At 68.0% G+C, this 57,671-nt stretch carries 45 protein-coding genes and 1 pseudogene (1 of these 46 running past the window's edge); 19 read left to right on the forward strand and 27 right to left on the reverse strand.

What is annotated here, in order from left to right; genetic code table 11:
• Window positions 1-102 precede the first annotated feature (102 nt).
• Genes ACWGCN_RS12215 through ACWGCN_RS12230 form a run of 4 tightly spaced genes read right to left on the reverse strand, consistent with a single transcriptional unit; the run spans window position 103 to window position 5,508 of the window.
• Window positions 103-2,121: a dipeptide ABC transporter ATP-binding protein gene (locus tag ACWGCN_RS12215; RefSeq protein ID WP_452458086.1), complete on the reverse strand. Its 2,019-nt coding sequence runs from the start codon at window positions 2,119-2,121 to the stop codon at window positions 103-105.
• Window positions 2,118-2,978, reverse strand: coding sequence for an ABC transporter permease (locus ACWGCN_RS12220; RefSeq protein WP_387447078.1), 861 nt, complete (start codon window positions 2,976-2,978; stop codon window positions 2,118-2,120). The genes ACWGCN_RS12215 and ACWGCN_RS12220 overlap by 4 nt, the downstream gene beginning before the upstream one ends.
• Window positions 2,975-3,934 carry an ABC transporter permease gene (locus ACWGCN_RS12225; RefSeq protein ID WP_378991318.1) on the reverse strand — a complete coding sequence of 320 codons (960 nt, stop codon included), beginning with the start codon at window positions 3,932-3,934 and terminating at the stop codon, window positions 2,975-2,977. Before ACWGCN_RS12225 ends, ACWGCN_RS12220 begins: the two co-directional genes overlap by 4 nt.
• Window positions 3,931-5,508: an ABC transporter substrate-binding protein gene (locus ACWGCN_RS12230; RefSeq protein ID WP_452458085.1), complete on the reverse strand. Its 1,578-nt coding sequence runs from the start codon at window positions 5,506-5,508 to the stop codon at window positions 3,931-3,933. Before ACWGCN_RS12230 ends, ACWGCN_RS12225 begins: the two co-directional genes overlap by 4 nt.
• A gap of 262 nt (window positions 5,509-5,770) precedes the next feature.
• Between ACWGCN_RS12230 and ACWGCN_RS12235 the strand changes: the two genes are divergently transcribed.
• The 4 genes from ACWGCN_RS12235 to mtnC all read left to right on the forward strand — a co-directional run bounded on the left by ACWGCN_RS12235 (window position 5,771) and on the right by mtnC (window position 11,401).
• Complete coding sequence (locus ACWGCN_RS12235) at window positions 5,771-8,170, forward strand: arylsulfatase (RefSeq protein ID WP_452458084.1); 2,400 nt, start codon at window positions 5,771-5,773, stop codon at window positions 8,168-8,170.
• 113 nt (window positions 8,171-8,283) lie between these two features.
• Complete coding sequence (mtnA, locus tag ACWGCN_RS12240; RefSeq protein WP_452458083.1) at window positions 8,284-10,143, forward strand: S-methyl-5-thioribose-1-phosphate isomerase; 1,860 nt, start codon at window positions 8,284-8,286, stop codon at window positions 10,141-10,143.
• The gene (locus tag ACWGCN_RS12245; RefSeq protein ID WP_387447073.1) at window positions 10,140-10,709 is read left to right on the forward strand and encodes a 1,2-dihydroxy-3-keto-5-methylthiopentene dioxygenase; all 570 of its coding nucleotides are present in this window, start codon (window positions 10,140-10,142) and stop codon (window positions 10,707-10,709) included. Before mtnA ends, ACWGCN_RS12245 begins: the two co-directional genes overlap by 4 nt.
• Window positions 10,706-11,401 (forward strand): acireductone synthase, encoded by a 696-nt coding sequence (gene mtnC, locus ACWGCN_RS12250; protein ID WP_378991311.1) that lies wholly within the window; start codon window positions 10,706-10,708, stop codon window positions 11,399-11,401. The genes ACWGCN_RS12245 and mtnC overlap by 4 nt, the downstream gene beginning before the upstream one ends.
• Before the next feature lie 91 nt (window positions 11,402-11,492).
• On the opposite strand, the gene ACWGCN_RS12255 is transcribed toward mtnC, so the two are convergent.
• Entirely contained in the window at window positions 11,493-12,392 is a 900-nt protein-coding gene (locus ACWGCN_RS12255) for a hypothetical protein (protein WP_378991309.1), read from the reverse strand.
• Window positions 12,393-12,632: 240 nt separating this feature from the next.
• Here ACWGCN_RS12255 and ACWGCN_RS12260 point away from each other — a divergent pair, with 240 nt between their 5' ends.
• Window positions 12,633-13,442 carry an alpha/beta fold hydrolase gene (locus tag ACWGCN_RS12260; protein ID WP_452458082.1) on the forward strand — a complete coding sequence of 270 codons (810 nt, stop codon included), beginning with the start codon at window positions 12,633-12,635 and terminating at the stop codon, window positions 13,440-13,442.
• On the opposite strand, the gene ACWGCN_RS12265 is transcribed toward ACWGCN_RS12260, so the two are convergent.
• Window positions 13,439-14,230 (reverse strand): helix-turn-helix transcriptional regulator, encoded by a 792-nt coding sequence (locus ACWGCN_RS12265; RefSeq protein WP_378991307.1) that lies wholly within the window; start codon window positions 14,228-14,230, stop codon window positions 13,439-13,441. The genes ACWGCN_RS12260 and ACWGCN_RS12265 overlap by 4 nt on opposite strands.
• Before the next feature lie 723 nt (window positions 14,231-14,953).
• Here ACWGCN_RS12265 and ACWGCN_RS12270 point away from each other — a divergent pair.
• From ACWGCN_RS12270 to ACWGCN_RS12290, 5 genes are all read left to right on the forward strand, one after another.
• Window positions 14,954-18,664: a nitrate reductase subunit alpha gene (locus tag ACWGCN_RS12270; protein ID WP_452458081.1), complete on the forward strand. Its 3,711-nt coding sequence runs from the start codon at window positions 14,954-14,956 to the stop codon at window positions 18,662-18,664.
• A 10-nt stretch (window positions 18,665-18,674) separates the two neighbouring features.
• Window positions 18,675-20,354: a nitrate reductase subunit beta gene (narH, locus tag ACWGCN_RS12275; protein WP_378991622.1), complete on the forward strand. Its 1,680-nt coding sequence runs from the start codon at window positions 18,675-18,677 to the stop codon at window positions 20,352-20,354.
• On the forward strand, window positions 20,351-21,031 hold the full coding sequence (narJ, locus tag ACWGCN_RS12280) for a nitrate reductase molybdenum cofactor assembly chaperone (RefSeq protein WP_378991305.1): 681 nt from the start codon (window positions 20,351-20,353) through the stop codon (window positions 21,029-21,031). Before narH ends, narJ begins: the two co-directional genes overlap by 4 nt.
• Window positions 21,028-21,783 (forward strand): respiratory nitrate reductase subunit gamma, encoded by a 756-nt coding sequence (gene narI / locus ACWGCN_RS12285; RefSeq protein WP_378991304.1) that lies wholly within the window; start codon window positions 21,028-21,030, stop codon window positions 21,781-21,783. Before narJ ends, narI begins: the two co-directional genes overlap by 4 nt.
• Before the next feature lie 122 nt (window positions 21,784-21,905).
• Window positions 21,906-23,066, forward strand: coding sequence for an NADH:flavin oxidoreductase (locus ACWGCN_RS12290; protein WP_378632789.1), 1,161 nt, complete (start codon window positions 21,906-21,908; stop codon window positions 23,064-23,066).
• Window positions 23,067-23,079: 13 nt separating this feature from the next.
• Here ACWGCN_RS12290 and ACWGCN_RS12295 read toward each other — a convergent pair whose 3' ends face one another.
• The 6 genes from ACWGCN_RS12295 to ACWGCN_RS12320 form a co-directional block, all read right to left on the reverse strand.
• A complete protein-coding gene (locus ACWGCN_RS12295) occupies window positions 23,080-23,415 on the reverse strand; it encodes a hypothetical protein (RefSeq protein ID WP_387447066.1) in 336 nt (111 codons plus the stop codon).
• 177 nt (window positions 23,416-23,592) lie between these two features.
• Window positions 23,593-25,332, reverse strand: a complete 1,740-nt coding sequence (locus tag ACWGCN_RS12300) for an N-acyl-D-amino-acid deacylase family protein (RefSeq protein WP_452458080.1) — start codon at window positions 25,330-25,332, stop codon at window positions 23,593-23,595.
• Window positions 25,333-25,345: 13 nt separating this feature from the next.
• Window positions 25,346-26,998, reverse strand: a complete 1,653-nt coding sequence (locus ACWGCN_RS12305; RefSeq protein WP_452458079.1) for a class I adenylate-forming enzyme family protein — start codon at window positions 26,996-26,998, stop codon at window positions 25,346-25,348.
• An 11-nt stretch (window positions 26,999-27,009) separates the two neighbouring features.
• Entirely contained in the window at window positions 27,010-28,053 is a 1,044-nt protein-coding gene (locus ACWGCN_RS12310) for an NAD(P)-dependent alcohol dehydrogenase (protein WP_452458087.1), read from the reverse strand.
• Window positions 28,054-28,055: 2 nt separating this feature from the next.
• Window positions 28,056-29,204, reverse strand: a complete 1,149-nt coding sequence (locus tag ACWGCN_RS12315) for a serine hydrolase domain-containing protein (RefSeq protein ID WP_449964049.1) — start codon at window positions 29,202-29,204, stop codon at window positions 28,056-28,058.
• Window positions 29,201-30,574: a flavin-containing monooxygenase gene (locus ACWGCN_RS12320; RefSeq protein ID WP_452458078.1), complete on the reverse strand. Its 1,374-nt coding sequence runs from the start codon at window positions 30,572-30,574 to the stop codon at window positions 29,201-29,203. The genes ACWGCN_RS12315 and ACWGCN_RS12320 overlap by 4 nt, the downstream gene beginning before the upstream one ends.
• Window positions 30,575-30,689: 115 nt before the next feature.
• Between ACWGCN_RS12320 and ACWGCN_RS12325 the strand changes: the two genes are divergently transcribed.
• A complete protein-coding gene (locus ACWGCN_RS12325; protein ID WP_378704287.1) occupies window positions 30,690-31,307 on the forward strand; it encodes a TetR/AcrR family transcriptional regulator in 618 nt (205 codons plus the stop codon).
• Window positions 31,308-31,309: 2 nt separating this feature from the next.
• Here the strand turns inward: ACWGCN_RS12325 and ACWGCN_RS12330 are convergent, their stop codons facing one another.
• Entirely contained in the window at window positions 31,310-33,907 is a 2,598-nt protein-coding gene (locus tag ACWGCN_RS12330) for a LuxR C-terminal-related transcriptional regulator (protein ID WP_452458077.1), read from the reverse strand.
• A gap of 145 nt (window positions 33,908-34,052) precedes the next feature.
• Entirely contained in the window at window positions 34,053-34,274 is a 222-nt protein-coding gene (locus ACWGCN_RS12335) for a hypothetical protein (protein WP_378632772.1), read from the reverse strand.
• A 177-nt stretch (window positions 34,275-34,451) separates the two neighbouring features.
• On the opposite strand from ACWGCN_RS12335, the gene ACWGCN_RS12340 reads away from it, so the two are divergent.
• Complete coding sequence (locus ACWGCN_RS12340; protein ID WP_378632770.1) at window positions 34,452-34,880, forward strand: hypothetical protein; 429 nt, start codon at window positions 34,452-34,454, stop codon at window positions 34,878-34,880.
• Between the two features lie 55 nt (window positions 34,881-34,935).
• Here the strand turns inward: ACWGCN_RS12340 and ACWGCN_RS12345 are convergent, their stop codons facing one another.
• The 6 genes from ACWGCN_RS12345 to ACWGCN_RS12370 all read right to left on the reverse strand — a co-directional run bounded on the left by ACWGCN_RS12345 (window position 34,936) and on the right by ACWGCN_RS12370 (window position 42,879).
• Window positions 34,936-35,388, reverse strand: a complete 453-nt coding sequence (locus tag ACWGCN_RS12345) for a VOC family protein (RefSeq protein ID WP_378632767.1) — start codon at window positions 35,386-35,388, stop codon at window positions 34,936-34,938.
• A gap of 78 nt (window positions 35,389-35,466) precedes the next feature.
• Window positions 35,467-35,799 carry a TfoX/Sxy family protein gene (locus ACWGCN_RS12350; protein ID WP_452458076.1) on the reverse strand — a complete coding sequence of 111 codons (333 nt, stop codon included), beginning with the start codon at window positions 35,797-35,799 and terminating at the stop codon, window positions 35,467-35,469.
• 35 nt (window positions 35,800-35,834) lie between these two features.
• Complete coding sequence (locus ACWGCN_RS12355) at window positions 35,835-36,800, reverse strand: alpha/beta hydrolase (protein ID WP_452458075.1); 966 nt, start codon at window positions 36,798-36,800, stop codon at window positions 35,835-35,837.
• A gap of 56 nt (window positions 36,801-36,856) precedes the next feature.
• Window positions 36,857-37,534, reverse strand: a complete 678-nt coding sequence (locus tag ACWGCN_RS12360) for a DUF6875 domain-containing protein (RefSeq protein WP_378991291.1) — start codon at window positions 37,532-37,534, stop codon at window positions 36,857-36,859.
• Entirely contained in the window at window positions 37,531-41,835 is a 4,305-nt protein-coding gene (locus tag ACWGCN_RS12365; protein ID WP_452458074.1) for an amino acid adenylation domain-containing protein, read from the reverse strand. Before ACWGCN_RS12365 ends, ACWGCN_RS12360 begins: the two co-directional genes overlap by 4 nt.
• A gap of 99 nt (window positions 41,836-41,934) precedes the next feature.
• Window positions 41,935-42,879 (reverse strand): NAD-dependent epimerase, encoded by a 945-nt coding sequence (locus tag ACWGCN_RS12370; RefSeq protein WP_452458073.1) that lies wholly within the window; start codon window positions 42,877-42,879, stop codon window positions 41,935-41,937.
• A 126-nt stretch (window positions 42,880-43,005) separates the two neighbouring features.
• On the opposite strand from ACWGCN_RS12370, the gene ACWGCN_RS12375 reads away from it, so the two are divergent.
• A complete protein-coding gene (locus tag ACWGCN_RS12375) occupies window positions 43,006-43,965 on the forward strand; it encodes a GlxA family transcriptional regulator (protein ID WP_452458072.1) in 960 nt (319 codons plus the stop codon).
• Here ACWGCN_RS12375 and ACWGCN_RS12380 read toward each other — a convergent pair.
• The 7 genes from ACWGCN_RS12380 to ACWGCN_RS12410 all read right to left on the reverse strand — a co-directional run bounded on the left by ACWGCN_RS12380 (window position 43,941) and on the right by ACWGCN_RS12410 (window position 52,630).
• Entirely contained in the window at window positions 43,941-44,708 is a 768-nt protein-coding gene (locus ACWGCN_RS12380; RefSeq protein WP_452458071.1) for a hypothetical protein, read from the reverse strand. The two genes, ACWGCN_RS12375 and ACWGCN_RS12380, sit on opposite strands and share 25 nt — an antisense overlap.
• Window positions 44,709-44,785: 77 nt before the next feature.
• Window positions 44,786-45,514 (reverse strand): sirohydrochlorin chelatase, encoded by a 729-nt coding sequence (locus ACWGCN_RS12385; RefSeq protein WP_387447050.1) that lies wholly within the window; start codon window positions 45,512-45,514, stop codon window positions 44,786-44,788.
• The gene (locus ACWGCN_RS12390) at window positions 45,508-46,752 is read right to left on the reverse strand and encodes a uroporphyrinogen-III synthase (RefSeq protein ID WP_378991282.1); all 1,245 of its coding nucleotides are present in this window, start codon (window positions 46,750-46,752) and stop codon (window positions 45,508-45,510) included. The genes ACWGCN_RS12385 and ACWGCN_RS12390 overlap by 7 nt, the downstream gene beginning before the upstream one ends.
• Window positions 46,749-47,129, reverse strand: a complete 381-nt coding sequence (nirD, locus tag ACWGCN_RS12395) for a nitrite reductase small subunit NirD (RefSeq protein WP_101466100.1) — start codon at window positions 47,127-47,129, stop codon at window positions 46,749-46,751. The genes ACWGCN_RS12390 and nirD overlap by 4 nt, the downstream gene beginning before the upstream one ends.
• A 63-nt stretch (window positions 47,130-47,192) precedes the next feature.
• On the reverse strand, window positions 47,193-49,742 hold the full coding sequence (gene nirB, locus ACWGCN_RS12400; RefSeq protein ID WP_452458070.1) for a nitrite reductase large subunit NirB: 2,550 nt from the start codon (window positions 49,740-49,742) through the stop codon (window positions 47,193-47,195).
• A gap of 30 nt (window positions 49,743-49,772) precedes the next feature.
• A complete protein-coding gene (locus ACWGCN_RS12405; RefSeq protein ID WP_378991619.1) occupies window positions 49,773-51,227 on the reverse strand; it encodes a nitrate/nitrite transporter in 1,455 nt (484 codons plus the stop codon).
• Window positions 51,228-51,481: 254 nt separating this feature from the next.
• Entirely contained in the window at window positions 51,482-52,630 is a 1,149-nt protein-coding gene (locus ACWGCN_RS12410; protein ID WP_378991618.1) for an MFS transporter, read from the reverse strand.
• Window positions 52,631-52,941: 311 nt separating this feature from the next.
• On the opposite strand from ACWGCN_RS12410, the gene ACWGCN_RS12415 reads away from it, so the two are divergent.
• The 6 genes and pseudogenes from ACWGCN_RS12415 to ACWGCN_RS12440 all read left to right on the forward strand — a co-directional run.
• Window positions 52,942-53,613 carry a FadR/GntR family transcriptional regulator gene (locus ACWGCN_RS12415; protein ID WP_101466098.1) on the forward strand — a complete coding sequence of 224 codons (672 nt, stop codon included), beginning with the start codon at window positions 52,942-52,944 and terminating at the stop codon, window positions 53,611-53,613.
• 202 nt (window positions 53,614-53,815) lie between these two features.
• Complete coding sequence (locus tag ACWGCN_RS12420; protein ID WP_378632738.1) at window positions 53,816-55,300, forward strand: MFS transporter; 1,485 nt, start codon at window positions 53,816-53,818, stop codon at window positions 55,298-55,300.
• A 339-nt stretch (window positions 55,301-55,639) separates the two neighbouring features.
• Window positions 55,640-56,305: pseudogene (locus ACWGCN_RS12425) on the forward strand (SCO2521 family protein); the annotation flags it as partial.
• A gap of 77 nt (window positions 56,306-56,382) precedes the next feature.
• Window positions 56,383-56,577, forward strand: a complete 195-nt coding sequence (locus ACWGCN_RS12430; protein WP_452458088.1) for a hypothetical protein — start codon at window positions 56,383-56,385, stop codon at window positions 56,575-56,577.
• Between the two features lie 272 nt (window positions 56,578-56,849).
• Window positions 56,850-57,395 (forward strand): GNAT family N-acetyltransferase, encoded by a 546-nt coding sequence (locus ACWGCN_RS12435; RefSeq protein WP_449964004.1) that lies wholly within the window; start codon window positions 56,850-56,852, stop codon window positions 57,393-57,395.
• A gap of 3 nt (window positions 57,396-57,398) precedes the next feature.
• Window positions 57,399-57,671 carry the beginning of a hypothetical protein gene (locus ACWGCN_RS12440; protein WP_452458069.1) on the forward strand. 579 nt of this gene lie beyond the right edge of the window, so only the first 273 of its 852 coding nucleotides appear in the window; the start codon lies at window positions 57,399-57,401; its stop codon lies off the right edge, out of view.

Genomic DNA, 57,671 nt, shown 5'->3' on the forward strand with positions numbered 1-57,671 from the left:
TTGTTTGGTGGGCTGTTTTTTGTTTATAATAGACAGCCCCGGCAATAATTTAAATAGGTGAGTCGACGAGCCGCCGTTATCGCTACCGGCGGCTCGTCCACGTCATGCCCCGATGCTCAGTAGCGCGCCTGCCCCGGATCCGTCCCGCCCACGCCGAGCCGTCGACGGATCGGGAACGGGTACCGCGTCGACCAGGCGGCGGGTGTACTCCTGAGCCGGTGCGGCGAATACCGCGCGCGCCTCGCCGGTTTCGACGATCCGGCCCTGCCGCAGCACCACAACCCGGTCGGCGACCTGGTGCACCACGGCCAGATCGTGACTGATGAACAAGCTGGCGAAGCCGTACTCGGCACGGAGGTCGGCGAAGAGGTCGAGCACCTGCGCCTGCACCGACACATCGAGCGCGCTGGTCGGCTCATCGGCCACCAGCAGGCGCGGCGCCAAGGCCAGCGCGCGAGCCAGCGCCACCCGCTGACGCTGCCCGCCGGACAACTCCCCCGGCCTGCGCTGCGCGTAATCCCTCGGTAGTCGCACCGATTCGAGCAGGTTCTCGACCTTGGCCTGCAACAGAGTCCCCGATGCGGCCCGATGCACCTGCAACGGTTCGCCGATCGAGTCGGCGACAGTGCGTCGCGGATCGAGGGAGGCACTCACATCCTGATGCACCAGCGCGACATGCTTGCGCAGTCCACGCAGTTCGCGCCGCGACAATCCGGCCAACGGAACACCCTGCAGCTCAACCCGTCCCGAGGTAGCAGGGACGAGCCCGAGCGCAGTGCGCCCCAGCGTGCTCTTGCCCGACCCGGACTCACCGACCAGCCCGAGGACTTCACGGGGCCCGAGAGTGATCGAAATATCCTGTAGCGCGGGGAAAGACGCACCGCCGTGGCGGCCCGGGTACACCACCGACAGATCGTCGATCCGGAGCACGTCGCGGTATTCGGATTCCCCTCGCCCGCCACCCTTTTCCGCGACAACGGCAGGCCCACGCACGACGACCCGCCGCAGGATCCGGCGAACACTGCGTTCCGAAGGTTCTGCCGTGGCGTTGTCATCCGGTTCGTCCGCGAGAGCCTCCGTCTCGGGGTCGACGCGATCGGACGCGTCGACCACATCGGCAACCTCACCAGCTTCGCCGTTGTCCGCGGCGGCACGCCGAACCGTCGACCGACCGTCACCCGTCGCACCGGCACCGGCACTTGCATCGGCATCGGCATCGGCATCGGCATCGGCTGCAGCCTCGCTGACCTCAGCATTCCCTGCGGCAACCCGATTCTCACCATCCGCATCGGCTGCAGGTTCCGGATCTCCCTCCCGCGACGACACCGCGGGCAACCGCGGCACCGCCGCCAGCAGCGTCCGCGTGTAGTCCTCGCCCGGTTCGGCGAACAACCCGAACACCGTCTGCTCTTCGACCACCCGCCCCTCGCGCATCACCACGACCCGGTCGGCGATCTCCGCGACCACCCCGAGATTGTGGGTGATGAACAGGATCGCCGTCCCGCGCTGACGTTGCAGGGTGCGCAGCAGTGCGAGGATCTCGGCCTGCACGGTGACATCGAGTGCGGTGGTCGGTTCGTCGGCGATGAGCAGTGCGGGCTCCCCGGACAGGGCGAGCGCGATGACCACGCGCTGTTTCTGCCCGCCGGAGAGCTGATGCGGGTACCAGTCGAGGCGCTTGTCCGGCTCCGGAATGTCCACGGCCGTCAGCAGTTCGATCGCGCGGGTTCGCGCGGCGGCCTTGTCGGTCACGCCGTGCGCGCGCAGCGCCTGCGCGATCTGGGTGCCGATCTTCTGCACCGGGTTCAGCGCGGTCTGCGGTTCCTGAAAGACCATGGCGGCCTTGGTTCCTCGCAGGTCCCGCAACGCCGATTCGGCGGCCCCGACGACCTGCGTGCCCGCGAGCCGGATCGACCCGCCTGCGCGCGCGGTCTCCGGCAGCAACCCGAGCACCGATCGCGCGGTGAGCGACTTGCCCGAGCCGGACTCCCCGACGAGGGCGACGACTTCACCCCGGCGAACCCGCAAGCTCACCCGGTCGACAACCGTCCGGTCGCCGAAACTCACCGTCAACTCGTCGATGTCGAGCACGGGGTCGAGCTGGTCGGATGGTGTGCTCATGCCAATCTCCTTGCCCGGCCCAATGCTTGGGCGATCAACAGGAATCCCAGGGTCAACGCGGCCACCACGATCAGCGGTCCGATCGCGATCCATGGGTTGGCGTCGAGGTTGGCGATCGAGCCTGCGATCAGCGAACCCAGCGATGGCTGCGGCGGCAGCACTCCGATCCCGATGAAACTCATCGCGCCTTCGATGAACACCGCCACCGACAGCGACAGCGCGAACTGCACGCCGAGCGGTTCGATCACATTGGGCAGCACATGCTTTCGCAGGGTCCACCAGGTGTCGGCGCCGATCACCTCCGAGGCTTCCACGAACGGTTGTTCGCGTACGGCCAGTACCGCCGTGCGGATCTGCCTGCCGAAGATCGGGATCTCGGCGGCGATGATCACGATGACCACCGCGTGCCAGCCGGGCCCGGTGATCGCGGCGAGCGTGATCCCCAAGATCAGGGTGGGGAAGGCCAGGATCAGATCGAACACCCGCTGGACGGTCACGTCCGCGATCGGGTGGACGGTGGCGGCCAGCCCGACCAGCGCACCGACCAGGGCGCCGATCGGCACGGCGAGCAGCGCGATCAGCAGGTCGATCCGGATACCGGCCAGCACCCTGGCGGCCACGTCACGGTTGAGGTGGTCGGTGCCGAGCCAGTGCTGCGCGCTGGGGCCGAGCAGGTTGGCGCCGGGGATCTGGGTGAGCGGATCGTAGGAGCTGAGCAGCCCGGCGAACACCCCGGCCAGTGCCACCACGGCGACCAGCAGTACCCCGGCCAGTCCCTGCCCACGGCGCAGCGCGCGCAAGGGTCCCTCGTGCCGTGGTGATTCGTCCACAGTCACAGTGGTTTTGGTGACGGTCACGAGCGTCCTCCGATGCGAATCCGCGGGTCCAGCCACGCGTGCGCGACATCGGTGATCAGCTGGATCACCACGAACACCGCCACCGACAGCAGCAACAGCACCTGCACGAGCGGATAGTCGCGACGACTGATCCCCTGCTCGATGAGCTGCCCGATCCCCGGCCACACGAAGGCCGCCTCCACCAGCACCGCACCGCCGAGCAGCTGCCCGGTCTGGATGCCGAGCACGGTGAGCATGGTCGGCAGCGCGTTGCGCAGTGCGCCACGGGTGACGATCTCGCGATACCCGACGCCGAGTGAACGTGCCGTCAGCACATACTGTTTCGCGAGTTCGGTGCGCAGCGCTTCGGTGAGGAAGCGGGTGAGCGCCGCCGAGACCGGCAGCGCCAGGCAGATCGCGGGCAGCAGCAGGTACTGCACGGCGATATCGGGCCGGGCGATGAAGCCGTCCGGCGGCACCCCGCCGGCGGGCAACACCGGAATCGCGACGGCGAACACCAGCACCAGCAGCGGCCCCACCACGAACGTCGGCAGCGCCACCGCGATCGTATTGGCCGCGGCGACAACAGTATTGAGCCAGCGGCTCGGCCACAGCACCGACGCCACCGACACGACCAGACTCACCAGCACGGCCAGCAGCAGTGCGGTCACCGTGAGCACCAGCGTGTTGGTGAGCCCGCGGCCGACCAGGTCGGTGATCTCGCCGCCGATGATGTAGGAGCGACCGAGATCGAGGGTGAACACGTCGCCGAGCCACTGCAGATACTGCACCGGGATCGATCGGTCGAGGCCGAGCTGGTGGCGGATCACCTCGATGGTCTGCGGTGTCGCGTCGTTGCCCGCCAGGATGGTGGCGGGGTCACCCGGAACCAGCCGCAGCAGCAGGAAGATCAGCACCGAGGCCCCGAACAGCACCAGCAGCGCCGAGGGGAGCCGGTGCAGCAGGTAGCGCGTCATGACAGGAAGGTGTCGGTGAGGACGGGCTCGCGCCGCTTGGTCCAGGCGAACCCGTGCACCTTGTTGACGGTGGAGTACTGCTGGAAACGCACGCCGATCTCGATCAGGAACAGCCCTTCGAGCAGCTGGTCGGTGACCGCCTGGTAGGCGCGGACCGCTTCGGGCCCGGTGCCCTGTGCCAGCTGCCAGGCGGTGTCGGCGGCCGCGGTGTAGGCGGGCGATTCGTAGCGTGAGGCATTGCGGCGGGCGTTGAACGGGTAGGCGCTCACCGTGAGAGTCGACGGGACGAACTGGGCCCACGAATGGTCGGTGACCCACAGACCACGGAACTGCTGGCCGGTGAGCTGCTTGACGAAGGTGGCGGCGTCGACCGGGTCGAGGTCGACCTCGATGCCCACGTCGGCGAGGTTGGCCTGCACGATCTGGGCGACCTCGCCGTAACCGGGGGCGAAGGTCAGCGGCAGCTTCGGCGGCCTCGCCGACTGGTCGAGGAGCTGTTTGGCCTTGCCGATGTCACGGTTGTACTTGGTGTTGCGGGATTCGTCGAAGGCGGGCGAGTTCTTGGGCCACGGCACGTTCAGCGGATATCCCGCGCCCCGGAACACCTCGTTGATGATGCGTTCGCGGTCGAGGGAGTAGGCGATGGCCTGGCGCACCCGGACATCGGCCAGCGCGGGTTCGGTCACATTGACGCCGACATAGGCTTGCAGCTCGGCGCCTTCGAGGTCGTGCACCGTGAATCCGCCGCTCTTGCTCAGGTTTTCGGCATCGCGGTAGCCGAGTTCGCGCGCCGCGGCGATCTGACCGGACTTCAACGCGTTCAGCAGCGCGTTCGGGTCGGGGATGATCGAGACCTCGACCCGGTCGAGGTACGGGCGCTCGGGCACCCAGTAGTTCGGGTTCTTCTCGAAGATCAACTGCGAGTTCGGCACGCGCTGGACATATTTGAAGGGACCGGTGCCGATATAGGTGTCGCCGGTGCCGAGCTTGTCGGCGGTTTCGCTGTCCAGGATCGGCACGGTGTCGAGCAGGTCGTAGATGTTGCTCAGTGGATGGGCGAGCTGCAACACGATCCGCGTCGGCGAGACGATGTCGAACCCGGTGACGGCGGCGGCCGAACTACGCAGCTGCGCCGACCATTTGGCGTCGGCGTAGGTGCGCAGCGAGAACTCCACGTCCTTGGCGGTGAAGGGACGCCCGGAATGGAACTTCACGTCGTCGCGCAGGTCCAGGCTCAGCGAACGGCCGTCGGCGGCGAGCTGCCACGACGTGGCCAGTAATGGTTGCGGTTCCAGCTTGTCGTTCGGGTAGCGGATCAACGACTCGTACACCAGGCCGATCACGACCGGGGTCGCGGCGGTGTTGGTGAGCAGGTTCGCCGGCACCAGGTCCTCACGGATGCCGACCTTCAGGGTGCCGCCACGCACCGGTGTCGCGCCGTCCCCGCCCGCTTTCTGTTCCGAGACCGCCGAGGTGCAGGCCGCCAGCGCGGCACCGCCGAAGATGGCCGCGGCGGCGATGCCGCTGGTGCGCAGAAAGTTTCGGCGGCCGAAGCCACTGGGCGTTGAACTCATCGTGAAGATCCTCGAAGACGCATCGACCCGCGCGGCGGGCCGAGGAGGGTGCACAGCGCACCGCGGGAAAGGGAACACATCGGATCGGCCGCGAACGTCGTGGGCGTTCGTCAGCCGCGCAGGACGCGACACGAACAGCAGCAGGGTGGCTGATTCGTGGGCACGGCAGTGACGCTAACAAGTTGCGGCGGACCGGTCACCGATTCCACGCACACTGCACATAACCCTGGTGACCAGCGGATACGTCGCCTTTACTGCCAGAATGCCTGTTCCACCCCATGCTCGCGGTTACGCATCCTTCGGCGGCTCGGCCGGTCGCACGTCCGCGGAGTCGACCCCCGATTGGACGTATCCCCCCACCGCGCCGGCCGGCGCGCCGAACATCATCGTCGTGCTGGTGGACGACATGGGTTACAGCGATATCGGCCCGTTCGGTTCCGAGATCGAGACGCCGACCCTGGACCGGCTCGCGGCCCGGGGTGTTCGACTCTCGAACTACCACACCACGCCACTGTGCTCGCCCTCACGCGCGGCGCTGCTGACCGGAATCAACAGCCACCGAGCGGGTTTCGGCTTCGTGGCCAACGCCGACCCCGGCTACCCCGGCCTGCGCCTGGAACTGGCCGACGATGTGCTCACACTCCCGGAGATCCTGCGTGGCAACGGCTACGCCACCTACGCGGTGGGCAAATGGCATCTGGTGCGCGACGCCACGATGAACCCGTCGGCGCATCGGGACTCCTGGCCGACCCAGCGCGGATTCGACCGCTACTACGGGTCTTTGGAGGGTCTGAACTCCTTCTACTATCCCAACCAGCTGGTCTCGGACAGCTCGGTGGTCGACGTGGAGGAGTACCCGGAGGGTTATTACCTCACCGACGATCTCACCGACAAGGCGCTGTCCTACATCAAGGATCTGCGCGCGCACGATGCGAAGAAACCGTTCTTCCTGTACTTCGCGCACGTGGCGATGCACGGGCCGTTGCAGGCCAAGGCCGAGGATCAGGCCAAGTATCGGGGTCGCTACGACCAGGGCTGGGACGAACTGCGCAGGCGACGCTTCGCCGAACAGCTGGCCCAGGGCTTGTTCCCGCCGGGCACCGAGCAGAAGCCGCGCAACACCGAGCCGGGTTACGAAGCGGCGGAGTGGGATTCGCTGTCGGCCGACGAGCAGCGGCGCTACGCCAAGTACATGGAGGTGTACGCGGGCATGGTCGACAGCATCGACCAGAGCCTGGGTCGGATCGTCGACCTGCTCGACGATCTCGGCGAACTGGACAACACCATCATCGTGTTCACCTCCGACAACGGCGGCACCGCCGAGGGCGGACCGGAGGGCACGCGCTCCTATTTCGCCGAGTTCGCCCACGTCGACGATCCCGACTGGGTGGGCGATGTCCCGCACGACGAGGACCTGATCGGCACCGCGAAGCTGGGCGTGCACTACCCGCGCGGCTGGGGTCAGGCGTCCAACACGCCGTTCCGGTTCTACAAGGGCCAGACCTTCGCCGGTGGCGTGCGCGTGCCACTGGTGGTGTCGTGGCCGAAGGGGTTGCCGCGCACCGGCACCGATTCCGGTATCCGCCACGAATACGCCTACGTCACCGATCTCGCGCCGACCCTGCTCGACCTGGCGGGCCTGGACCGCCCTTCTGTGCGTAACGGGCTGCCCGCCAAGGACTTCGACGGAATCTCGGCGGCCGAGCTGCTGCGCGATCCGGCAGCCCCGACGCGCCACACCGAGCAGTACTCGGAGATGACCGGTCATCGTGGCTTCTACCGCGACGGCTGGAAGCTGCTGTCGCTGCACGAGGCCGATGCCGACATCGACGCGCCGAACTGGCAACTGTTCGATGTGCGCGCCGATCCCACAGAGCTGCACGATCTTTCGGCGCAGTACCCGGACAAGGCCGCCGAACTCGCCACCGCATGGGACGAGTCGGCCTGGGCCAACACAGTCTTTCCACTGCTGACGCGCGCCGACCTGTTCCGCCGCCGCCCCGAGGAAGCCCGGTTCGCCGCGCCGGTCCGCCTCCTCCCTGGCACCCCCACCCTCGAGCGCTACCGCTCCCAGCGCCTCATCGCCTACCGCGACTTCACCATCACCGCCGACCTGACGGGGGCCCGACCGCCCGCCGCCGCGACGGCGCCCACGACATCGCGGGCTTCGGACGCAGCGCCCGATGTCGCGGAGCGGGCCGAGGTGGCCGGATTCCGGCTCGGTGACGAGGGCGTGCTCGTGGCGCACGGTGACCCGCTCGGCGGGTACCTGCTCTACATCGAGGACGGCGAAGTAGTGCTCGGCGTGAACAGCTATGGGCGGTACGCGTCGGTGGGCGTGCCGCTGCCCATCGGGACTCGCGAGATCACCGTACGAGCCACCATCGAGCCGCGTCTGCGCTGGGACTTCACCATCCAGGTCGACGGCACGCCGCTCGCGGAACTCACCGATCAGGTGCAACTGGTCGGCATGGCACCGTGGACCGGGATCTCCGTCGGCGTCGACGCGCGCGGTCCGGTCTCGTGGGATCTGCGCGAGCGCCGCGGACCGTTCCGCTATACCGGGAGCCTGCGCGCGATCACCTACACGCCCGGCCCCGTGCAGGTCCCGCAGCGCACGATCGACGCGGTGGAGCGCGAGGCCGAGTACGCCGCGGAGTAACGGACCGCCGCCCATTCGACGGGCACCGCTGCGCGCGGGCCCCGAGGATCGAGTCGCGACCAGGTCGGATACCGTTTATCAGCCAGAATCGCCACGCAGACAGGACGCCGGAGATGGACGACAGTTCCCTGATCTGGGACGACGGTGCGCTCGTCACCGTCGACCAGCGCGGACTGCCGCACGAGGTGCGGCAACTGCGCCTGCGCACCGTCGACGAGATCATCGAGGCGATCACCACCCTCGCCATTCGCGGCGCTCCGGCGATCGGGATCGCGGGCGCGTTCGGCGTGGTCATCGCCACCAGGGCGCACACTCACGGCGGCTCGGTGGACTCGCCGAGTCACTCGCCCGGCGAGGCAGGTGGTCGCGCCGGTGACGTGGTCGACGTGGCGGCTGTGCAGGCCGAGGCCGACCGGATCGCCGCGGCCCGGCCGACCGCTGTCAACCTGGCATGGGCGGTCGACCGGGTGCGAGCCCGGATCGCCGAGGGCGCCGACGCGGTGCTGGCCGAGACCCTCGACATGCTCGCCGAGGACGGGCGGGTCAACCTGGCCGCCGCCACCCACGCCGCCGATCTGGTGCAACGCCTGTGCGGTGGGCAGCCGCTGCGCTTGCTCACCCACTGCAATACCGGGCGCCTGGCCACCAGCGCGGTGGGGACCGCGATCGGCGCCTTGCGGGTGCTGCACGAGCGCGGCGCCGTCGCGGACGTGATCGTCGACGAGACCCGCCCGCTGCTGCAGGGCGCGCGGCTCACCGCGTGGGAACTGGCCGAGGCGGGCATTCCACATCGCCTGACCATCGACTCCGCCGCTGCCTGGGCGATGGCGACCGGTCAGGTCGACGCCGTGCTGGTCGGCGCGGACCGGATCACCGCCAACGGCGACGTCGCCAACAAGATCGGCACCTTCACTCTGGCGCTGGCCGCCCGCCACCACGGCATTCCGTTCATCGTGGTCGCGCCGGAGTCCACCCGCGACACCGCGATGGCGACCGGCGCGCAGATCGTGGTGGAACAGCGGGCCGCGGCCGAGGTCACCGGATTCGGTGGCGTCGCCACCGCACCGACGGACACCGCGGTATTCAACCCCGCCTTCGATGTGACACCCACCGACCTCGTCACCGCCGTGGTCACGGAAAACGGTGTGGTCTACCGCAATTCGGATTCCTTCGACAAGCAGGGCCGGGCGATCGCCACGGACGGACCCGGCAGCGGATCGCGGATCGCGGATCGCGACGCTCCGTCGGACGCCGGGAGCACCGTGGCTTTCACCGAACAAGGCCTGGCGATCGCCGGCACCGCGCGCCAGCTCTATGGCCGGGGGTGGATGCCGGGTACGGCCGGCAACATCTCGGTGCGGATCGAGGCGCCCACGTCACCATCGGGGACCGTGACGGCCGGCGCTGCCCTCGACAGCCTCGGCACATGGCCCGCGTTGCTCATCACCGCCAGCGGACTGTCCAAAGGTGAACTGAGCGCCGACGATTGCGTGCTCGTCGGGATCTCGGACACCACCGCGCATTCGGGCCAGAGCCGGAAACCGTCCGCGGAGAACAGCATTCACACCGCCGTGTACCGCACCCGCCCCGCAGGCGCGGTCGTGCACGTGCATTCCCCTTTCGCCACCGCGCTGGCAACCACTGCCGCGCGACCCGGCGAGACGGTGACCCCGTTGCGGATCAGCGGTTTCGAGCTGCTCAAGGGGTTCGGCCTCGCGGACCCGTCGACTGTGGTGGTCCCGGTGTTCGCGAACTGGCCCGATGTAGCACGGATCGGCGCCGACATCGAGCTCCACCTCCGCGAAAACCCCTCTGCACCACCGATTCTGTTCATCACCGGGCACGGGATCACCACCTGGGGTGACACTCTTGCCCAGGCGCGCGATCGCGCCGAATGCCTGGAAGCCCTGTGCGAGTTGATCGCCCGCACCGGACGAACCGACGCCACGCCCCTCGAGATCGGACCGACATGACCCTGCTGCAAGTGATGGCCGCCGACAATGCCGCCGACGTCCGGGTGCGCACCACCGACCCCACCGAGATCGGCGCCGAGCTGGCTCAGCACGGCATCGCGTACTCGCACTGGGAGGTGCTCGCCGACGCCGCCGCCACGGACTCCGACACCCTGCTCGCCCACTACGGCCCGCAGATCGCCGAACTCAACGCCTCGGGCCGCTACCAGCACATCGATGTCGCCCGCATCCACCCGGACGCCGACAACCCGGAGTGGCCTGCCACGGCCGCCGGTGCGCGCGCGAAGTTCCTCGACGAGCACCGCCACGCCGAGGACGAGGTGCGCTTCTTCGCCGCGGGCCGTGGCTGCTTCTACCTGCACGTGGGCGACGCGGTGCTCGCGACCGTCTGCGAAGCGGGCGACCTGCTCTCGGTCCCCGCGGGCACGCTGCACTGGTTCGACATGGGCACCACCCCCGACTTCATCGCGCTGCGCTTCTTCGAGGAGGCCGACGGCTGGGTGGGCGACTTCACCGGCGACAAGATCAGCGCGGGCTTCCCGACGCTCGACGAACTGCTCGCGTGACCCGCGCGATCGTCCTCGACATCGAGGGCACCACCAGCCCCACCGACGCGGTCCGCACGGACCTCTACGGCTACACCTCCGCTCACCTGCCCGCCTGGCTGTCCGAGAACACCGATGGCACAGCCGATTCGGTGCTCACCGCGACCCGCGAGCTCGCCGGTGAACCCGATGCGGGGCCCGACCGCGTCGCCGAGATCCTGCGCGGCTGGCTGGAATCCGACGTCAAAGCCGAGCCGCTCAAGACAGCACAGGGCGCGATCTGCGCCCAGGGCTTCCGCGCGGGCGCACTGCGCGGCCGCTTCTTCGGCGATGTGGCACCCGCCTTGAAAGCATGGCACGCCAGCGGCTGCCAGCTCTTCGTCTACTCCTCGGGATCCGAACGCAACCAACGCGATTGGTTCACCTTCGCCGACGCGGGCGATCTGTCCGGCCTCATCACCGACCACTTCGACCTGGTGACCGCGGGCCCCAAACGCGCACCCGCCTCCTACGAATCCATCGCCGACCGCATCGGGGTCCCCCCACAGGACATTCTGTTCCTCTCCGACCACCCCGACGAACTCGACGCCGCCGTCGCCGCGGGCTGGCAAGTCGTCGGCGTACACCGCCCCGACGAGCCCAACCCCGCACGCCCACCCCACCGCTGGGTGAGTTCCTTCGCTGACATAGATCCACAGCTACCGACCGACTAGTCGGCCTCCACGGTGCGCTGCCGACACTTGTTCCCGCCGGGAATCTGGCACCGCCTACGCGAGCTCGGCGTCACCGTCGTCGAGCGCTGACTCAGCCGACCTGAGCTCGAAGCGCCCCTAACGACCCCCGCTGCACCGCCCCGAACACCCGTCGTGCGTGGACCGCGACCGGGCTGGTCGACCACGGTGCCAGCGTGGTGGTGAACATCAGTTCGCACCAGGACAGGGCGGGGATCTCGCCGGCGGCGAGGGTGGCGATGAGGGAGAGTTCGGTGTCGTGGCCGAGCCAGGCCGCGACCAGCCAGGAGGCGTCGAGGCGGCCGAGGAATTCCTCGGCGTCCTCGGGCGGGCCATGGGGGGTGTCGACGGCGAGGTGGACGACGGCGGCGATGGCGTGGCGCATCTTGGCATCCATGCCGATAGCGTCGTGCAGCAGCAGACTTTCCAGTGCCGAGCGCAGTTCCATCGAGGGATCGAGTGCTAGTTCGTGCATGACGAGCCTTTCCTGTGGTTCGGTCTGCTGGTCGAGGCCGCCGGTGATCGCCCGAAGTGCCGGAATCGTCTGTGGCGTTTCCGGATCGACCAGACCGGTCAACGGCTCCGACGACCAGTCGAGCCTGCCGAACGCCTGGCACCAGTCCAGTGCCGGATTGTCGTCGGTGACAACCAGATCCAGTGCGAGCCCGGCCATCGACGCGGTGCAGGCCAGGGTGATGGCGTCGAGCCCCTCCTCGCTGACCGCCAGGTGCAACGTCACCTTCTCGACCCCGGTGTCCTCGCGTGCTCGCCCCGCGAGCCAGATCGCGCGGCCCGCGGCCCCCATCGTGGCCGCTAGTTGGTCGCCGCGCGGATGGTCGGCGTCGGCGTCGATGAACGGGCCGTACCAGATCGCCCTGCCCTCCGCATCGCAGACCGCGAATGTCGCCGAGACACTGTCGCCCGCGGCGGCCAGACTTATATGAGCGTCCAGCCCCTGCTCCGTCACCCTCATCAAAATCCCCATTTTCCGATTCGAGCCGAATATCGGTACGCCCCCTATCCAATCGGCCATGAACACACATGTCCACAGGGCGCGCACAAATATTTGTCCCCGGTGAGGTACATACACTCGCCAGTGAATTCACAGGACCGGCGCTACCCCGGACGGGAGTACCGCATTCAGTCCGCAACCAGGCGAAAACAACCGGATGGCTTGTATGTTTCGACAATGCCCTTCGTACACTCCGATTCTGTGAACGTCCATTTCCGCACCGATGCCGTCCACGGGCCGACGCTGCTGCTGGCCCATGGATTCCTCATGGACGAATCGATGTTCGACGCGATCCGGAAAGTCTTGGCGCACACCGATATCAATGTCGTGGCCTGGGATGCCCGGGGTCACGGCCGCACCGGATACGGCGACGACCCGCGCTTCGACTACTGGGATCTGGCCACCGACGGCCTGCGTGTTCTCGACGCGCTGGGCATCGAGCACGCGATTGTCGGCGGCATGAGCCAGGGCGGATACACCGCATTGCGAATGGCTTTGCTGGCTCCCGAACGCGTGACCGGACTGGCACTGCTCGATACCGAGGCCGACGCGTGCACCAGGGACGAGGAAACCTATTACGAGAACTTCTTCGACGAATGGTGTGGGGCGGGTCCATTGCGGCCGCTGGCCGAAGACCTCGCACCACGATTGATCGGCGGCACCGACCCGCAGATCTGGCAGACCTGGATCACCCGCTGGCTGGCCGGCGATCGCAGCGCCATTCGCCCGGCGGCAGACTGCCTGATCGGCCGCGATTCGGTCCATGGGCGGCTCGGTGAGATCACCGTGCCCGCGCTCGTGCTGCGCGGCGAACACGATCACAACAGCACCGCGGACAAGTGCGCGCGGTTGGCCGCCGGGCTGTCGGGGGCGGGCGAGGTACGCACGGTGGCAGGCGCGGGACACGGCTGCGCGCTGACCCATCCCGAGCAGGTCGCCGCGGCGCTGGCCGCACTGGTCACGGCCTGCACCCCGTACGCCGTCGAGCCGGTGGCGGTCGCCGGGATCTAACGGTCGGGACCGCGAACACCCAGGTAGTACTGAATGCGGCCGGGGTAGGCGACGGAGTCGAGCCGGAACAGCTGGACGTCGACGGTGTAGTTCTCGCCGGTGTGCAGATCGCACAGCCGCATGGCGGTGTGCTCGCGGCCGTAGACGGTGTCGCCATCGTCCCAGATGCGGCGGAAGTCTCGATACTGCGCCAATTCGTCGAGCAATTCGGTGGCCCAGTCGCCGCCGCCCTGCTGGCCGATCAGACCGCGCAGCCAGTGCACGGTGAGCGTGGACTCCGTCTCCCATTCGACCATTACTTTGCGCGACAACGGGTTGCCGAAGAACCAGCGCAGAATATTGACATCCTCGACCAGTCCGGGAAACGCGCGATCATAGGATTCGTTGACCGCCAGCACGTTCCAGCGGGTGTCGACGTACGCCGCGAGATCGGGTTCCTGGAGCGCCAATGTTCGGCGCATCTCGGTGCTGATCTCGGCTCGCAGATCCTCGACGGTCGGGTTGTCGACCGGGGCGAGCCCGGCAAGATCGAAAAGATGCCTGCGCTCGATATCGGTCACCGGCGCGATCCGGTCGAGGTAGCGCACGAGCGCCTCGATCACCGCGTGCGTGGGCCGGTCCCGGTCCCCACTCTCCAAATGGGTGATGTAACTGGAGCTGACTCCCGCCGCGAAGGCGAGCTTTTCCCTCGAAATCCGCCGATCGTCGCGAAGTCGCCGCAGCAACCCGCCGAGCGTCGGCGGTTTCGGCGGCCCGTCAGGCCCGTCGAACGATGGCTTCGGTATCACCCCAACCCTCCCTGTCTGCACGGGCTCATCCTGGATGACTATTCAACCTCGAGCCAACCGCCGACCGGAAAAGATGCCGTTTCTTTATATTGGCGCCCCGTCATTTGGGTAGTTACCGGCGGGCAACTGTGTGCGTGGTCACGAAATGCGGTGTGCCGAACCGAATTAAAAGGATTCTGATTCGTTCCGTTCAGCAGTGCTATAAGATTCCGCACCGCTCGTCCACGACCGTCACGATCCCCACCCCGCCTCCGACCGGACGGCCCCGGTCACCGCGGATCGCCCCGGAAACGCCTCCCGCCGAGCGCGGCGCCCGTAGGGCACCGGTGGATTCAGCCGCCACCGCCGACCGTCCCGAGCGCCGCGTCGCGGTGGGCCCGACCCGGCCATAGTTGTGTGTGGCGTCACATCAGCGCTGTTCAGCGGGCACACCGGGTGTGTAAACAAATGTAAACCGCGGGAGAACCAGTCGTTTCCGAAGCATCACCGCCCGCCTGTCGACGCACCCCCCGATCACCGCGTTCGGCCAGCTCGCGGCCCGTTCACCCTGGTGAGCCCTCGATCGCGGGCGTCGTCGCGAACCTCCCCCGTGACCACGACATTGCGCCGACCTCACAGCTCACCGCGGCCCGAATCCGGATGTGAAAAGTTCGTTTTGCCGAAGGAGCCCGCCTCCTTACAGTTTTCCCCAACAGCCCGATTTCACAGCTCGAAGGGGGCGTCGTGGTTAATTCGCGCACGCAAGGTCCGTCGCCCGCCGATTTCGGCGACACATTGCTGAACCTCGGTAAGTATTTCCAGCGGGGCGAGGTATCGCCCGACAACCGGTCCGTCTACAAGGTCGGTGGTCGCGATGCCGACGAGTTCTACCGCGACCGCTGGTCGCACGACAAGGTGGTGCGCTCCACCCACGGCGTGAACTGCACCGGCTCGTGCTCCTGGAAGATCTACGTCAAGGACGGCGTGATCACCTGGGAGTCCCAGCAGACCGACTACCCGTCGGTGGGTTCGGACAAGCCCGAGTACGAGCCGCGCGGCTGCCCCCGTGGCGCGTCTTTCTCCTGGTACACCTACTCCCCGGCCCGCGTGCGCTACCCGTATGTGCGTGGCACGCTGCTCGACCTGTACCGCAAGGCCAAGGCCGAGCTCAAGGACCCGGTGCTGGCGTGGGAGTCCATCGTCGAGGACCCGGTCAAGGCCAAGGCCTACAAGACCGCGCGCGGCAAGGGTGGTTTCGTCCGCGCCGAATGGTGGGAAGCCGCCGAAATCGCCGCCGCCGCGCATGTTTACACGATCAAGCAGTACGGCCCCGACCGGGTGGCCGGCTTCTCGCCGATCCCGGCGATGTCGATGGTCAGCCATGCCACGGGCGCGCGCTTCGTGTCGCTGATCGGCGGCTACATGCTGTCGTTCTACGACTGGTACGCCGACCTGCCGGTGGCCTCGCCGCAGGTCTTCGGTGACCAGACCGACGTGCCGGAGTCGGCCGACTGGTTCGACGCGGGCTACCTCATCATGTGGGGCTCCAACGTCCCGGTGACCCGCACCCCCGACGCGCACTACATGACCGAGGCGCGCTACCGCGGCCAGAAGGTCGTGGTGGTCTCCCCCGACTACGCCGACAACACCAAGTTCGCCGACGAATGGGTGGCCGCGCGGCCCGGTACCGATGCCGCGCTGGCGATGTCGATGGGCCACGTGGTGCTCAAGGAGTTCTTCATCGAGAAGCAGACTCCGATGTTCACCGACTACATCAAGTCCTTCACCGATCTGCCGTACCTGATCTGCCTCGACGAGGCGGCAGATCAGGACGGCGCCCTTCCCGGCAAGTTCCTCACCGCCGCCGATCTCGGGCATACCGGCGAAGGCGTCGAACACAAGCCGGTCCTGCTCGACCAGGCGGGCAACCCGGTGGTGCCCAACGGCTCGCTGGGGCACCGCTTCGGCGAGGGCGACGCGGGCAAGTGGAACCTCGACCTCGAGGGTGTCGACCCACTGCTCACGCTGCTCGGTCATTCCGACGACGCACCGGCCACGATCGCGCTGCCGCGTTTCGACACCGACGTCGCCGGGTCGATCATTCGTGGTGTTCCGACGAAGATCGTCGCGGGCAAGCGCGTCACCACAGTCTTCGACCTGCTGCTCGCCCAGTACGGTGTCGGCCGCGACGGTCTGCCGGGCGAGTGGGCGAAGGGTTATGACGACGCCGAGTCGCCGTACACCCCGGCCTGGCAGGAGGCCATCACCGGCGTTCCCGCCGTGCAGGCCGCTCGCATCGGACGCGAATTCGCCGACAACGCCGAACGTTCCGGCGGTCGCTCGATGATCCTGATGGGCGCGGGCACCAACCACTGGTTCCACTCCGATCAGATCTACCGTGCCTTCTTCACCCTCACGCTGCTCACCGGCTGTCAGGGTAAGAACGGTGGTGGCTGGGCCCACTACGTCGGCCAGGAGAAGTGCCGTCCCGTCACCGGTTGGGCCACCTTGGCGTCGGCGAGTGACTGGCAGCGCCCGCCGCGTCAGATGCAGGGCACCGTGTTCTGGTACCTCACCAATGATCAGTGGCGCTACGACCCGTTCACCTCGGACTCGTTCGCCTCGCCGCTGGGCAAGGGCAAGTTCGCCGGTCGCACCGCGGCCGACAACATCGCCCTGGCGAGTCGTCTCGGCTGGATGCCCAGCTACCCGACGTTCAACCGCAACCCCCTCGACCTCGCCGACGAGGCTGCCGAAGCGGGCAAGACCCCCGCCGAGCACGTCGTCGACGGTTTGAAATCCGGCGACCTGCGCTTCGCCTGTGAGGACCCCGACGCACCGGAGAACTTCCCGCGCGTGCTCACCGTGTGGCGCGCGAACCTGCTCGGTTCCTCGGGCAAGGGCAACGAGTACTTCCAGAAGCATCTGCTCGGCTGCGGCTCCAACCTGCAGACCACCGATGCGACCGGGGTGCGCCCGCAGGAACTGGAATGGCGCGAGGAAGGCGCTGAGGGCAAGCTGGATCTGCTGCTCGCACTGGACTTCCGGATGACCAGCACCACGCTGTTCGCCGACATCGTGCTCCCCGCCGCCACCTGGTACGAGAAGCACGACCTGTCCTCGACCGACATGCACCCGTTCGTGCACGCGTTCTCCCCCGCCATCTCCCCGCCGTGGGAGGCCAAGACCGACTTCGAGGCGTTCCACCGGATCGCGCGTGGTTTCTCCTGGCTGGCCGAAAAGCATCTGGGCACCCGCAAGGACATCGTCGCGGTGCCGTTGCAGCACGACTCCCCCGATGCGCTCGCGCAGGCCGGCGGCAAGGTGCTGGACTGGAAAGCCGGTGAGTGCGAACCGATTCCGGGCAAGACCATGCCCAAGATCGTGGAGATCGAACGCGACTACACCAAGATCGCGGAGAAGCTGGCCGCGCTCGGGCCGCTGGTGGAGAAGCTCGGTCTGACGACCAAGGGCGTCACCACCTTCCCCGAGGAAGAAGTGGCGTACCTGGCCGGACAGAACGGCACCATCGTCTCCGGCATAGCCGCGGGCAGGCCGTCGCTGGCCAAGGACACCCACGCCGCCGAGGCCATCCTGTCGCTGTCGGGCACCACCAACGGCCGCCTGGCCGTCGAAGGGTTCGAGGCGCTCGAGCGGCGTACCGGCACCGAACTGGTCGACCTCGCGAAAGAGGCCGAGGGCAAGCGGATCACCTTCGCCGACACCCAGGCTCGCCCGGTGCCGGTGATCACCTCGGCGGAATGGTCGGGCTCGGAATCCGGGGGACGCCGGTACTCGCCGTTCACCATCAATGTCGAGCGGCACAAGCCGTGGCACACCCTCACCGGTCGCCAGCACTTCTACCTCGACCACGACTGGATGATCGAACTCGGCGAGCAACTGCCGATCTTCCGTCCACCGCTCGACATGTCGGCGCTGTTCGCGGAGCCGAGCATCGGCAACGTGAGCGGCAACGGACTGACGGTGCGGTACCTGACCCCGCACTCCAAGTGGTCGATCCACTCCGCCTACCAGGACAACCTGCACATGCTGACGCTCTCGCGCGGCGGTCAGACGATCTGGATGTCGGACGTCGACGCGAAGAAGATCGGGGTGGCGGACAACGATTGGATCGAGGCGATCAACCGCAACGGCGTGGTCGTGGCCCGCGCGATCGTCTCGCACCGCATGCCAGAGGGCACGGTCTTCATGTACCACGCCCAGGACCGCGCGGTCGACGTGCCGCGCATCGAAGGCGCCGAGGACACCACCAAGGAGGCCAAGGGCAAGCGCGGCGGTATCCACAACGCGCTCACCCGGGTGCTGATCAAGCCCTCGCACCTGATCGGCGGCTACGCCCAGCAGTCCTTCGCCCTGAACTACCACGGCCCCACCGGAAACCAGCGTGACGAAGTCACGACAATCCGTCGCCGCAACCAGAACGTGGAGTACTGACATGCGCGTTATGGCTCAACTCGCCATGGTCATGAACCTGGACAAGTGCATCGGCTGCCACACCTGCTCGGTCACCTGCAAGCAGGCCTGGACCAACCGTGGTGGTACCGAGTACGTCTGGTTCAACAATGTGGAAACCCGTCCGGGACAGGGTTATCCGCGCCAGTACGAGGACCAGGAGAAGTGGAAGGGCGGCTGGACGCTCAACAAGCGCGGCAAGCTGACCCTGAAGTCGGGCTCGCGGTTCAAGCGCCTGATGAACATCTTCGCCAACCCGGATCTGCCCACGGTCGCCGACTACTACGAGCCGTGGAGCTACGACTACGACAACCTGCTGTCGTCGCCGCCCATGGACACCACCCCGGTGGCGCGGCCCAAGTCGCTGATCACCGGCGAGGACACCAAGGTCACCTGGGGCGCGAACTGGGACGACGATCTGGGTTCGGGTCCGGAGCAGGTCGCCAAGGACCCCTTGCTCGGCAAGCTCGAGACCAAGGTGAAACTGGAGTTCGAAGAGACCTTCATGTTCTACCTGCCGCGCATCTGCGAGCACTGCCTGAACCCCTCGTGCGCCGCGTCGTGCCCCTCCGGCGCGATCTACAAGCGCGAGGAAGACGGCATCGTGCTCGTCGACCAGGACAAGTGCCGTGGTTGGCGCCAGTGCATCACCGGCTGCCCGTACAAGAAGATCTACTTCAATCACAAGACGGGCAAGGCGGAGAAGTGCACCTTCTGCTACCCGCGCGTGGAGGTCGGCATCCCGACCGTGTGCTCGGAGACCTGCGTCGGGCGGCTGCGCTACATCGGCGTGATGCTCTACGACGCCGACGCGGTGCTCGAAGCGGCCCAGGTCACCGATCCGCAGGACCTCTACACCTCGCAGCTGGGCGTGTTCCTCAACCCGCACGACCCGCGCGTGATCGCCGAAGCCGAGAAGGCCGGGATCTCCCCGGAATGGATTCAGGCCGCCCAGGATTCGCCGGTCTACAAGCTGATCGTGGACTACCAGCTGGCGCTGCCGCTGCATCCGGAATACCGCACCATGCCGATGGTCTGGTATGTGCCGCCGCTGTCGCCGGTGGTGGACGTGCTCAGCGAGACCGGCCACGACGGCGAGGACGCGGGCAACCTGTTCGGCGCCATCGACGCGCTGCGCATCCCGATCGAGTACCTGGCCGAGCTGTTCACCGCCGGTGAGATCGGCCCGGTGCGCTCGTCGCTGCAACGGCTGGCCGGGATGCGGGCGTTCATGCGGTCGGTCAACCTCGGCGAGGAACCCGAGGCCGGTATCGCGCCGTCGATCGGGCTCGAGCCCGAGGAGATCGAGGCCATGTACCGGCTGCTCGCCATCGCCAAGTACGAGCACCGGTACGTGATCCCGATGGGCGCGACATCCAAGGCGCACGAACTGGATTCGCTGGCCACCGGGTGCAGTCTCGACACCGACGGCGGACCGGGCATGACCGCGTTCGACCAGGTCGTCGAGAAGTTCTCGCTCTCCGACACCAATCAGGCCGCGCCGGAGGAGAAGTCGGGCCGGATCAACCTGCTCAACTGGGACGGGCGCAGCACCAGTGGACTCGTGCCGACCACGAACGGCAACGGGGGTACCGGCAACGGCGCCGGTAACGGCAACGGCAGCAACGGCGCTGCCGTCGCCGACTCGCCCGTGAGCGGTGTCGCGCCATGAGTCTGCTCTCCATCCGCAAACGGCCCGAACCGGTGACGGCGATGCCCGAGCACGACCGCAGGGTCGTGTGGCGGCTGGCCGCGCTGCTGCTGGACTACCCGGGCGAGCAGACCTTCGCGATGCTCGACCAATTGTCCGGCGCCGCAGCGCAATTGCCCGACGAGGTGCAGGCGCACTTCGCCGCGCTGCTGGCCTATCTGCGCGACACCCCGGCGATCGAGGTGGCGCAGAGCTACGTCGAGACCTTCGACATGCGCCGCCGCGCCAGCCTGCACCTGACGTTCTACGCCTTCGGCGACACCCGCAAACGCGGCATGGCACTGCTGCGGTTCAAGCACGCCTACCGCCAGGCCGGGGTGGAACTCGGCGACGAGGAACTGCCCGACCACCTGCCGGTGCTGCTGGAATTCGCCGCCACCATCGACCCGATCGGCGGCGAACGCCTGCTCGGCGAGCACGTCCCGGTCATGGAGCTGCTGCGACTGTCGCTGGGCGACAACAACTCTCCCTACAGCGGCGTCCTCGCCGCGGTGCTCACCACCTTGCCGCCGGTGACCACCGCCGACCGCAGGCGCATCGCCGAACTCGCCGCCCAGGGTCCGCCCGAGGAAGAGGTCGGCCTAGAACCCTTCGCCATGGACCCCGCCCTCTTCGAAGCAACAGAAGGCCGCCGATGAACGCAACCATCCCCCTGCCCGAAGGCCTGTGGCTGATCCTGCCCTATATCGCGGCGACGTCCTTTGTGCTGGGCCATGTCTGGCGCTACCGCTTCGACCAGTTCGGCTGGACCACCCGGTCTTCGCAGATCTATGAGTCCAAGCTGCTGCAACTGGGCAGCCCGCTGTTCCACTTCGGCATGCTCGGGGTGTTCGGCGGGCACGTGATGGGTCTGCTGATTCCCGAATCCTGGACCTCGGCGATCGGCATCTCCGAGCACGCGTACCACATCGTCGCGGTCGGCGCGGGGTCGATCGCGGGCCTGATGGTCGTGCTCGGCGTGGCCATCCTGTGCTACCGCCGCATCGCCATCCCCGCCGTGCGCAAGAACACCAGCCGCAACGACGTCATGATGTACACGCTGCTGACCTTGGCCCTGGTCACCGGTCTGCTCAACACCTGGGGTTCCAACCTGCTGTGGGGCACCTACAACTACCGCACCACGGTCTCCCCCTGGTTCCGCAGCCTGTTCTCGATCAACCCCGAACCGGGTCTGATGGTCGGCGTCCCCTGGACCTTCCAACTCCACGGCCTCGTCGTTCTCGCACTGATCGCGGCCTGGCCCTACACCCGGCTGGTCCACATGTTCAGCGCCCCCATCGGCTACCTCACCCGCCCCTACATCGTCTACCGCCGCAAGGAAGTGGACACCAAGGACAAGACCCGCTTCGCGAAAGCTTGGGACGCCCCGGTCACACCCGACCGCTGGTAGTTCACAGCGCCCGTGTCACCGGCCCGCCCGCTCTCCACGCAGGCGGGCCGTTTGTCGTTTCCGCCCACTCAGCGGGAGATCCCCCATTGCCCGCAGGACTGTAACGTGTTTCACTTTTGCACATGAGCGATGTCCTCGCACCCGCCACTCTCGGTCCGCTCACCCTGCGTAACCGGGTGATCAAGGCCGCCACCTTCGAGGGGCGGACACCCGACGCACTCGTCACCGACGACCTGGTGGAGTTCCACCGGGAGGTCGCCGAAGGCGGGGTGGGGATGACGACGGTCGCCTACTGCGCGGTCGCGCCGGGCGGGCGAACCGACCGGCATCAGATCTGGATGCGCGACGAGGCCGTTCCCGGCCTGCGCAGGCTCACCGACGCGGTGCACGCCGAGGGCGCGGCGGTGAGCGCGCAACTGGGGCACGCCGGACCGGTCGCGAACGCCAAATCGAATCAGGCGCCCGCGCTGGCGCCGAGCCGGATGTTCAATCCGCTCGGGATGCGGTTCACGAAGGTGCCGGACGCGCTCGGGATCGCCGAGGTCGTCGCGGCGCACGCGCGGGCGGCGCGATTCGCCCGCGAGTCCGGGTTCGACGCCGTCGAGGTGCATCTCGGGCACAACTATCTGGCGAGCTCGTTCCTGAGTCCGATGCTCAATCGGCGCAAGGACGATTACGGTGGGTCGCTGGTCAACCGGGCGCGGGTGGCCAGGGAACTGGTCAAGGCCGTGCGTGACGCCGTCGGCGACACGATGGCCGTGACGGCCAAGCTCACCATGGAAGACGGTGTGCGCGGCGGGTTCTCGATCGAGGAGTCGCTACAGGTGGCGACCTGGTTGCAGGACGACGGCGCGATCGACGCCCTCGAACTCACCGCGGGCAGCTCCCTGCTCAATCCGATGGCGATCTTCCGCGGTGACGCGCCGCGCAAGAACTTCGCGAAGACGCTGCCGGTGCCGACGCGGTGGGGATTCCAGCTCGTCGGCAAGGGCTTCCTGCGCGAATACCCGTACCGCCCGGCCTATCTCGCCGACAAGGCGCGCCGGTTCCGCGAGGAGCTGACGCTGCCGATCATCCTGCTCGGCGGCATCACCGACCGCCCGACCGCACAGCAGGCCATCGACGACGGTTTCGATTTCGTCGCCATGGGCCGCGCCCTCCTGCGCGAACCGGACCTGATCCGCCGCTGGCACACCGATGCGACGACCCGTTCCCTGTGCACGCACTGCAACGAATGCGTGCCGACCATCTACTCACGCACGGAATGCGTGCTCCGCACCTAGCCCACGACGCGAGCTAGGCGAGGGCTTTGCGCACCGCGTCGAACCAGGCCTGGGTGCCGACGAGGCCCTTCTCGTTGTCCTTGCGGCCACCGACGAAGCCGAACAGGTCGGCGGCGTAGCGGCTCAGGACGGTGCTCTCGTTCTCCTCGAGTTCGGCGAGAACGTCGGCGTCGCCCAGCACATAGGCGACCACAGCCACCTGACCGGCGGGCCATTCGGCGCGGTGGTCGGCCCAGCCGTCGCCGCGCACGGCGCGTGCTTTGGCGAGCAGGTCCTCGCGGAGGGCGTCGCGGTCGGCGTCGGTGGGATGACGCGGTTTACCCCAGGCGATCCGTTTCGCGTCCGACATATCGAGTCCTCTCGCTGATGTGAGGTAGTCCAGCGGCGACGACCGGGTTCGGGTCGACCGCCGCCCGGTCATCAGGTGAGGGTCGCAGATCGGGGCTGGGTCGTCGCGCACCGGGTCAGGGTGCGCGACGAGTCAGCGGCGAGTACCCGGACGCGCGGCGAGCGCCGGGCGGCGGTCCTACTCCGCGCGCAGGAAGGCTCCCACTCGTTCGGTGCCGAGTACGGGATCCGCTTCGCCCTCGCCGAAGACGTAGCGGCCGTTGACGAAGACCGCGGTGACCGTGTCGTCGTTGCGGTTGACCATGCGCGACAGGTTGCCGAAGATCGCGAGGGGACTCTCCGCGTAGGCATCCAGGGTTTCGTCCAGGTGGGCGGGGTCGATGACGACCGCGTCGGCGCGATCACCCACGCGCAGGTGGCCGGTGTCCAGGCCGTACCAGTCGGCCAGTTCGCCGGTGAGGCGGTGCACCGCGTGCTCGACCGTCATGAACGGCTTGTCGCTGGTCGCGGCGTCGTTGACGCGACGGAGCAGGCGCAGACCGAAGTTGTAGAAGGCCATATTGCGCAGGTGCGCGCCCGCGTCGGAGAAGCCGAGCTGGACCGACGGGTCGGCGGCCAGGACGTCGGCCACCTCGGGTCGGTGGTTGGAGATGGTGGTGCGCCAGCGCAGCTTGTCGCCGTGTTCGACGACGAGGTCGAGGAACGCGTCGACCGGATGCAGACCCCCACGGTCGACACCGACCTCACCGAAGGTCTTGCCGATGACGGTCTCGTCGGGGCATTCGACGATGTCGGCGTCGAAGAAGTCGCGGTGCCACGCGCGCGGGCCGTACTTGTTGTCGTAGTCCTTGCGGAAGGTGCGGCGATACTCCTCGTCCTGCATGAGGTGACGCTGCTCGTCGATGTGGTCGGACAGGTGCAGAGCCGCCGCGCCGGAACCGAACTCCTCGAACACCGGCAGCGAGATGCCGTCGGAGTACACCTCGAACGGCACCGGCAGATGCTGCCAGCGGAAATTGCCGTCGAGCCCGTTGATGATCTTGCCGACGGCCGGGAACATCTTGGACGCGCCCGGCACCGCCTTCACATCGGCCGCCGACAGGAGGCTCACCTTGAGCGCGTTGCGCCACAGACCGATGCTCGACACCGCCATCGACACCAGGCTCTTGGGGTTGGTGATGTCGGGTCCGCCCTGCAACGCGCGACCGCGCTTGCGCAGGATCGTGTTGAGCCGGTGGCGTTCCTTGCTCTTGGCGTAGGTGGACGGCAGCGTCCGCGAACGGCAGGTCTCGCCGTCGAGCTTGTCGAAAAGCAGCTGCTGCGAAGACATTCCGACGAAGCCGACGTCGAGCGCGTCGGTGAGCATGCGCTCGATCTCGGCCAGCTCCGCCTCGGACGGTTTCACGTCCTTGCGGGTGGAGCGGTCCAGCCCCATCACCGCGGCCCGGATATCGGAGTGGCCGATGAAGCCGGCCAGGTTGGGCCCGAGCGGCAACTGTTCGAGCGCGTCGACGTATTCGCCTGCGGTACTCCAGGTCTGGACGTCGTTCATCGCGCCGACCACGTACTGACGCGGGATGGCCTCGACCCTGCCGAACAGGTCGCCCGCGGTCTCGCCGTCGACGTGCACGGTCGAGAGCGAACACGAGCCGAGCAGCACGGTGGTGACGCCGTGCCGCACCGACTCCGACAGCGACGGGTCGAGCAGGACTTCGACGTCGTAGTGGGTGTGGATGTCGATGATGCCGGGGATCACCCATTTGCCGGTCGCGTCGACGACGCGGGAACAGCCGGTCTCGTCGAGCGGGGTCTCCGAGATCTCGGCGATCTTGCCGTCGGTGATGCCGAGGTGACGAACCGCGGACGGGGCGCCGGTGCCGTCGAACCAACGGGCACCCTTGATGATGCTGTCGAACATGGTGTGACCCCTCTTAGATCGCGAGCTCGCGCCTGGTGACTTTACCGGTCGCGTTGCGCGGCAGCGCGTCCGAAGTGATCCGCCACCGGGCGGGCACCTTGAAATAGGCGAGGCGATCGGCGACGAAGGCGCTCAGTTCCGCCGGGTCCACCGCCCCTGGTTCGGCGACGACGATCGCCGCCACTTCCTGGCCGAGATCGGGGTGGGCGACGCCGAAGACCGCGCAGTCGCTGACGGCCGGATGTTCGACGAGCACGTTCTCGATCTCGGTGGGATACACGTTCTCGCCGCCGCGCAGGATCAGGTCGGTGCGCCTGCCCGACACGGTGAGTCTGCCGTTGTCCATCGTGCCGAAATCACCGGAGCGCAACCAGCGTTGGTCGTCGATCGAGGCCGCTGTCGCCGCGTCGTCGTTCCAGTAGCCGAGCATGACGTAGGGACTGCGGATGCAGATCTCGCCCTCCTCACCCTCGCCGAGCGCGTTGCCCTCGGCGTCGCGGATCTCCACTGCCACCCCGATGATCGGCCTGCCGACCGAGGCGTCGTCCGCGGCCAGGTCCAGCGGGGTGGCGACCGTCGCCGCGGTGCCGCTCTCGGTGAGGCCGTAGCTGGTGGTCAGCGAGAACTGCAGGGCCGGGATCTTCTCGCGCAGGCTGGCGAGCAGCGCGGGCGAGGACGGCGCGGAGTTCAGCGAGAGCGCGCTCAGCGAGGACAGATCGTGCTGGGCCACATCGTGTTCCAGCAGGCGCGACGCCATGGTCGGCACCGCGGCCCAGTTGGTGACCTTCTCGCGCTCGACCAGGCTCAGGACGCGGCCGACCTCGAACGCCCCGTGGGGGAACACCGCCGCCGCACCGGTCAGCAAGCGCGGGATGACGAGGTTGTGCAGGCTGGCGATGTGGAACAGCGGCGCGGTGACCAGGTAGCGGCGATCGCTGGGAGCATCCCCGGGCTCCTGACCCATGAACGCGGCCATCATGGCGTCGGTGAAACGGTGGTAGTCACTGATCGCCACCATGTTTCGCTGCGAATGGACAACACCCTTGGGCCTGCCGCTGGTCCCGCTGGTGTAGAGGATCACGGCCGGATCGTCTTCGTCGACCGGTGTGCTGGGGATCTCGCCGCCGCCGAACTCGGCGATCAGGGCGGGCAGATCCTCGTCCATGGTCAGGACGGGCAGGTCGGTGCCGGTCTCGGCCAGCAGCGCAGCCCTTTTCGCGTCGGCGACGACGACGGTCGGAGTGGTGTGGCCGAGCCCGTAGGCGATCTCCGGCGGCGCCCACCAGGCGTTGTAGCCGACCGGGATCGCGCCGAGACACTGCGCGGCCCAGAACGCGATCACCCAGTCCGGGCCGTTGGCGGCCAGGATGCCCACGCGATCGCCCTTGCCGACGCCGTACCTGGCGGCCAGGGCGGTGGCCAGCGCACCCGCGGCCGCGGCGTGCTCGGTGAAGGAGATCCGGCGGTCCTCGGTGACGAGGTAGTCGCGCTCGCCCCACTTGCGCGAGTGCTCCAATAGTTCGCGCAGGTTGGCACGGCGATGGGCGAGGACCGGAATCGGCACGCCGAGAACGGGTTCGACGGTCATCTCGAACGGCGCGCCCAGCGCGGTCAGGCCCGCAGCCACCTTGGCCACGAATTCCTGTGGGTCTACAGCGTTGGTCATGTTCTTCTCCATCAAGGAATGAGGACGGCGCGGCCGCGGATCGCGCCGGAGTCGAGTCGGTCGAAGGCGGTGCGGGCATCGGCCAGGTCGAACCGCTCGACCTGAGCGCGGAGCTTGCCCGCGGCGGCCAAGGCCACAGAATCTATGAGGTCGGACCTGGTGCCGCCGTAGGACTTTCGTACCGTGGCACCCCAGGGCAGACCGGGTCCGCCCGCCGGGCCCGAGTCGATGCCGGTGGCGCCGCCGCCGAGACCCACCAGCCGGACAGCACCGTTAGGGGCTACGGATTCGACGGCGACCTTGACGGTGGGGTCGGTGCCGACGAAGTCGAACACCGCCTCCGCACCGCGTCCGCCGGTGAGCTCCAAGATCGTGGCCGCGGTGTTCTCGTCGGCCTTGAGCACGATGTCGGCGCCGCATTCGGTGGCCAGGGCGAGCTTGTCGGCGTCCACGTCGACGGCGATCACGGTGGTTTCGGTGAGTGCCTTCAACAACTGCACCGCCACGTGACCCAGTCCACCGATCCCGATGGCGACCGCGGTGGCGCCGGGCCACAGCTGGTCCATGGCGCCGCGAATGGCGTGCATCGGCGTCAGGGCCGCGTCAGCGAGCGGCGCGGCGTGGGCGAAGTCGAGTTCGTCGGCGATCGGCACGAACGAGCGCACCGGGATGCGGACGTACTCGGCCATGCCACCGTCGGGGCCGAGGCCGGGGCACGGCGGCATCGCGGTGCGACCGGCGGCCAGGCAGACATTCTCGTTGCCGCGCAGGCACTCCCGGCATTCACCGCACGACCAGCACAGGTACACGATCCCGCGTTCGCCGACGCTGCGACCTTCCACCCCCGAGCCGACCGCCTCGATGGTGCCCGCGATCTCGTGGCCCAACGTCAAGGGCTTCTCGCTCATCGGGAACGGCAGGCTCAGCACGAACGAATCCGAATGGCAGATCCCCGCCGCGCCGACCCGCAGCAGCAGATCGCCGGGGCCGAGTTCGGGTACGGGCACCGTCCGTAGTTCGAGAGTGCCCGGCGCCGTCAACTGCATCGCGCGCATGGTCATCGGGCGTCTCCTACCGCGTCGAAGGTGGCCTTCAGATAGCTGTCGCACCGATCGGAACCGATCAGTCCGGTCGCCATGCGATTCATGGTGTAGGCGAAGGTGATTCGGCGATCCAGGTCGTTGACGACCATCGAGCCGCCGTACCCGGCCCACCAGCAGACCCGCCCGTCGGGGATGTGCGGGAACGTCTCCGGTCGTGGCAGCCCGTAGCCGATGCCGAAACGCAGCGGAGCCAGCAGCGCCAGGTCGATGCCGTCGGCCTGCTCGCGGAAGATCAGCTCGATTGTCGCGGGCGAGAGGAACTGCCTGCCGCTCAGCTCGCCGCCGTTGGCGATCAGCGACTGGATGCGGGCCACCGAGCGCGCGTTGCCGTGCCCGTTGGTGCCGCCGATCTCGGCCTCTCGCCAGGCCGGCGTGGCGGTTTCGGAGACCTCGAGCCAGGGACTGGTGAGCGTCTTGATCAGGACACTGTCCTGATCGAGGATCGACAGGTCGAAGTCCGGCAGCTCCGGCGGGACCAGGGTGGCGATCCGGTCGGCGTGCTCGGGACCGGTGCCGATGTGGAAATCGGCGCCCAAGGGCCCGGCCAGCTCGTCGGCGAAGAACGTGCCGAGCGAACGACCGGTGATGCGGCGCACGAGTTCGCCGACGAGATGGCCGTAGTTGATGGCGTGATAGCCCGAGGCGGTGCCCGGCTCCCACCAGGGCGCCTGCGTCGCCAGCCGGGCGGCGGCGGCATCGGTGTCGTAGATGTCGGACAGTTCGATCGGCTTGTCCCAGCCCGAGACGCCGGAGGTGTGCGAGAGCAGGTGCCGAACTTCGATGTCGGCCTTGCCGTTCGCCGCGAATTCGGGCCAGTAGTGGGCCACCCGCTGGTCGACATCGAGTTCACCACGGTCGACCAGCAGCAGGGCACACAGCGCCGTCATCGTCTTGGTGACCGAGAAGACGTTCACCAAGGTGTCGGCCGCCCACGCGGTGGTCTGCTCCGGGTCGGCGTAGCCACCCCACAGATCGAGCACCGGATCGCCGTCGACGGTGACGCACAGGGCGGCGCCCAGTTCGGCGCCGGAGGCGAGGTGTTCGTCGAAGGCCGCACGCACACCGGCGAATTCGTCACGGCAGAAGCCCGAAGAAGTGCTCATCGCGCCACCTCGGCGGTCACCCGAGCGGGCACCGGCAACGTATTGCCCGCGGCGGCGGCACGTTTCGCGCCGCGCTCGAGCTCCTTGGTCATCGAGCGCACGTACGGCTCGAATTCGGTCTGGATGGTGTGGCGGGGCGAATCGTAATAGCGTCCGGTGCGTTTGGCCTCCTGCGCGCCGAGCACCTCGTCGATCTGCTCGCGCGGGGGCAGGTGATAGCGGCCGGTCAGGTAAGCCGCCACCAGCTTGCTCTGCTGCTCGGCGAAGTTCACCAGCGTCGGCATCGGCTGGGCCAGACCGAGATAGAACAGGTTGTCCACGCCGGGCTTCATCATCATCTGGTACAGCGGGAACCGATTGGCCGCATCGGGTACCAACTCGGCGTCGGCGAAGAACGGAAAACTGATGTGGTAGCCGGTGGCACACACGATCACGTCGACCTGCTCGGTGGTGCCGTCGGCGAAATACACGGTGTCGCCGTCCAATCGGGTGATCGCGGGCTTGCACTCCACGTCACCGCAGCCGGCCCGGTGCAGGAATTCCTCACTCGCCGACGGATGCGCCTCGAACGGCTCGTGATCCGGCGTCGGCAGTCCATAGGTCGACATCTCGCCGCGGTTCTTGCGCACGAAGCGCTGTTTGAGTTTGAGCGCGATCCTGTCGGGAATCCACGCGGGCATCGACGCACGGTCGCCCACTTGCCCGTTGACGTACTTGGGCAGCACCCACACGCCGCGACGGGCGGAGACGAACAGCTTCGAGGCGATGAATCGCTGGGACAGTTCCGAGGCGATATCGAGCCCGGAGTTGCCCATGCCCACCACGACGATCCGCTTGCCGCGCATGTCGATCGGGTCGAACGGGTCGTTGTAGGCGTGGCTGTGCATGAGCACGCCGTCGAATTCGCCGGGGTAGTCCGGGAATCGGGGGTTCCAGTGGTGGCCGTTGCACACGATCAGCGCGTCGTAGATTTCGGTGTCGCCCGCCGCTGTCGTGACCCGCCACAGGCCCGCGTCGTCACGCTCGGCCGAGGTGACCAGGCTGTTGAACCGAATACTGTCGCGCAGGCCGAAGTGGTCGACGTAGTCCTTGAAGTACTGCAGCAGCTGCGAGTGATGCGGGAAGTGCGGCCAATCCGCCGGGGCCGGGAAGTCCTCGAACTGCAGGCGGTACTTCGAGGTATCGATGTGCAGGCTCTGATAGCACGCCGACATGCCGTTGGGATTCTTGAAGTACCAGTTGCCACCGACCTCGTCGGACGCCTCGTAGCAGTCGAACGGAATTCCGTTCTCGGCAAGCCGTTTGGCGGCGGTGATACCCGAAGGTCCGGCGCCGATGACGCAGACCTTGGGTAATTCGCGTGTATCCATGCACAACTCCTCCAGCGGCCTCGGTCATCGATGACCATGCCGTGACGTGGACCACAGGATAACGTCTCACTAGACATCATGTCCAGTGAATGGGCTGATCGTCTAAGATGACCTCATGACGACCGAACCCGCCCGCCGTGGCTCGCTCCGCGAGGAACAGAAGCGCCTGACGAAGGCCCGGATCGTCGAGACCGCACGCACCCTGTTCGAGACGCAGGGCTACTCCGATGTCCGCGTCGACGACATCGCCGCCGCCGTCGGCTGCAGCCGGGCGACCTTCTACCTGCACTTCACGAGCAAAGGCGAGGTGCTGCGCGCCATCGCCCAGGAAGGCACCCTCGCCAGCGTCCGGGATTTCTACGCCGACCTGGACCGGGTGCTCACCATCGGCTCCCGAGAGTCGTTCGCGGACTGGATGACTCGCGCGATCGACTGGTTCTTCACGAACAAGGACATGCTCCCGGCCTGGGACGAAGCCACCGCGCTCGAACCGGAATTCCGCGCGGTGGCGCGCGAGGGCATCATGACCCTGGCCGACACCATGCCCGCCTATCTCGCCCGCTGGCCCGAGCACCGCCGCGACGAGGCCCGGCTGCGGATCGAACTGCTCGTCGCCCAGCTCGAGCGGTTCTTCACCCGCTGGGCGATGCAGGGCACCATCGACGTCTCGGCCACGCAGGCCGCGGCGGTGCTCACCGATGTCTGGTTTCCGGCCCTCCAGGCGCCGGACTGAGATCAGAGCAGGCCGAGCACGCGAGCCTGGGCGATCGCTTCGGCGCGCGCGTTCACCGCGAGCTTCTGGTAGATGCCGCGCAGGTGCGTTTTGACGGTGTTCACCGAGACGCCGAGGTCGGTGGCGATATTGCCCGCGGTCATGCCAGAGGGAAGTTGGCGCAGCACCACCAGTTCGGTGTCGGTGAGCTGCGGTGCGCCCGCGGTGGCGCCGCGGTGGGCACGGATCCGGTCCACGAGCGCCGCGTACTGGCCGAAGCGCGCGCCGATCCGGGCGAGCAGTTCAGCGGCCTCCGGCACGTCGAGGAACGGGCGCGTCAGTTGTTCGGCCGCCGCCTGCGCGAGAGCCTGTTCGCAGGCATCGTCGACCTTGCGGGGACGATCGAGGCGGTCGGCGGCGACCGCGACCAGCAGCCACGCCGCGACCAGCGAGCGCGAGGAACAGCGCGGGGTGGCGAGCAGGGGTTCCAGCACCGTCAGCACGACGGCCGGGCGATGGGCGTAGAGCGCCAGTCCCGCTTCGGCGACAGCCATCTCGGGAGTCCGGCCGAGCACGCGCGTCGCGTGGTCGACCAACTGCTGCGCGTCGGCCCTGGCCTGCACGCGCAGCAGCAGCCACAGCACGTCGGTGACCAGTTCACCGGTGCCGTACAGCGTCGGCGATTCGTCGAGCAGGCGGTGCAGTTGCTTGGCGAGTGCGACCCCGGCGGCCGACCGATCCGCGGCGTCGGCGAACATCAGCACCCCGGTCATGATCGCTACCTGACGCACCGGCGCGGGCACCACGGTCTCGTCGGCCGCGACCCAGGGCAGACCCGGCAGCGGCCGCTCGAAATCCGCGCCCTGCTGGTAGGCGCCATAGGCCGCGAGCACCCTGGCCGGAGCGGCATCGGCCGAGCCTGCCAGTTCGTAGCGTTCGGCGCAGTCGATCGCCTGGACCGCCAGCGCGCGTAATTCACCGAGCCGGCCCGCCATCCCGGCCGCCCCGGCCGTCGCGGTTCTGGCACGGACCGCGACGCGACCCAGTCCGGCCTGCTCGGAGTGCACGATCGCGTGGCGCACAGACGCCGCGCCGCTGTCGATCTCGCCCCCGTAGATCTCGGCGATGCCGCAGTGCAGCGCGGCGTAGCAGTCGAGGTCGGGCTGACCGGTCACCGGCGGCAGCGGCCAGCGCATCGAGGACGAATCACCCACCAGGACAGCCACTCCCGCGCTCACAGCGCGGTCGAGAGCGGCCACCCACTCGGCGGGCACCACCGGCGCGGCCGATTCGGGGCCCACATGGGCGGCTTCGAGATAGACCTCCGCGGCGGCGATATCGCCCGACTCCACCGCGACGGCCGCGCGCAGCAGGCGAACGAAAGTGTCGTGTTCGGGGAGGTTTTCGAGGGCGGCGAGCAGGGCGTGACCCGTGCCGTCCAAGACCATGCGCAACCCCCAGTCGCGCAGGAAGGGCACCAGCCCGGGGGTGCCGGGCTCGGCCAGGACATGGCCGAGCGCGGGCCCCGGGATCGCGGCCGCGGTGAACCAGGCCGCCACCCGGCGATGACAGTCGGGCAGGCGCTCCGGCCTGGTGTACGCGGCCTCGGCGAGCAGGTAGGCGCGCAGGAGCGGATGGTAGGTGTGCCAGAGTTCGCCCGCGTGGGCGACGGTGTGCAGCGGGAAGTTCGCGCGCAGCAGTTCGTCGAGGATGCGGGCGGCGTCGTCACCGACCAGATCCTCGGCCATCGGCAGGCAGAATTGCTCGGGAACCGCGGTGGCGAGCAGGAATTCGAGCGTGGGCGCGGGCAGGGCGGCGAGCAGTTCGGCGACCAGGAAGTCGGCGACGGCGTGTGAGGGGCGGGCCAGCGCGGCGAGGGCGGTGTCGCGGTCGGTGCCGCCGGCCGACAGGCAGATCGCCGCGATGCGGACCAGCGCGGCCCAGCCACGGGTCAGGTTCTGGACCACGGCGAGTTCGGCGTCGTCGAGCCGGCACCCGTGCTGGGCGAGCAGTTGAGCGACCCGATCCGGGGACAACGCGAGTTCGGGCACTCCGATCCGGGTGAGCCTGCCCGCCAGGTCGAGGGCGTGCCACCGCAGCGGCGGGTCGAATCGGCTCGCGATCACCGCGGTGACCTGGCCGGGCAGGTGTGTGAGCAGGTATTCGAGGCCGGCGAGTTGCAGCGGGTCGGTGAGCAGGTGGGCGTTGTCGATCACCAGCACGGTCGGCTCGACGCCGGCCAGCGCGGCGACGAGGTCCACGGCGCGGTCCATCGGCGTGTGCAGCATCCCGGTCGGGACGAAATCCGCGATCGGCTCGAGTGTTCGGGCGATGTCGGCCAGCAGATCGGATCCGTGCTGTTCGGCGACGGTCGACCACGCGACCCGTGCCGAGCACCGGCGGCGCACCCAGTCGACCAGCACGACGGTTTTCCCACTGCCCGCGGGCCCGCACAGCAGCACCGTCTGCCCGGCGCCGGCCTGCGCACGATCCAGGCGCGCGAACGCCTCGTTGCATCGAACCGGGGCGAAGGACAGCTCGGGAAGACCGGCGGGCCGACCCGACACAGCTATCACCGAGCCGCCACCGTGAAAGTCCAGAGAACCCGACGACGAAGCCATCTTCACCCTCCTGAACACGCTGTTCACCGCGCGGCGGCCGACCTCCGCCGAGATCGACGGTAGGCGAATCAGCGGCTGCGCGGTTGCTGGCGAGAGGAAGTGAGGGCGCTCGTTATCAGATCGACGTCGACTCGTCGGCGGATGCTCAGTCGGGCAACTGGGACATACTCAGCAGCGTGAGGCCGAGGGTGTCGATGCGGGCCATCACGCCACGCATGGCCGTACTGTCGGCGACCAGACCGAAGAGGGTGGTGGTTCCGGTGGGCGAATGCGAGCTGGGGCGCAGCTCGGGGAAGGCCGCCAGGACACGCTCGGACAGCTCGCCCTCGATGACGAACTGATAGCGCAGCGGGCCCGACGTCGACATGGTTCCAGCGTCGCGGCCGGTCGCCGAGGGCGCCTCATCCGCTCCGGGTGAATTCGGTCGCCACCTGCGACGTCACCGGCCGAAACATTTTTAAACATGGTTATTTCAGTTTCTGGGACGCGGTGCCGCTCCGGTGGCTAATGTCGCGCTCAACATCAGCGCGAACAGGAGAACATCATGAAGATCTACCAGGCGCGGCGTGCCGGTTTCGGACTCACGGCATTCACCGCGGTGGCCGCGGCCGCCGTGCTGGCAGCACCCCAGGCATCCGCGCTCGTGCAGGGGATCGCGGTGAGCGGCAGCACGCACTACGTGGATACCGCCTACACCGTGACCGCCGATGTCACGGCCACCTCGTTCCTGTTCAAGGTGACCTTCACCGACAACGGCACCCAGATCGGCGAGCCGGTCTCGGTGGCCGACGGCAAGGCCACCATCACCTGGACGCCGAAGACCACCGGCGCGCACGAGATCAAGGCGGTGCAGGAGCTCATCAGCTCGAAGACCGTCACGATCACCGTCGCCCCGAAGCCGACCAACCCCGGCGGCGGCACGAGTACCGGGTCCGCTGATCTGGGTGGGCTGCTGTCGGGCTCGGCCGGCTAGCCCACCCGCGACGACGGCCGCCGCGAACCTCTCCCCGCGGCGGCCGTTCGCGCGTTCAGGCCTGGTCGTAGGCCTGTTGCAGGGCGGCGATGTCGAGCTTGGACATCGAGCGCAGCGCCGTGCCGACGGCGATGACGCGATCGGTCTCGCCACCCATCAACTTGGGCAGCACCGCCGGGACGACCTGCCAGGACACCCCGAAGCGGTCGGTGAGCCACCCGCACGGGCCGGGCGCGCCGCCGCCACTCGTCAACGCCTCCCAGAGCCGATCGATCTCGTCCTGGGTATCCACGATCACCTGCAGCGAGGCGGCATCACTGTGCGGGTGGCCCGGGCCGCCGTTCATCAGCGTGACGGCCTGGCCGTCGAGGTCGAGGGTGACGATGAAGGCCGAACCGTCGCCCTGGCGGGTGACCTCGACGACGCGCGAGTTCGGGACGGTCGCGGCATAGAGTTCGCCCGCCGCTTCGGCGTCGGCATCGAACCAGAGGAATGTGTTGACGGACATGATGTGCTCCTTGGGGTGAGTGGCTTGCTTCACCCACTGGTCGGAGCCGCACACCACCCTTCGACACATCCACCGAACTTATTTTCGTGGCAAGGTCTGCGCGAACCCCACTCCGCGTTCGACCCATTCCCGCAGTGCGGTGTCGTCGTCGACCGTCTCGGGGGCCACGTGCAGCCAGCCGTGCAGTTCGCGCCCGCCCATCACCATCGGCGTGATCGTCGATCCGTCGAGCAGGGCATCGCCTTCGGCCGGGGCGACCCGCACCAGCAGCCCGCCCTTGCCGCTGGCGGCCACGGCCATGTTGCCGCCGATCAGGAAGGCGAGACCGCCGAACATCTTCCGCTCGTCGAGATCGGGCCGTGGGTAGACGATCTCCCGGATCCGCTCGGCGAGTTCCTCGTCGTATGCCATCGACTCAGTGTGCGCCGAGCCACCGACAAGAAGGCTCAGATGCCGAGGGCGGCGGCGAACATCGGCCAGGAATCGTGAACGTCGTCCTGCCAGTACGGCCAGGCATGGGTGCCCCCGGCGCGGAAGCGGACGTCCGCGGGGATACCGAGCTGGGCCAGGCGTCCCGCGAGTGGGGTCGAGCAGCTGCCGACCACGGCTTCCATGGTGCCGCCGACCAGCACCCGGTCGAGCAGGACGCCGACGTTGCCCGCGATGCTCGGATCATTGAAGGCCTCGTGCGGGCCGGGGGCGCCGTTGCCCGAGGACAGGTAGATGGCGGTGCCGCGCAGGCGGTCGGCGTGCAGGGTCGGGTCGTTGGCCGCCCACGCCGGGTCGCCGGGGGCGCCCCACATGTTGGTCGCGTCGGCGCCGAACGTGGCCAGCTGGGACCGGACCAGCGTCTCGGCGAGCGGATTACTGGTCTGCGTGCACCCGCTGAAGGCGCCGACCGCGCGATACAGGCCGGGCGCCGCGATCGCCAGGTTCAAGGCCGAGGTGGCCGACATCGACAGGCCCGCGACGCCGTTGGCGCCGGTCATGCCGAAGCGATCGTTGAGCAGCGGGGGAAGTTCGTCGGTCAGGAAGGTAGACCACTTGTTGCGACCCAGCGCACCGTCGTCGCGCTGCCAGTCGGTGTACATGCTGGCGCGGCCACCGATCGGGACGATCACGTTCACCGGCTTGTCGGCGAAGAAGTCGACCACATCGGTGCGCCGCATCCACGGCCCGCCGCCCTCGCCACCGTCGACCGCGTTCAGCAGATACAGCGCGGGCGCACCGGACCCGGGATGCGACATCCAGAGGGTGATCGGGCGGTTCATCGCCGCGGAGTACACGACCACCTCGAATTGCCGGCCGCCGAGCGGGCGAACATCGAGGATCCCCGATTCCGCCGACGCCGCGGGCGAGACGACGATTCCACAGCCGAGCAGGACGAGCAGACAGCACACAAGCCGACGCATGCGACGTAGTGTGCCGCATGACCCCGCTAATGTCCGGCATTGGGCGGTTCGTGTCCCTATTGTGCGTGTTCATCCGGAAAATGCGCCCGCAGCCCGGTGATCGAGGCGGGTCCCGCGTCGGGGACGTGCATCCGGTCCGCAATCGCGGCACGGAGCTTGCGCGGGAGTCCGGGCGCGTGCCGGGCGAGGTAGGCCGAGAGCCATTGCGGTTCGCCGACGAGGAACGGGAAATCGGTGTTCATCATCGGGCGGATCACCAGCATCGGCAGCGGCGCGTGCAGCGGGCGGTAGTCGCGATTCCACAGGCCCGCCACCGGGCAGCCGGGATAGAACTGGCCGAGCATGGCGCCCGCGCGCACGATGTCGCTCTTTCGCGTGGCGTGGGCGGCGTCGATGCGGGTGGTGTCGTCGAGGTCGGGGAAGACGGTCAGGACGGCCGGGGTGTGGTCGAGGGTGCGGTAGAGGTCGAAGGCGTCGTCGACGGCCTCGGCGATCGAGCCGGTGTCGGCCAGTTCGGCGATCCACAGGGTGTGTTGTGCGGCAGCGGGTTTGACGAACGGGCAGACGGGGCCCGGCCTGCCCTGGGCGGGATCCGGTCGCATCAGGGTGCCGGCGAACCACTCCAACAACGGCGCCGTTCGAGGATGTTCGGCGGACCAGCGGACGGGGTCGTCGTAGACGCACCACCAGGTGGCGGTGGTGCGCCTGCCGGTCGTCGAGCGCAGGGTGGTCATGGTGTGGCTGTCGCGGTTTCGGCCGCACGCAGGTGGCGGTCGAGGATCGGGCCGATGTGGGCGACGACGTCGGCGTTGGTGAGCTGGGCGTGGGTGGTGTCGACCGGATGTTCGATGAGACGACCCGTGACGAAAGGACGCCACATCTGGGCGTCGAGGAAGGCGGTCATGCCCTGGGTGGCGCAGAAGTAGAGGAGGTCGCCGTCGAACCGGTCGGGGCGGTAGCCGTGTGAGAGACGAACACCGTCGGCGTAGGCCTCGTGCAGTCGGGTCAGCTGGGCAGCGGCGAGTCCGGACCCGAGAGTTGCTCCGGCGGAGGCCAATTCGGCGGCGGCTTGCTCCGCCGAGAGGTCGGGAAGGGCGTCTGCGTCGTCGGGTTCGTCGCCGAGCAGGTGGGTGAGGAGGTCGCGCATGCGGGGGCGCGGGGGTGGGTCGGCGTGATCGGGGATGACGACACTGTCGAGCATGGCGAGGGTGGCCACGTCGCGACCTCCGGCGCGCAGCCGGACGGCGGTGGCGTGGGCGAGTTGGCCGCCGAGGGACCAGCCGAGGAGGTGGAGGGGGCCGTCGGGTTGCAGGCGGGTGATCTCGGTGGCGTAGGTCCTCGCGAGGAAGTCGACGGTCAGGGCGTCGGGTCGCGCGGTCACGTGCGCACCTGATGCGGCCTGGCCCGACCGTGTTCCGGACAAGGTCGGTGCCTGCAATCCGTACACAGGACGGTCCGTGATGTGGCGTGCCAGGCCGGTGTAGCACCAGGCGAGCGGGACGGCGGAGTGGACACAGAACAGCGGTGGACGGGTTCCGCCGGTGCGCAGGGGCAGCACGGTGGCGAGGGCGTCGGCGCCCGGGTCGGCGTCGGCGCGGTAGGTCTCGATGCGGTGGGCGAGGGCGGCGACGGTCGGTGCGGTGTAGAGCCAGCGGACCGTGATCGGGGTGTCCGTCGACTGGGCCAGCTGCGCCGAAACACTCACGCCGGTCAGCGAATTGCCGCCGATCGCGAAGAAGTCGTCGTCGGCGCCGACCGTGTCGAGATGGCAGGCGGTGGCGAAAGTGGTGGCGATCAGGTGTTGGAGCGGGGTTTGCGGCGATCGGTAAGGAGTGGAGGACGGCGTGGGAAGTGCCGCGCGGTCGAGTTTGCCGTTGGCTGTCAGTGGGAGGCGGTCGAGGGTGACCAACGCGGCGGGGACCATGGCCGCGGGCAGGACCGTGCGTAAACGAGCGAGGGTTGCGGTGGCATCGAATGTGATATCCGAGGAGAACACATGTTCCGGCCCACAGCGGGCCAGGGCCGGGGCACCGTCGAAGGTGGCGTCCGGCGCCGACGGATCGGCCGAGCCGCAGACCGGGACCGAGGCACCGTCGGCTGCGGTGCCCGACGCGGAGAGATCGGCCGAGCCACGGACCGGGACGGAGGCACTGCCGGCCGCGATGTTCGGCGCGAAGGGGTGCTGCGGACCGGCGCGGACGGACGCTCGGGTCGGGACGACGTAGCCGATGAGACGGGCGGCGGGGGTGCCCGCGTCGGCGATGTCGACTGCGGCGTGGGCGATGGCAGGGTCGGCGAGCAGGGCTGCTTCGACTTCGGCCGGTTCGATGCGGCGGCCGCGGACGGCCAGCTGGGAATCGATGCGGCCGAGGAACTCGTAGCCGCCGCCGGGGCGTGGTCCGACGAGATCGCCGGTGCGGTAGACACGTTCGCCGCCGCCTCTGGGATCTGCCACGAAACGGGCCGCGGTGGTCGCGGGATCGCCGAGGTAACCCTGCGCTACGCACGGTCCACCGAGGTACAGCTCGGCCCGCGCACCGGCGGGGACAGCTCGCAGGCGTGGATCCAGGAGCAGCGCGACCACTGTCGGTAGCGGTGCGCCGATCGTCACGGGCTCCCCCGCTACCAGGGGCGCCGATTGGGTGGCCATCACCGTGGCCTCGGTGGGGCCGTAGCCGTTGTACAAGCGGACTCGGGATGCCCAGGTGGCGACCAGTTCCGGCGGACAGGTCTCGCCGCCGACGACCACCACCGTCAGACTCGGCACGTCGGCGGGGCGCAGTGTCGCCAGCACGGCGGGCGTGGTGAGCAGATGTGTGACGCGATGCTGGGCGATCAGCCCGGTCAGCTCCGCGCCCGCGACCACCGTGGGCGGTTCGATCACCAGACGCGCGCCCGCGGCGAACGCGGCGAGGAGTTCGAGCAGGTGCGCGTCGAAGGCGGGTGAATGCGCGTGCAGCACTATCGAATCCGGCGTGGTGCGGTAGCGGTCGAGTAGGTGGCCGGTCAAGGGAGCGAGGCCGCGATGCGTCACCGCGACGCCTTTGGGCGCCCCGGTTGTCCCCGAAGTATGGATCAGGTAGGCGAGGTGCGCGCAGGTCAGCCGGTCGCGACGATCCGCGTCGGTGACCGGGTCCGATCGCTGATCGGCCACGTGGGCCAGGGTTTCCGCGTCATCGAGCAGCAGCCAGGTGACCCCGGCTGAATCGCCGGATCGCCCGGGGCGAGCAGCCCGTGTCGTCAATCCCAGCACCGCACCGGATCCGGCGATGATCCGGGCGACCCGCTCACCCGGATCACCCACATCGATCGGTGTCAGGCAGGCACCGGCCGCCGCGATCGCGCGCACTGCCAGCACCGACTCGAGCGACCTCGGAATCGCGGTCAGTACCGGACTCCCCGGCGTGGCCCCGTACGCGATGAGTACCCTGGCCCACCGCGCCGCAGACTCGCCGAGCTCCCGATAGGTCATCGACCGGCCATCATCCACCACCGCGACGGTGTCTGCCCCATCGAATCCGCCGAACAGTTCCGGCAACGTCGAAGTCGTTGCCGCGCAAGCGACCCGGTGCGAGAGGGTCGGGACCGATTCCGCGACAGGCCGGAGCAGCGGTCGCTGCGCGAGGTCACCCGTGTCCTCGCTGTCGCCTAGTTTCACGGCTGCGTCCTCGGCGGGGGATCGCGAAGGGCGTGGGGTGGTGAATTCAGTGGTCAGGTCGCGGATCTGCCGGGCGGGTTCGGCGGCCAGGAAGGTGGTGAACCAGTCGAGGAACAGGCGGTGGTACCAGGACAGGGTGGCGGCGTCGTAGCGGGCCGGGTTGGCTTGGAAGTCGATCGTCGCGGTGGTGTCGTCGGGACCGAGTTGATAGCCGTTGACGAGGAGGTCTTCGACGGGGCCGAGGCTCAGCAGGTGGGCCCGGCCGTCAGCCGCACCGAGGGTCAGCGGAGCGGTGAAACCGAGGAGATTGATCACGGGGCCGAATCCGCCTCGGGCCAAGTGGGTTTCGCCACGGTCGCGTTGAATGTCCTCATAGCGGTAGCACTGGTGACGCAGGGCCCCGATCACCCGCAGGCGCACCTGATCGATCAGTTCTTCGACTGTCGCCGTACCGAGGTCGCGCAGCCGCAAGGGCACGACATTGGAGACCGACCCGGCCGAGCGTCGCAGGGCAGCGGTGGGCCGAGCGGCCACGGGCAGCGAGAGGACGATCTGATCGGAGCCCGACATTCTGGCGAGGAACGCGGCGAAGGCAGCGGCGGTCAGCTCCGGAAAGCTGGCCGCGTAACGCCGGCGCGCGGCGGCCAGCAGATTCGCGGTGCGCTCGTCGAGGCAGGCCGACACCCGGTACGGACAGGCCGACGCGGGCGCGGCGATACCGGCCATCCCGATCGGATCCGGCAGCCCCGCAGTCTCTTTCGCCCAGAACGCCCGATCCGCCACCGCGCGAGAGGAATGCCGATAGACCCGATCCGCCTCGACCAGGTCCTCGATCGACAACACCTCGGCCCGGTCGAGATCTCGTTCCCGCGAATAGTTTTCGGCAGCCAGCCGGAGCAGCGCCGCCGCACCGACACCATCGAGCACCAGATGATGACTGCGCAGGTAGAGAAAACATCGCTCGGGTCCCACCCGGTACAGCGTCGCGACAGTGATCGCGTCCGTGCACAGATCCAGCCGAGCCCGCCGATCCGCCTCCATCCGCGACAGCGCTTCGACCACCGCCGCACCATGATCCACACCGCCACCCGGCGGCCCCTTCGCAGCAGCGGTGAGATCGACCTCGGCGAGTTCGCCGAAGACGGCCGGGTCGAGGAGTTGGTGCGGTGTGCCGTCGACGAGGCGTATGCGCACATGCGGTGACTCCAGCCGCACCGCCGCCGAGCGGATCGCGGTGCGCAGGCGCGCGATGTCCAGTGGCCCACGCAGATCCAGATACAGGGCGATCGTGGCGGGCACACCGGGTGCGAGCTGATGAGCTACCCACCAGCGTAATTGCCCGGGAGACAAGGGAATCGGCACAGCTTCTGCCGCCATCACGGCATCTACCGCGCCGATACCATCCTCGCCTTGCCGCACCGGGCCTCCCGGGATTCGGAGCAACCGTTGACTGATTCCCCGGCAAACCTACGGCATCTACCCCGCGTCGGGCACGGATAGCCGTGCGGCCGCGTCGGCGGCGACCACCTCGGCGAGCACCTCGTCCAGCTTCGACGCGGTGGTGCCGAAGGTGGTCCGCAGCGCCGAATCGTCGACGACGAACTCGCGATGGGACATGTGTTTCGTCTCGAACAGTTCGGTCCAGAACGGGTCCTGCTGGGCGAATTCGGTGATCTCCGCGTCGGTGAGCACCGCGAGTTCGGGTGTCGCGACGCCGGCCAGCTCGGCGAGCCGGTTCGCGATCTCGCGCACGGTCGTGGTGATCACCGGGGCGTGCCAGGCCCTCCCCCACGATCGGTCGTCACGCGCGACCGCCACCAGCGCGGCCGCGGCATCACCGATCGCGGTGTAGGAGTGCGGGAGGTCGAGTTCCTGCGGGACCTTGGCCGGGGTGTTCGCCAGAACCGCGGCCTGGACGAACAGGGTGAAGACCGAGACAGCGGCCGCGCCGAGGAATTGGCCCGCGCGCACTTCGGTGACGCGCAGCCGGCCTGCCTCGTGCGCGGCGAGCGCATCGGCCCACATCCTGGCCCTGACCGCGCCCTTGCTGCCGGTCGCGGCGAGCGGAGTGTGCTCGGACACCACACCGTCGACCGGACCGTAGCCGTACAGGTTCCCCAGCATGACCAGGTCGGCGCCGACGGTTTCGGTGGCCGACAGGATCGAGCCGAACAGGGGCGGAACCGTTTCCGGCCAGGTGTGATACGCGGGCATCGCCATGTTGAAGACGGTGCTCGCACCGGTCGCGATCTCGATCAGAGCGGTGGTATCGAGCGCGTCGAGGGCGATCAATTCCACGTCGGGATGGGTGGGGCCGAGCCCGGTCCGGCTCACCATTCGTACGCGATCCCCGGCGTCGACCAGCGACAGCGCGGTGGCGGTGGCGGTGCCGCCATGGCCGATCAAAACATGAGTGGACATGTGAATTCCCTTTCACGACAACATATTTCGATGCGAGCGACGCGGTCGTGCCCGCGCCTTCCACGATGCCGCTCGCGAGACGGCTAAACTAGTGGCCGCACTGCCAGCTATCCCAAGGATCAGGCCATGAAGACCATTGCCGTGGTTGCTGTCCCACCGGTGAAGTCCTTCGATCTGTCGATGCCGGAAACGCTGATGGGCTCGATCACGGTCGACGGCGAGCCCGGTTATCGCGTGGTGGTCTGCACCGCCGTGCCGGGGGCGCTGCCCTCGATGTCGCCCGGCGGGTTCGACGTCGTGATCCGGCACGGGCTCGAGGTACTCGACACCGCCGACGCGGTGATCGTGCCGAGCACCGGCAGTCGCGCCGACGCGGATCCGGTGACGCTGAAGGCGCTGCGCGCGGCCGTCGACCGCGGCATCCTGGTCACCTCGATCTGCAGCGGCGCGTTCGTGCTCGCCCAAGCCGGACTGCTCGACGGGCGCACCGCGACCACGCACTGGGCACTGGCCGAGGAGCTGGCCCGCGACCATCCGCTCGTCCAGGTGCGCAGCGACGCACTGTTCATCGAGGACGGACCGGTGACCACCGCGGCAGGCGCGGCAGCCGGAATCGACCTGTGCCTGCACCTGATTCGCGCCGACTACGGCGCCACCGTGGCGAACGCCGCCGCGCGGGCCGCGGTGGTGACGCCCGTGCGGCCCGGCGGACAGGCCCAGTTCGTCGACACGCCACTACCCGCCGACGACGACCTGTCCCTCTCCGCCACCCGGACGTGGGCGCTACGACGCCTCGACACCCCGGTGTCACTGCGCGAGCTGGCCGAACACGCACGAATCAGCGTGCGCACCCTGAGCCGCCGATTCCACGAGGAGACCGGCCTCAGCCCGCAGAAATGGCTGCTGAGTCAGCGCATCCACCGCGCCAGGGAACTACTGGAATCGACGACCTTGCCGATCGAACAGGTCGCGCGGCACAGCGGCATCGGCTCGGCGGAGTCGTTGCGCCAGCACATGGTTCGCCAGGTCGGCGTCTCCCCGAGTACCTACCGCGCGAATTTTCAGTACGGCGCGATAGGCGGATAGCCGGGGTAGGGCTGGTAGCCCTGCGGCGCCGGAGCCGCGAAGAAGGGCGAGGAAGTCCGGTTCCACAGCAGGATCACCGCGGCGAGCCCGATCGCCAGGGTGACCGTGCTGAACACCAGCGCGATCCCCGCCGTCGAGGTGATAAACGCCGTCACCGTGCCTGCGGCATAGAGCAGCGCGTTGATCCCGAACAACACCGTCCCCGTGATCCGGCCCCAGTTCTTTCCCGCCCGGCAGACGAACGCCATCCACACCCACAGCCCCACAGTCACCAGCGAACTCAGGAGGGCCCCGCCGACGCTCGCGTACACCAGAAGATCGAGGTCGTCGCCCCGCAACACCCCACCCGAAGCGTCGAGCGCGGCACTGCGTGTCTCGTCGAGCATGGTGAGCGAGTAGGCCATGCCGAGCAGCGTGACCACCGCCCCCGCCAGCATCACGTAGAACGCGATCTGCACACTCTGCGGAACAACCCGAGGCCCGGCGTCCACCGGCGCACTACCCGGCCCGGGATATGGGGCACCCGGCCCATAGGGCGGCGGCGACGCGTAGGGCGGCGGCGATCCCACCGCACCCGGCACCGGGCCGTACGCCGGCGGCTGCGGAACGGCCGAGCTCGGCGGTGGCGGATAGGTGCCGGGAACCAGTGGATTCACGGGCCCACGCGCCGCCGACTCGTCCGGATACGCCGTCAGCCCGTCATCCTGCGATGAATAGCCCTGACCTGCGGACGAATCTGACATCGAGCGGTGCCCCCTTGTTGTGAAGTCGGCCCAACTCTAGTCGCAGCCGCCCGCACCGGCTGCCTGTGCGATCGGCGTCAGCGAACGCCGACCAGTTCCCTGGCCGCGCTCCGGTACCGATCGACGATCAACCGGACAACCCCCGGATGCACACCGATCGGCTCGGCCACCCCATCGGCACCGGCATCGTGCAACCGCTGATGAAACAGCCCGTGCGCCAGCAGATACGACGCGATGAACACCCGTTGCGCACCCGATTCGCGCAGCGCGGCAACGACTTCGGGCACGCGCGGCGTCCCGGTCGCCACATACGCGATCTTCACCGGCGCGTCCAGCTGCTCGGCCAGCATGCCCGCAGCCCGCCGAACATCCTGGCGCGCACGCGAATCCGAAGAACCCGCGGCCGCGAACACCACCGCGTCACCGGGCTTCCACCCGGCCGCGCGCAACCGCACCGCCATGATCCGGGTCAACGCCGGATCCGGTCCCATCGCTTCGGTCACGGCCACCGCGCAGTGCCCACTCTCGGCAACCTCACGCGGAACGTCCTGGTACACGTGATAGCCGGAGGCGAGGAACGCCGGAACAACGACAGCGGGCCCATCGAGATCCCGCAGCACCTCCGACGGCGACGGACCGAGCACGTCGACGAATGCTGTCCGCAGCGCGGTATTCGGCGCCGAGACGCCGAGTTCGGCGGCCACCGCGTCGGCCAGCGCGGCGATCATCTCCACCCCGCGCGCACTGCGAGTGCCGTGCGCGACCAGCACCAGAGCCGGATCACCCGGCTGCCCGGCGCTCACCACACCCCGATCGCTTGAGCCGGCCGGGGCGAGCGGGCGGGCGTTCCGATCCCCGCGGCGTGCGGTGCCTGAACAGCCGCGCGCACGGGCGGCGTATCGGAGCAGTCGGCCGCGTCCAGCGCCAGCCGGTACCCGCGCTTCACCACGGTCTGAATCGCCTTGGGAGTGCCCAAGCCGGCCCGCAATCGCGCGATCGCGGTCTCCACCGCATGGGTGTCGTCACCACCACCCGGCAACGCGGCCAGCAGGTCTTCGCGCGACACGACCCGACCGGGCTGACGAGCCAGCGATCGCATCAACGCCATCGGGGCGGGCGCCAGCTGGCGCACCTCACCGTCGACGACAACACATCCACCACGCACGCTGATCAGATGACCGGCGGCGTAGATGCGGCTGGCGCGACGCGGAAGTTCTTCTGCCACATGGCGAGCCAGCGCGCCCAGCCGGGCGCGACCGGGCATCGTCGTCGGCACGCCGAGTTCTTCCAGCGGGGCCGCGGTGATCGGCCCGACACAGGCGGCGAGCACCCGGCCGCGGAACGCGTGCAGCACCGACTCCAGGAGTCCGGTTTCCTTGGCGCGCATCAGCAGTGACGCCACGGCGGGCGCACTGGTGAAGGTGACGCAGTCCAGGCTGCCGGAGATGATCGATTCGATCATGTTGTCCATCGGCCCACGATCGGCCGGCGGCTCCCATCGGTACACCGGGACCGGGACCACGTCGGCGCCCGCGCAGCGCAGCACCTCACAGAAGTCGGGAACCGGCTCCCATTCGGTGGTCGCGCCGTGCAGCTGCACCGCGATACGGACGCCTTCGACGCCCTCGGCGAGCAGATGGTCGAGCACCTCGGCCGAGGACTCCGAGGCAGGCGACCATTCCTCACGCAGCTCGGCGGCGCGGATCGCGCCCTTGGCCTTGGGGCCGCGGGCCAGCATCCGGGTGGACGCGAGGGTGTCGCGCAGGACCTCGGCCAGGCCCCAGCCCTCCGCCGCTTCCATCCAGCCGCGGAAACCGATGCCGGTGGTGGCTACGGTGATCTGCGGCGGATCGGCGATCAGCAGTTCGGTGACCCGTTCGAGCTCGGTGTCATCGGCCAGCGGGATGATACGAATGGCGGGGGCGGACACCACGCTCGCGCCCTTGCGGGTGAGCAGAGTGCTGAATTCCTCGGCGCGGCGAGCCGCGGTGACGCCGATGGTGAAGCCGGCAAGGCACGGGCCACTGTCGGTGGGAGAGGTCATGGGGTCTGCACCGGCTCGTTGGAGACCGCGACGACGCCGCCGTCGAGTTGGACGGCGTACACCGGCAGGGACTGGGACTCGTCGTCGAGACAACGGCCGTCGATCAGCGAGAAGGCCTGCTTGAGCAGCGGCGACGCGACGACGGGGACACCGCCGCGATCACCGATGATGCCGCGCGACATCACCGCGGCCCGGCCGAACGGATCGATGTTGCCGACGGCGGCGAGCGTGCCGTCGGTGAGTAGGAACAGAGCCGCCTGACGGCCGCCCTTCAGCAGGACAGCCACGCCGCGCCCCGGGATCAGGAAATCGAGCCGGCAAGCCTGGGTCCAGGTCACGGTCTCAGTGGTGATGGTGGGTGTGTCGATAACGGTCATCGGTTCCTCCTCCGAACGCCTTACCTATTGGTACAGGCGCCCTGTTTCCGCAGCGTTAAGGGCTTATTTCCCGGCCGGTGCTGTGTCCGAAGCAACACCGACGGGCATGCCGGGAAGACCGAGGAGCACTGGTACCTTGCGTTCGCCGCTGTCGTCGAACGAAATCGTCGGATCGGCTTCGTCAGGGGCATTGACGAAGGAGACGAAGCGCGAAAGCTTGTTCTCGTCCTCGAGCACGGCCGCCCACTCGTCCTTGTAGCCCTCGACGTGCTTGGCCATGGCGGCCTCGAGGTCACCGGCGATGCCGAGGCTGTCGTCACAGACGACGGCCTTGAGGTAGTCGAAGCCACCCTCGAGGGCCTCCTGCCACGGCGCGGTGCGCTGCAGGCGGTCGGCGGTGCGGATGTAGAACATCAGGTAGCGGTCGATGTAGCTGATCAGGGTCTCGTCGTCGAGGTCACCGGCCAGCAGCACCGCGTGCTTGGGGGTCAGACCGCCGTTGCCGCCGACGTAGAGGTTCCAGCCGTGCTCGGTGGCGATCACGCCGACGTCCTTGCCACGGGCCTCGGCGCACTCACGCGCGCAACCCGACACGGCCAGCTTGATCTTGTGCGGCGAACGAAGGCCGCGGTAGCGCTTCTCCAGCAGCACGGCCATGCCGACCGAGTCCTGCTGGCCGTAGCGGCACCAGGTGGAACCGACGCAGCTCTTCACGGTGCGCAGCGACTTGCCGTAGGCGTGGCCGGACTCCATGCCGACGTCGACCAGGCGCTTCCAGATCAGCGGCAGCTGCTCCACGCGGGCGCCGAACAGGTCGATGCGCTGACCACCGGTGACCTTGACGTAGAGGCCGAACTCCTTGGCCACCTCGCCGATCACGATCAGCTGGTCGGCGGTCACCTCGCCACCGGGCATCCGCGGGACGACCGAGTAGGTGCCGTTCTTCTGCAGGTTGGCCAGGAAGTGGTCGTTGGTGTCCTGCAGCGCGGCCTGCTCGCCCTCGAGGATGTGCTCGCTCGAGGTCGAGGCCAGGATCGAGGCGACGGTCGGCTTGCAGATATCGCAGCCCGAGCCCTTGCCGTGCTTGGCGATCAGCTCGGAGAAGGTGCGGATGCCGGTGACGGCGACCACGTCGTAGAGCTCGGCCCGCGACTGGGTGAAGTGCTCACACAGCGACTTCGACAGCGCCACGCCGGACTGCTCGAGCAGCTTCTTGATCATCGGCACACAGCCACCGCAGGAGGTACCCGCGTTGGTGCAGCTCTTGACGGCCGGGATGTCGCAGGCGCCCTCGGCGATCGCGCCGCAGATGGCGCCCTTGCTGACGTTGTTGCAGGAGCAGATCTGGGCGTCGTCGGGCAGTGCGTCGGCACCGAGTTCGGCGCCGGCCGGGGAGATCAGCGCGGCGGCGTCGGCGGGCAGCGGGCGCCCGACCAGCGGGCGCAGGGCCGCGTACTGGCTGGCATCACCGACCAGGATGCCGCCGAGCAGGGTCTGCGCGTCGTCGGAGACGACCAGCTTGGCGTAGGTGCCCTTGGCCGCGTCGTGCAGCACGACCTCGAGGGCGCCCTCGGTGGTGCCGTGCGCGTCACCGAAGGACGCCACGTCGACGCCCATCAGCTTCAACTTGGTGGACATGTCGGCGCCGGGGAACTCGCCCGCCCCGCCCAGCAGGCGGTCGGCGACGATCTCGGCGGTGGTGTAACCGGGAGCGACCAGGCCGTAGCAGACGCCCTCGATCGCGGCGCACTCACCGATCGCGTAGACGCTCGGGTCGGAGGTCTGCAGGGTGAGGTCGGTGAGGATGCCGCCGCGGGCGCCGATCTCCAGGCCGGAGGCCTTGGCGAGGGCGTCCTGCGGGCGGACACCGGCGGAGAACACCACCAGCGAGGCCTTGATCTCGGCCTCGTCGGACAGGTGCACGGTGACCTTGTCGGCGCCCTCTTCCTCGATCGAGACGATCTTGGCGGTGCCGACACCGGTGTGCACGTTGAGGCCGATATCGGTGACGAGCTTCTCCAGGATCGCGCCACCACCGGCGTCGACCTGGGCGGGCATCAGGCGACCGTTGTATTCGATGACGTGCGGGGTCATGCCGAGCAGGCGCAGCGCGTTGGCCGCCTCCAGGCCGAGCAGACCGCCGCCGACGACCACACCGTGCGCGCCGGGACCGGCCGCTTCGGCGGCGGCGCGGATGCCGTCGAGGTCGTCGATGGTGCGGTAGACGAAGCACTCGGGCAGGTCGTGGCCGGGGACCGGCGGCACGAACGGGTAGGAACCGGTCGCCATGACCAGGGCGTCGTAGGCGATGACGTCACCGTTGGTGCTGGTGACGGTCTTGGCCGCGAGGTCGATGGACTCGCCGCGCTGGCCGAGCCGCAGGTCGACCAGGTCGTCGCCGTCGTACATGTTGCCGGGCAGGGCCAGGTCGTCGGCGTTCCAGTTGCCGACGTAGTAGGACAGGCCGACGCGGTCGTACGCGGGCAGCTTCTCCTCCGACAGGATGATGACCTGCCACTGGCCTGCCTCGTCGCGCGAACGAAGGGCTTCGACGAAACGGTGTCCGACCATGCCGTGGCCGACCACGACCGCTGTTTTACGAGTGCTGTTCATGAGAGTGACCTCCTTGGTAGTGGTCGGTTGTCAGCGAGCCGACGAATTGGCCGACGAAGCGTTGGTTTCGGCCTCGAGGACCATGTGCTCGGCCTCGACCACCACTGCGGAGTCGGAGGTGAGACGGGGACGGCGCAGGAAGACCGTCCAGGTAACGGCGGCGCAGACCACGTAGAAGGCGAGGAACACCCAGAACGCGGTGGTGGCCGAAGCGGTGCTGGCGTAGGAGCTGCGCAGCACCATGTTGATGCCGACGCCGCCGAGGGCGCCGATGGCGCCGACGAAGCCGATCAGGGCGCCGGAGGTGTTCTGCGACCAGGCCGCCTGCTCGACCCGCGAGACCGGCAGGCTCTTGGACTTGGCCTCGAACACCGACGGGATGATCTTGGTGACGGCTCCGTTGCCGAAACCGGACAGGACGAACAGGGCGATGAAGCCCGCGACCAGCAGGGTCATGGTGGCACCGGTGGCAACACCCTTGTTGCCGTCGGCCATCGTCGAGGCGGTGATCACGAGCAGCGCCGCGAGCATCATGGCGCTGAAGGTGGCGATGGTGACCTTGCTGCCACCGATCCGGTCGGCCATCTTGCCGCCGTAGGGGCGGGCCAGCGAACCGAGCAGCGGGCCGATGAAGGCGATCGACGCGGCGTGGATGGCGGCCTGAGCGGCGGTGTCGCCACCGGCCTTGAAGCTGATCTGCAGGATCTGGGCGAAGGCGAAGCTGTAACCGATGAACGAGCCGAACGTGCCGATGTAGAGGAAGGCGATCGCCCAGGACTGCGGCACCCGCAGGGCCTTGACCATGTAGGACAGGTCGGCCTTCTGGTTGGTCAGGTTGTCCATGTAGAACGCGGCGCCCACGGCGGTGACACCGACCAGGACGAGGTAGACGGCACAGATCACCGTGGCGTAGTCGCCGCCGAGGGTGACCAGCACCAGCAGGCCGAGCAGCTGGATCACCGGGACGCCGATGTTGCCGCCACCGGCGTTCATGCCCAGTGCCCAGCCCTTGAGGCGCTGCGGGTAGAAGGCGTTGATGTTGGTCATCGACGACGCGAAGTTGCCGCCACCGAAGCCGGCGAACGCGGCCACGATCAGGAACGTGGTGTACGACGTGCCGGGCTGGTTGACGAAGTACGCGGTCAGCGCCAGCGGGACGAGCAGCATGAACGCGGAGAAGATCGTCCAGTTGCGGCCGCCGAAGCGGGCGGTGGCGACGGTGTAGGGGATGCGAAGGAACGCGCCGACCAGGGTGGGCATGGCGACGAGGAAGAACTTGCCCGCCGCGTCGATGCCGTACTTGTCGGTGGGCATGAACAGCACCATCACCGACCAGATCGACCACACCGAGAATCCGATGTGCTCGGCGATCACAGACCAGATCAGGTTGCGCTTGGCGACATCCTTGCCACCGGCTTCCCAGGCCGCGACGTCCTCGGCATCCCAGTCGTCGATGTCGTGGTTCCGCTTCAGCGTGCTCAAGATTGGGCCTCCCAAAAGTGCGATGGCCCAACGGTAGGAAATGGGTATTGCCGAAATGCTGCGGGAAATGTCGCTTGAATCAACGGTTTCTCACCTTCCCCCGATCAGGGAGGTGAGATCAGCCCTTTTGTTTCCGGCATGTGTCGCAACGATTTCCGCGCGTAAGGAAGCAGCAAGAAATCATCGGAAACGCCCGTGAGGGTGTGATCTACACAGCATTACTCCGTACGCACCGGTTCGCAACTCGAACGGTGAGATCAATTCCAGCTGTCTTCGAGCATGCGCGGCTTGCAGGCTTGCCAGGCGCCCGCGAGGAGCACACCGAGGGCGACGAACAGCATGGCGAACGGGACGAGCCAGCCGCCGGTCCAGGTGTGCAGCATGCCGAACAGCAGCGGGCCGGTGCAGGCGATCGCGTACCCGACCCCCTGGGTGAAGCCGGACAGGGCCGCCGAGCCATGGGGGGTGCGGGTGCGCAGGTTGATCAGCGTCAGCGCCATCGGGAAGGTGGACGGGCCGAGACCCAGCAGCACAACCCACAGCAGGGGCGCCTGCATCGGCGCCACCAGCAGGCCGATGAAAGCGGTCGCGAACAGCACCATGCAGCCGACGACGACGGGGAACGGATTGCGCATCCGCGAGACCACGGTGGGCGCGCCCAGCGCCGGGATCAGCCCGATCAGCGCGAACAAGCCGACCATGCTGCCGCCGAAACCGGCGCTCGCGCCCGCGTCGGACAGGATCTTGGGCAGCCAGGCGAACATGGCGTAGGTGGTCAGCGAGGTCATGCCGAACATGCCCGCCATCCCCCACGCCACCGGCGAACGCCAGACTCTGCCGGTCTCGGGCGCCTCGGCGGGCAGCGCGGTGGTGTCGACCGTGTCGCGACCACGCCGATCACGCAGCACGACGAACCACGGGATCGCGGCGGCGAAACCGACCAGCGCCCACACCCCCATCGAGATCCGCCAGCCGTGCGCCTGCGCCACCGGCACGGCGATGAACGCCGGAATGACGGTGCTGAGCTGCACCATCACGATATAGAGCGAGCTGATCGCGGCCAGATGATCGCCGAAATACCGCTTCACCAGCGGCGGAATCACCACATTGCCGATGCCCATACCGAGCAGCGCCACCCCGGAGAACGCCAGCAGTCCACCGGTCCCGGTGGCGAACACCCGCACCAGCGACCCGGCGCCGGCCAGCAGCATCGCCACGAACACGGTCCGCTCGAGCCCGAACCGGCGCACGAACAGCGGCGCGATGAGCCCGGCGAGACCGAACATCGCGGTCGGCAACATGCCGAACACCCCGACGATCCCCGTGCCGTACCCGACCTCGGCGCCGATCGTCTCGGCGAGCGGACTGAACGCGGTGACAGCGGCGCGCAAGGTGAGCGCCGACATGATGATGGCCGCCAGAACGAGCAGCCGACCTTCGATCAGCGACCGCTCGGTGATCTCGGGAGACGGGTCGACGCGACCACGCCGGTCGTCCTCGAGGGTCGACCCGGCGCCGGAAGCTGGCTGGAAATCACGGAGCGGCGGCACCCGGAAATCATAGGATGACCCGATGACTACTGCCAAGCGACTGTGAGCGATCTCCCGCGAGAACACGGGAACTCGCCGGAACGGGCTGACGCACCGCCGGCCGCCCGCGCTGGTCGAGTCCGGCCTGAAGTCCCGGCGAGGCGGAACAGCCCAGTACCCTTGCTGACGTGCAACCCGTCCGGCGTACCAGCCTCATCGCCCAGGTCACCGAACAGCTTCGGGCCGAGATCCGTTCCGGCCGTTGGCCAGTGGGCCAACGGATCCCCACCGAACCAGAGCTCACCGAGCTCACCGGGACCGGCCGCAATACCGTCCGCGAAGCCGTCCAGGCGCTCGTGCACGCGGGCATGCTCGAACGCCGCCAGGGTTCGGGCACCTATGTGATCGCCACCTCCGAGGTCGGCGGCACGCTGGGCAAGTACTTCGCCGACGCGCACGAACGCGACATCCTCGAACTGCGCCAAGCTCTCGACACCACGGCGGCGGGCCTGGCCGCGCGCCGCCGCGACGACGCCGATATCGCCACTCTCCAGCGCTTGCTCGCCGAACGCAGCAACCGGAATTGGGCCGAGGCCGACCCGGTGGCCATCGCCGCCGACGTCGAATTGCACCGCGCGATCGTCGTCGCCAGCCACAACGCGGTATATCTGGAGTTCTACGATTCGCTGCTGCCGATCATCGAGCAGGTGATCCACGCGCGGACCGCGAAATCCGACGACGCGTACGACACCGAGCACGCCGAACTGGTCCAGGCCGTCATCGACGGTGACGCCGAGCGGGCCGTGCAGGCGGCCAACTGCTTCCTCGGCTCACTCATCGCCGAATATCCGGACCGCTGAGCAGCGCAGAGAGACGCTTCCTAAATCCAGGTAACCGGGCTGTCACCACCAGCGAATTCGCACGGTGAGCCCTAGTTGCCTGGAACGTCACCTGAGGCCATTGTCACGCAACAACCGGCTCCTACCTTTATCTCGACACCGCAGGGAGCATCGTCGAACACCAGACGAGCTGCTCCTATCGAGCCCGATCGAGAGGAAGCCGATGACCGCGATAGCCGCCACCGGCCATGAGACGGAAGCCCCGTCCTTCGAATACCAGAAGAAGGGCCGCTGGATCTCCCATTGGGATCCCGACAACAAGGGGTTCTGGGAATCCGGCGGCGCGAAGACCGCCAAGAAGAATCTGTACTTCTCCGTATTCGCCGAAAATCTCGGCTTCAGCATGTGGGTCATCTGGGGCTCCATCGTCACCGCGATGGGCCCGGCCGGCTTCGAGTTCCTGCAGGGTCTGGGCAAGGGCAACGCGGTCGCCGTGAGCAACGCGCTGCTGCTCACCTCGATCCCGACCTTGGTCGGCGCGGCCCTGCGCATTCCGTACACCTTCGCGGTACCGCGGTTCGGTGGGCGCGCGTTCACCGCGTTCAGCGCCGCGATGCTGTTCCTCCCCGCGCTCGGCATCCTCTACTTCGTCAACCAGCCGAGCACGCCCATGTGGGTGTTCCTGGTGCTGGCCTCCCTCGCCGGTGTCGGTGGCGGCAACTTCTCCTCGTCGATGTCGAACATCTCGTTCTTCTTCCCCGAGGGCAAGAAGGGCGCCGCGCTCGGCCTCAACGCCGCGGGCGGCAACCTCGGTGTCGCGCAGACCCAGCTGATCGTGCCGCTGCTGATCACCTTCGGCACCCACATCATGGCCAAGGACGCGGGCGGCTACCGCTTCGGCATCACCCTCGCCGTGCTGTTCTGGCTGCCGTTCATCGCGGTCGCGACCCTCGGCGCGCTGTACTTCATGGACTCGCTGGCCGAGGCCAAGTCCGACGGCAAGTCCTACAAGCTGGCGCTGACCAACCGGCACACGTGGATCATGTCGTTCCTCTACATCGGCACGTTCGGCTCGTTCATCGGCTTCTCGTTCGCCTTCCCGACACTGATCAAGGCCACCTTCCCCGACCTCGCCAAGATCGGCTGGATCACCACCCTGGGTAACCTGGCCTTCCTCGGCGCCCTGGTCGGTTCGTTCAGCCGCCCGTTCGGTGGTTGGGTCTCCGACAAGATCGGCGGCGGCGCCAAGATCACGGTGTTCGTCTTCGGCGGGATGTCGATCGCGGTGGCCTGCATCGTGGCCGCCGTCGACATGAAGAGCTTCCCGCTCTACCTGACCGCGTTCCTGGCCCTGTTCATCCTGGCCGGTATCGGCAACGGCTCCACCTACCGGATGATCCCGTCGATCTTCAACGCCACCGCCAAGAAGTACGCCTCCGAGCACGGCATGGACCTGACCGAGGCGGCCACCTCCGCCAAGCGTCAGGCCGGCGCCGCGATCGGTGTCATCGGCGCGGTCGGCGCCGCGGGTGGATTCGTCGTCCAGCAGGCCCTTCGCCTGTCCAACGTCCACCTCAAGACCATGGCCCCCGCCTTCTGGGCCTACGCCGCCGTCTTCCTCGTGATGGCCGCCGTCACCTGGTGGTGCTACCTGCGCACCTCCTTCGCCACCGACAAGGTTCCCTCCCTGGCCTACGCCAGCGTCTGATCCATCCCCACCCACCCGAAGCCACGTTCGGTCCCCTCCCGAACGTGGCTTTCGGCTGCAGCGGGCCGTCTTGCCGACGAACCGAAAGATGCTGCGCCAGTTCGCAATACACATCCTCGAGCGTTGCTCGAAACATATTACGGCTCAACCGAGGACAAGGACGCGGTCCACCGTTCACACTGAGGTGCAGTTGTACGGAGGGGCACCGATGAGAATCCGACCGCGGCAACAACTTCTGGATCTCTGGCGCGCACACCTGCGCACCTCGTTCCGCGATGACTGGTGGGTCTGGGGCGGACGTGACGGACGCAATTCGATCAGCGACGCCGAACAGCTGATGTGCCTGCTGTATCCGTCGACCGAGCTGGCGAGTTTCGCCCTCGACCCGGACAGCATCGCGACCAACTACTGGCCACAGTCATCGGCGCGACCGTACTGCGCCGTGAACGTCCTGGGCCACTCGCCTTTTCACCGCGTCGCGCGACTGGCGTCGACTGTCACCTCGGTTGGGGTACGACCGCGACTGTACGCGCGGTGGGGACGGTCGAGTCGACCGCGGTTCTGGTGGGCGGCCGGGTGACGCAACTGTCATCGCACACCACCGTGGTCCGGGGTCAGCAGAAAAGGCGCAGGCCGTGGCCGCATTACCTCAGCCGGGTCGGGGTGACAGAGGTCATCGGCGGGCTGCCCGACCACACGGTCACCGACAAGAAATTGGCCGCAGGCTATTTCGTACAGCGGGGCCCGAATATCCTCGACCTCGCATCGATCTGTGCCAGGCATCTCGATGACGTCCGATCCTCACGGCTATTGGATCAACGGCCACCACTGCGGGCGCCGACCACGCGACTGCGGTGGACCGCCATTGTGGGCGGCAGCGCCGGACCCGCTGTGTCGCTGCGTCTCGAGGACGACCTGAACAGAGCCCTACAGGTCACCGTGCGGGAAGCTACGAATCTGCCTGACGCCCTGCGCTTCTGCCAGGACGTAGCCGTACACGACTGGTTACTGACCGTCATCGATGCGAAAGTGCGGGCGGCCGAAGGATTCGATAACGGACGCAGGTCGCAGTGCTCGCGCCCGTGTTCGAACATCTCGCGCACCTATGGATGCCGGGCGCCCAGGTTCCCGCCGCGATGCGAGCACCGTGGCGGGATCTGCAGGCAGCGGCCGGCTTCTCCAAACAGTGGGCCGCCCGCGTCGAGCAAGTGAAGCGCCGGATCGATGTGGCAACGTACTACGCCGCGCGGGCCGAAAACCTGCCTCGTCCCTGGTGACAACCCGGGACCAGCAGCGCATAGAACACCGACATCGACATTGCGCCCAACCACGCCTCGGCTGCGAAAAGCCCCGTCCCTGCGGCGCCGTGCCGATCCGCCCGTGGACCGTCGTCCACACCAGATCACGGATCTCCCGCGAGACTCGTTGCGCAACAAACTATTTTGCCTGCCGTCTACGCCGCAGTTTGGTGCGGACTCCATATGTCTTCCGCTGCAAGGGAGTTGCTCTACTCTGGATGGTGGGCGCATCAGGCAACGGGGGTCGCGTTTTGGACAGTTCGAGCGAGAACGGCGCCGCCGAGCCCGATTTCCGCCCCGCCGACGTCGATGATCTGACGGCGATCGCAGCGCTGGAATCCCAGGAGTTCTCCTCGCTGTCCTACCCGTACTTCGTGTTACGGCAATTGTTCGAGGTGCACGGATCACACTGGGTAGTAGCGGAAATCGAGCGCGAGATCTGCGGATACGCGCTCGTCGCGGTCGATCAGGAAGGGTCCGCCTGGGTGATCGGCCTCGCGGTCGCGGGTAGCCATCAGGGTCTCGGACTGGGTAGAGAGTTGCTGGTGCGCGCGGTCGAGCGCTGCCGTGGTGCGCGGATCGACACGGTCTTCATCACGGTGCGCCCCTCGAACACCCCTGCGGTCAACCTGTACAAGAAGTCTGGATTCGTCTGGGTCGACCACGACGAACACTACTTCGGCCCAGAAGAACCGCGAGACCTCCTCGTGCATCGACTGGACGATTCCGCGGGGTATTGGTGGGATGCCGGACCGCAGGACCGTCGATGGTCCAAGGGTGACGGGCCGCGGGGATAGCTTGTGTTCAGGGAGGATGACCCTACTGACCAGCTGTCACCGTTCGTCGCCTCGAAGATCACTCTCATCGAACGCCACGCCGATGCCTATCTGGAGACCCTGGCAGCGCCGGAGAGCGGCAGCGAGCAGGACAATCTGGATCAGCTCGATCGCCGGGTCGAACGTGTCCTGGCCGAATACGATCCCCCTTCGACTCGGCGTGCGGGCGACAGTCTGGTTTTCGCTCGTGTATATGCACCGATCGACGATATTCTCGAGCACCCGACCCCCTCGGAC

This window comes from Nocardia sp. NPDC055050 (genome assembly GCF_053608345.1).

What these genes read in the sequence shown, in the direction of transcription:
- ACWGCN_RS12215 (WP_452458086.1), bottom strand. Translation starts at nt 2,121, where the DNA reads ATGAGCACACCATCCGACCAGCTCGACCCCGTGCTCGACATCGACGAG.
- ACWGCN_RS12225 (WP_378991318.1), bottom strand. Translation starts at nt 3,934, where the DNA reads ATGACGCGCTACCTGCTGCACCGGCTCCCCTCGGCGCTGCTGGTGCTG.
- ACWGCN_RS12230 (WP_452458085.1), bottom strand. Translation starts at nt 5,508, where the DNA reads ATGAGTTCAACGCCCAGTGGCTTCGGCCGCCGAAACTTTCTGCGCACC.
- ACWGCN_RS12235 (WP_452458084.1), top strand. Translation starts at nt 5,771, where the DNA reads ATGCCTGTTCCACCCCATGCTCGCGGTTACGCATCCTTCGGCGGCTCG.
- mtnA (WP_452458083.1), top strand. Translation starts at nt 8,284, where the DNA reads ATGGACGACAGTTCCCTGATCTGGGACGACGGTGCGCTCGTCACCGTC.
- ACWGCN_RS12245 (WP_387447073.1), top strand. Translation starts at nt 10,140, where the DNA reads ATGACCCTGCTGCAAGTGATGGCCGCCGACAATGCCGCCGACGTCCGG.
- ACWGCN_RS12255 (WP_378991309.1), bottom strand. Translation starts at nt 12,392, where the DNA reads ATGAGGGTGACGGAGCAGGGGCTGGACGCTCATATAAGTCTGGCCGCC.
- narH (WP_378991622.1), top strand. Translation starts at nt 18,675, where the DNA reads ATGGCTCAACTCGCCATGGTCATGAACCTGGACAAGTGCATCGGCTGC.
- narJ (WP_378991305.1), top strand. Translation starts at nt 20,351, where the DNA reads ATGAGTCTGCTCTCCATCCGCAAACGGCCCGAACCGGTGACGGCGATG.
- narI (WP_378991304.1), top strand. Translation starts at nt 21,028, where the DNA reads ATGAACGCAACCATCCCCCTGCCCGAAGGCCTGTGGCTGATCCTGCCC.
- ACWGCN_RS12290 (WP_378632789.1), top strand. Translation starts at nt 21,906, where the DNA reads ATGAGCGATGTCCTCGCACCCGCCACTCTCGGTCCGCTCACCCTGCGT.
- ACWGCN_RS12295 (WP_387447066.1), bottom strand. Translation starts at nt 23,415, where the DNA reads ATGTCGGACGCGAAACGGATCGCCTGGGGTAAACCGCGTCATCCCACC.
- ACWGCN_RS12300 (WP_452458080.1), bottom strand. Translation starts at nt 25,332, where the DNA reads ATGTTCGACAGCATCATCAAGGGTGCCCGTTGGTTCGACGGCACCGGC.
- ACWGCN_RS12305 (WP_452458079.1), bottom strand. Translation starts at nt 26,998, where the DNA reads ATGACCAACGCTGTAGACCCACAGGAATTCGTGGCCAAGGTGGCTGCG.
- ACWGCN_RS12310 (WP_452458087.1), bottom strand. Translation starts at nt 28,053, where the DNA reads ATGCGCGCGATGCAGTTGACGGCGCCGGGCACTCTCGAACTACGGACG.
- ACWGCN_RS12315 (WP_449964049.1), bottom strand. Translation starts at nt 29,204, where the DNA reads ATGAGCACTTCTTCGGGCTTCTGCCGTGACGAATTCGCCGGTGTGCGT.
- ACWGCN_RS12320 (WP_452458078.1), bottom strand. Translation starts at nt 30,574, where the DNA reads ATGGATACACGCGAATTACCCAAGGTCTGCGTCATCGGCGCCGGACCT.
- ACWGCN_RS12325 (WP_378704287.1), top strand. Translation starts at nt 30,690, where the DNA reads ATGACGACCGAACCCGCCCGCCGTGGCTCGCTCCGCGAGGAACAGAAG.
- ACWGCN_RS12330 (WP_452458077.1), bottom strand. Translation starts at nt 33,907, where the DNA reads ATGGCTTCGTCGTCGGGTTCTCTGGACTTTCACGGTGGCGGCTCGGTG.
- ACWGCN_RS12335 (WP_378632772.1), bottom strand. Translation starts at nt 34,274, where the DNA reads ATGTCGACGTCGGGCCCGCTGCGCTATCAGTTCGTCATCGAGGGCGAG.
- ACWGCN_RS12340 (WP_378632770.1), top strand. Translation starts at nt 34,452, where the DNA reads ATGAAGATCTACCAGGCGCGGCGTGCCGGTTTCGGACTCACGGCATTC.
- ACWGCN_RS12345 (WP_378632767.1), bottom strand. Translation starts at nt 35,388, where the DNA reads ATGTCCGTCAACACATTCCTCTGGTTCGATGCCGACGCCGAAGCGGCG.
- ACWGCN_RS12350 (WP_452458076.1), bottom strand. Translation starts at nt 35,799, where the DNA reads ATGGCATACGACGAGGAACTCGCCGAGCGGATCCGGGAGATCGTCTAC.
- ACWGCN_RS12355 (WP_452458075.1), bottom strand. Translation starts at nt 36,800, where the DNA reads ATGCGTCGGCTTGTGTGCTGTCTGCTCGTCCTGCTCGGCTGTGGAATC.
- ACWGCN_RS12360 (WP_378991291.1), bottom strand. Translation starts at nt 37,534, where the DNA reads ATGACCACCCTGCGCTCGACGACCGGCAGGCGCACCACCGCCACCTGG.
- ACWGCN_RS12365 (WP_452458074.1), bottom strand. Translation starts at nt 41,835, where the DNA reads ATGGCGGCAGAAGCTGTGCCGATTCCCTTGTCTCCCGGGCAATTACGC.
- ACWGCN_RS12370 (WP_452458073.1), bottom strand. Translation starts at nt 42,879, where the DNA reads ATGTCCACTCATGTTTTGATCGGCCATGGCGGCACCGCCACCGCCACC.
- ACWGCN_RS12375 (WP_452458072.1), top strand. Translation starts at nt 43,006, where the DNA reads ATGAAGACCATTGCCGTGGTTGCTGTCCCACCGGTGAAGTCCTTCGAT.
- ACWGCN_RS12380 (WP_452458071.1), bottom strand. Translation starts at nt 44,708, where the DNA reads ATGTCAGATTCGTCCGCAGGTCAGGGCTATTCATCGCAGGATGACGGG.
- ACWGCN_RS12390 (WP_378991282.1), bottom strand. Translation starts at nt 46,752, where the DNA reads ATGACCTCTCCCACCGACAGTGGCCCGTGCCTTGCCGGCTTCACCATC.
- nirD (WP_101466100.1), bottom strand. Translation starts at nt 47,129, where the DNA reads ATGACCGTTATCGACACACCCACCATCACCACTGAGACCGTGACCTGG.
- nirB (WP_452458070.1), bottom strand. Translation starts at nt 49,742, where the DNA reads ATGAACAGCACTCGTAAAACAGCGGTCGTGGTCGGCCACGGCATGGTC.
- ACWGCN_RS12410 (WP_378991618.1), bottom strand. Translation starts at nt 52,630, where the DNA reads ATGTCGGCGCTCACCTTGCGCGCCGCTGTCACCGCGTTCAGTCCGCTC.
- ACWGCN_RS12420 (WP_378632738.1), top strand. Translation starts at nt 53,816, where the DNA reads ATGACCGCGATAGCCGCCACCGGCCATGAGACGGAAGCCCCGTCCTTC.